The organism is Leisingera sp. ABM4_103, assembly GCF_056158685.1.
On sequence record NZ_JBSWTU010000008.1, the window covers coordinates 57,010 to 113,332 of the forward strand.

Consider the following 56,323-nt stretch of genomic DNA (forward strand, 5'->3'; position numbering starts at 1 on the left):
TGAGCGGCTGGACGGTGATTGGCTGCAGGACGCCTTGCACGCTGATGCTGTCCGCCAGGGACGCCAGTTTTTCCTCGTCAAAATGTTTGCGCGGCTGGTCCGGATCCGGCCCGATTAAGTCGATGGGGATATCACGTGGGCTCCCCTGCCCTGCTGTCCGGGATGTGCGCATCAGGTCATTGAGGGCACCGGCCTCTTTCAGAGAAGACAGCATGGACCTATTGACCCGGGAGTTAGAACCGCTGTCGTTCATTTATCTGCCCCGACATTTTCAAGGAACCATTCAAAGAAGGCCTGGAACTCGGCCGCAGCCTCGCGCCCGCTTCTGGTTGAAACCTCGCTGACGGGCATGCCTTCCGCCTCGGCTTTTTCATAAGCAGTCCGGTTCCGGAGCGCATGCGGAATGATGAGCTGCGGGAACTCCGCCGCCATGACCCGCAGGGACTCGCGCTCCATCTCTTTCACCGCGTCAAAACGGGACGGCAGCAGCCCCAGGAACTTCACATCCGGGTTGATCTCCCGGACTTCGACCAGAGCTTTCAGCACGGTCTTGATCCCGTCCACGGAAAACCGCTTCAGTTCAATGGGCGCAAGAATGTAATTGGCTGCCAGCATCGCCCCATAGACGGTTGCGCTGTAGGTCGGCGGTGTGTCGATGATACAGAAGTCCGCCCCTTTCAGCGCTTGCAGCGCTCCGGCCGTGTTGCGCAATATGGTATCGTCCCGGACGACCGGCATGTCGGCATGCCCCTCGATCAGCACCAGTTCACCGGGGGCGGCCGTGAACTCAGGCGGCTCCCCCGCCTCCACCAAATCGAGCGCATTGCCGACCACGCGCTGACGTGGCAACGCCGTCGTGAGATTGCACTGGCTGTCCAAATCAACCGCCACCGTGGAATATCCCGTCAGCATCAAAGAATAGGCAAGCTGTGTGGCGACGGTCGTCTTGCCGGTGCCGCCCTTGTTGTTTGTTATGACTATGGTTTTCAATATTCAGTCCTTCCTCGCCGCGCTCGCCCCCTTGAGGAATCCTGGCCATCAAATAGCACTCGGCGGGTTCTGCTGCGGGTTAGCAATCACATCGGGCGCGGCTGTAATATTTGAATACGTCTTGTTCCGTTCGCCGAACCCTCATCAGGGAGAACCGGACACAAGCTCCGGGGCAGCGGTGGTTGGAAAAAACAAGGCGTAAAAAAGGGTTACGGGATGCATCAGAAAGGTTTACGAAAAGATATTCTCTCATGAAGGCCCCTGCCCTTGCGCGCCACCACCACCGGAGGTTGTGGTACCTGCCGCCGCTCAGGACATCAATCCCGAAAGCAAGATACCGCCTGCAGTTTCAAAAAACGCAGAGCAGCGCGGTTCAAATCGCTCCTTTGCCGCCTCCGCTTCAAGCGGCGGTGCGGCCATCTGCTGAACCGGCCAAAAAAAGGCCCTGCATCTGCTGGGCCACGTGCTTCCTTCCACCGCAAGGAAACCAGGGGAGACTAGTCCTTTGAAATCTGCCCGGGATCGCGGCTTTTTGCAATCACCCCATCGTGCCGGATTGCGGCAATCGTTGTATCTGTTCTGCGGGTCAGCTCTACCCCGTCACCCGACACCATCGCCTCGGCAAACTTCGTTTTCTTCAGAACTGCGCCATCTGCTTCCAGGTAGGTTGTATCCCCCTCGGCTTCGCGGGAAACAGATCCATCCGCTCGGATGCGGATCCACGTCCCATTGACCTGAACGGACAGACCGGTTTCCTCAACCACGATGCCTTCCCAACCCGCGCCGGGATCGCGGCGCAGCACGATATGGTCCGGGCGCAGCTTGATCTGAACATCTCTCGGATCTTTGGGGTCCGCAGCTTTGAGGACCACAAAAGCTTCCTGCTCCTCCGGGTCGGAATGCAGGGTTGCGTTTCCATTCTTCGGCGGCCACACCTTCGCAGTATCGCGCTTCCGTCCGGACGGGTCGCGGTGAAACCCTATATAGAGCTGTGCCGCCCGCCAAACGCGGTGGATGTTCTTCTTCATTATAAATTCCTGTCCCGATCTAATTTGCCCCCTGCCCCACCGGCGCAGAGCGGCCCGTAACTGGTCGATATTCTTTGGCTGAAACCGCCGCAGCCTTTGGCTTTCCCTAGCAAGTGATCTTTCGTTTACCATTGCCCGCTGCACGGCAGCGCACTGTTTACTTGTGAACCGCCAAACAAACTCTCCTTTCTGATGTCACCCTTCACGAGTTCAGGCAATGGATGAAACCGGTGGCTGGCGCTGCATCGCTGAGATGGCCGTAGAATTCGCAAGCAGGTGCTGGTAGCACTCTTGCCTCCGTGCTTTCGCTGCCTGGCTTTTTGGGCATTCCTGAACCTTCCTGCAATTGATGCGCCGGAAGCGTGAGAGCTCATACTGTTCTGTACTGGATCAAGAAGCGGCGGCCGATGCCAAAGAAACCGCCCTTCCTGAGAAACGCCCAAGCCTCATCGATCCGGGCGTGTTTCAAAAACTTTCTGATAGTTCTCACCTCCTTCCCGGCGCGTGACAAACCAGCCGGATCGCGGCCCCGAAGGGCCGCGCCGGTGTCAATATTCGCTTGGCAAAAGCAGCGTCAGAACGCGGCGGGTGTTCTTGTGGTCCAGCGGTTCATCTGCCCCGTAACGGTAATCCGCGTCATACAGGTCAAGTTTCCACCACACGATCTTGCCAAAGACCTGAACTGCACCCATGGAGTGATCTCCGTAGGGATCGTTGTCCTCGGTGAAATCATCAAAAGCAGCGGTTTCAAGAAGCGCGCGGGTGACAAACTCCGGCCCCTCGGCGGAAACACCCCGGGTGGCCACAACACGGCCCTGATAAACCGGATGCCCGCCAAGAGGTGCCTGGGCCCGGAAAGCGTCGTTTGCCTTGGCGGTTTCAGCCGCCTGCAGTTTCGGGTTAACGACGTTCCCCTCTGCACAATGCGGACAGCATTCCGCCGCACCTTGTTCCTGTTCAGCTTCTGCGCCGCAGGTATTGCATTGATATTGTGCCATTTCGGCCTCCTTATTGATGGGGCGTTGGGGCTTGGTGCCCTCCTTCCGCCAATGGGCGCGGCCTCTCTGCACTGACTGCTGAAAGACCCCGTGTCTTTCGGCTGGCAGAGCAGGGAGGGCGAAGCCCTGCCAGCGGCCTGGGCCGGGACTGTCACGGGGGCGGATGGAGGCTGGCGCGGCCCGCAGGCAAAGCCGAGGACACGGGCCTCCAGGAGCCGCCGCGCAACACGCGGCGCTTGCCCCTTGACCGGCCTGGCCCAGGATGCGGGCGGACAAAGTTCAATGAAACATGCCGGGGCTGGGGTGAGCGGGCGCAGCCCGCCGATCCCCTGCCCTGTCGCCTAGACCATGCAATCCGCGCGCCCCGCGCGGATTTCTTCTGTTTCAAAGTGAAGTCCGACGCCCAGACGAGGTGGTGGTCGTCAACCGCCCACCTTCGAAACATCTCGCACGACCCGAATAGCTCGCCCCCAAAAATCTCTGTGCGCTGCCCGGCGAGTACCTCCACTATAAGGACTTCGTAGCCAAGCAGACCGTCAGGAACAGGAGGCCGTCGTGGTGAGGTTTTCCTCGAAGCCGACCGCGCAGTGAGGGCACTGGCGAACTTGGGCCGATTATTCCGCGATCAGTTTACGAACGACACTTACAGGCAAGAACATCCGCAACGGGTTCGAGGACAGCGACTGAAACCCATAGCTTTCATAAAGCGCCTTGCGCCGCGCAACCCGGTCAGGATTCCCGCAGTCAAGAACGTCGAGCATGACGATTGCCACACCGATAGCATCAGCTGCAGCGGCAATCCGGCGTAACGCATCGACGAGCAGATCCCCCCCATAGCCCCCGCCCCGGAAATTCTGATCACGGCCAATCATCGATATATAGGCCGCCGGAATGTTGCCGTATGCGGGCCGGGAACGGGCAAATTTCGAAGGCAGATCTCCGTAGTGTACTGCATGCGCATTGAGGGCGTAAAAGCCAATCACGCTGCCTTCATTCGTGGACATGACATAAAGCCGGACATTGTCCGCCATGGCGAGTTTGTTCGCAGTCTTATGGAAGTAATTGTCAACTTGCTCCACGCCGCAAGAAAAGGCCGTTCGATCGTGCTTGGAAGGATCGAACGGCTCGATGACGCTGCCAGCAGGCTCTGTTGCAGCCATTATTTTGAGGTAACGGTTTGTCTGTGCCTGCGGAAAGCCGCAGCCAATGCTTCAGTGGGCGCTGCAGGTGCGTCCAGAGCCGTGAAAAATGCTTCATGATCGACCGGCTGCAACACAGTGCGCTCATGAGCCGAAATCGTTGCCAGAGCAGCCTGGTAAGCTGCATTCATCGTGAAGACAGAATCGTCCACACCGGACAGGGCCGCAGCCTGCTGGATCGCGCTTTTAATACGCGGCTTGGTCCGGAAGTTCATCCGGGCTTCGTTACGCTCATCTATGGCGCGGGTGGTGTCGTGGAAACCAAGCATAGCCGCCTCCTGTTACATGAACCCATATGTACGTCAGATTGACGTACATTTCAAGAGCCCACTATTAAGACTTCAATTGCACTTCTCCCTGCGGCTGACCGTGTTGCATGGATCGATTTACCGGCGTAGCTGGCCTGGCATAAGGCCACCAGTTACGGCCAGAAATCACGCGGCGAGGCTCAGGCCGGGCACTATAAGAAAGTCATCGGGCCTGACCTGCGCAGCCGCAAAATGGAGACCCAGAAAACCGAAACCCGGATCGCTGTCAAATCCTTCAACCGCATGGCCCGCCTCGGTCGTGCGACCTATGAGCGTGTCGCATAATGAACCGGGAAAGGGGCAAGTACGGCCAAAGCTCTATTCAAGCAACACGGTTTGTCCCCGGATGACGGCCGGCAAGCAAATCTCTATAACAACATTTGGGCGCCGGCCGGAACCCCTCCCCTGGTCACCGTATCCGGCATCTTCGACTCTTAGGCGGAGCTTGGTGTCACGCATAAATCGGCCCGCAGCTCGATCTCCGATCATGCTCCAGTCCGGATGCGGATCGACACGGATGCAAAATGGACCATCCCGGACGCTGCGGTCCCCGCCGCGCCTGGCTCGTCAGCGGCAGGCAGCTTTCAGTTCAGCTCGGAGGCTGCCGGTCCTATTCGAGGAAACCGGAAGTCGAAGATCTACCACCTCGATGGCTGTTCAGGATTTGGGCGAATTTCTGCAAGGAACGTGGTCGTCTTCGAGTCAGACTGAGCGGCCGAGGCCCAAGGATGCCGCAAGGCAAAGAACTGCAATCGGGGTTCTTCGTAAACCGAGTGAAAAACTACGGAGGATTTGACCACCGTCAAATGGCCAACGGCTCTGCAACAGCTTTCGTTGGGATTTCGGCAGCGCCATAAAGGGCAGGTCAAGAGTCCTGGATTCCGGAGCGCCTTGAATCGCGTCGCCACATCGCCACAGCTCGTTCACCCCAGCGAGTTGGCCATGGCCAACTCCGTGCTCTTGTGGTCGGCCCTGCCGGCGGCACAGGCCAGATCCGCGTTCTGCTGTGCCGGTGGTGAATTCACCGAAACCAAGTACAACGAGAGCTTCTGTGCAAGTTGGCCATGGCCAACTTCTGATTTTAAGACCCCCGGTAGTGCGACTAATCTCAACCGAAATGACGATCGAATGACCGCTATCGGAGCCCGCAGGCCATTTCCAGGACCAGCTCATATCTCTGCGTTTGGCTAAAACCCTGACAAACATTGCCCATGCGATGGCCGACTTTTAAGTCAGCGCTTTCGGCGGCTTCAGGATCAATCCTTGTCATGAGCCAAACGTGAATCTTGAACGCAGCTTGGTTCGACCAGCTGTTGGCCATAGCCAACTTCTGAGAGACCGGCCCATCCCGCGAATACTATTCTCAAGCCGGATGGGAGCCATACGCCTTGAGCGAGCAGCTGAGCGTACCAGGCTGTCGATAAAGGGTAGCTCCGAGCAAGAGGTGGAAGCTGCCAGACTGATCGCTTGAAAAAGTGTTCGCATCTGCAAATGCTGCGCGGTCCAGCACAGTCAGCACGATCGCTTGTGGCTGATCCAATCCCGAACTGTGGGGTTATCACGTACCTCGCTATGGCAAATCAAGCAAGCAACAAGTTTACGGAGTTCCAGATATAGCCTGCGATAACGTCTCATGACGGGATCGGCTGGTCGAGATCTATGGCTTCAAACTCATTTCAATGCAGCGAATAGCGCCGGGCGCGAAAGCTGCCTTTAGAAAGAGCTGACCATGGCCAACACAACGATCCCGCGCGATGGTTGGCGCCGTTTGCAGAGTGCGGGAATGGCGCTTACCGCAGCGCACTAGGGCAGGGCGGCTATCTAAAAAGCCTTGATGGCGCAGGCATACCCTTATTGTGCAAAGCGTCACGTAGGCAGATGAGCAGAAGGCAGGCTTGCGAAGAGAACGTTGGCCTCGGCCAACACCCTTGCACGCCTGTTGGGGGATAGGGCGCCAAGCCTCATCAGGAAGGGATTAGGCCTCCAATTGCGCATTACAATGGTTTCCTAATGCTGCCGTACACGACAGAGCGGTTATGACCTGCAAGGCTGATAAGGTATGCTTCCGGGCGTTCGATGCGCATCGCATTCTCAGCGATATAGTTCAGAGATCTCAAGAGCTCTCCTAGCCCGAGCCTCGCCTGGGTCTTCGCTAGGCATTCCCAGCCAATCCCAACATAGTTCGCCATTGTCTGCACGATGGTTTGCAGATCCTGATGGCTCTTTGGTGGCTTGGGGAAGAGCTCCGCAATTTCTCTGCATTCATTCCACAGTTCCAGAAGCGAAGCATCGCTTCTCTCCGAGATTTTTAATGTATCTGTTTTTTGTGACTCTACTTGGCGGACATTTTGACCGTTCCCGGCGGACTCTTTCGCGGTTTCCACATGCTTGCGGTCATGGGCTGTACGCGGTTCGTTGGCTTTGATTTCCCCAGTGCAAGGATGCTCTCTGGGGTTCAGGTTGCGGGAAACATCCTGAACTTCGGAGATTTCCTTGAGCCGGGTCAGCAGTGATTTGACTTCTCTCAGCTTCAAAGTTGACCGGCGAAGTATGGTTTTTACTTGGGTCACATACTCCAGAATCTCATCGGTCAGTGTATGTGCAGCCTTCAGCAGATCGGCCCGCAGTGTCAGTGCCTGGGCGCGCAATCCGCGGATTTCTTCCTCTTCCAGCTCAATGTCGGCGGCCATCTGGATAATGTTGTCCGCGGCCAACAGGAGAGGGGTAAGATCCAGTCCGTAGGCCGCGCAGACTTTGCCATTCGATTTGATAGGAAAACGCTTCCTGGTCGGGCTATCACGTCGACGCAGAAGGCCGAGTTTCACCAGCTTTGAAACATGTCGGCGCAAGACGCGCTCGCACATATTGTTTGCGCGGCCGCAAATGGTCTGGTTCGAAGCATAGATCACGAGAATGAAGCTTGGATCTACCGGGAGCTCCGCGCCCGTCTTTGTGTCACGGCAGGGCAGAAAACTCAGCAAAGTATCAACAACAAGAACATCGCCTGTTGTGAGTCCGATTTTGCTGCGGCACTTGCGCAGTGCGCGCATGAGATCTCTGCGCAGTACCGGCCGGAAGCCTGCGTGGTCAGTTTGGACACAGCTCACCTGTGCCCCGGCACTGCATGCCGCGGATGTGATGGTTTTCATGCCTTTTCAGACGGCAAAAAGGTACCTTTCACCGAAATCGGTGTTGCAGTGGTTCATTTTTCGGGGTACCAAGTAATTGTCTAAGTTACAGGGACCCTCTGTAAAGCCTCACCGCTTTCGGGGGGTTTCTTTTTGCTTAAGTGTCTGCCTCCTTTGTGTTTTTGCTTCTGCTGCTCAACTCACCATGGGGTTGGCCATGGACAACTTAATAAAATCAATGACTTACAGGAATTGGCCAAGCGAAAACCCTGGCCAACACCCGATCACGAACCCTTCTTTGACCAGGTCTCGTATAGAGACGACAGGTTGCTTTTGACGAATTCAATGAACTCTTCCTCTTGCTTTCCGCCGACCTGGATTGTCAGTTTTCCCTTGCCTATCTGGTATTTCACCTGAGAGCCCGGGAGCTGCGTCGGAGCCGGGGCAGGGGGGCTTCCCGGCTTAGCGGCCCGTGTCGGCGTAGCGGCACGTCGTTCAATCTCCTGCAATGCTTCGATGAGCTTGTTTACCCTAGCTGGAGCCCCTTCGGCTTCACCCGGTATCAGCGCTATCATCTTATCCTCTGAAGGCGCGCACTCAAGCAGCGCCAAGCGCCGAAGTTCCATCCAGGGGCGCCTGCCGACATCATGAGCGGCACCAATGCGGTTAACTACGCCTGCGGGGATGTCTCGCACGATCGACAAGAGGCGGCTGAGCGTGCCCTTATCAACTGCGAGTGCTTCACAGATCTCAGTGCGTGAAAACTCTGCCTTTTCGAGCTCCGTTGCAAAGACCGCCTGTTCAATGAAGCTGCGCTCTAGGCGGGCTGAGTTTTCAAGTGCCTGCGAGACAAGGGCCTCACGCAAGTTCATCTCTTTGATAAGTGCGCGGACCCTAATTCCTAGCCTGCGGCATGCAGCAATGCGGCGGCGTCCATAAACAACCTCATAGCGCGGCCCTTCGCCCCGGCGGAACCGGAGCATAACAGGAAGTTCTTGGCCGGAGTTGCGGATTGATTCAACAAGGGGATCCAGTCCAACCGTAACGTCGAACCGGTCCGAAATATCGGAATCAGCAATGTCGGATACATCAACATCTTGGGCCGCCTGAGAAGCAACCTGCGTCAAGACATCAGACATGTTTAGCAACGATTTAGGCGCGCCCTCTTTCGATGGCGCGGCCGCAACTGAAGGGGCAGGGGCCTCCGGCTTCTTTTCCGCCATTTTTTGGAGGCTTTTAGCGAGCAGGTCACGCTTCATCGTCTACCTCCCGCCCCCAGGATGCCTGGATCTTGCGCTCGATATCGTCGGCAATGCCATTTATGGATTCGATGGCGCGATCGTATGTTTTCCTGTTTTTTGAACCGCTTAGGTCGACCTCGAAGACGGTCTTCTGCCCAAGTCCGGCGTCGCTGACGGCAGAGGACTTAACAAAAGGCGTCGGGATCACGCTGTCCCCCAGGATCTCCCTGATCCATTCCGCGAGATCCTGCTGGGCGCTGATCGAGGTATCGAAGCGGGTCAGCAGATATGTGAAGTTGTCGTAGGCGCCGATGCCGCCATTGGAATGGAGAACCTCAAGGACACCAGATGCCATGTTCAGGAACTGGCTTGCGGACGCAAGGTCCACCCGTTCCGGGATGATGGTCATCAACAGGGAGGTCGACGCGCAGACCGCCGACATGGTTAGGTAGCCGAGCTGCGGCGGGCAGTCGATTATGACGATGTCATAGTCATCTTCCACCTGGCGCAGTGAATCACGAATCCGGTTGAAGAAAACCGGCTGCTCCCCGCGGCTGAGGGCGGTAGGGGTTTCAGTCTCGAACTCGGATAACATGATGCCGCCCGGGACTAGATCCAAGTTCGGGAAGTACGACTTCCTAAGAACTTCCGTGATCGGGACGCGGTTGTTTTCGCCGTCATTATAGCGGATGGCATCATACAGAGTTCCGCCGTGGCGGAAGTCAATTTCGGGCTGGTATCCGAAGAAGGTTGTAAGAGACGCCTGCGGATCAGCATCGATAGCCAGAACCCTATAACCCCTCAACGCAAGTCGCTGTGACAAGTGAACAGAGGTGGTGGTCTTGGAACTGCCGCCCTTAAAGTTGACGGTAGACCAGATCTGAAGCTTATCGCCTTCACGGCGGCCTGGCAGGAACTGGAGAGGATCCTTGGCGTTCTGCGCCAGAATTTTACGGATCTCCAGGATGTCCTCGGCCGTATATGAGCGCTTGTTACCTGGGCCTTGTTCGACCTCGGGAATTTTCCTGTCGAAATGCGACTTGCGTAGGTATCCATCGCTCACGCGAAGGAGCTGAGCAACTTCTGATGAAGTGAATGTCCTGAGCTGCTTCTGTTCCTTCGGTGCGAGGAACAGCTTCGACATCGCGTCGAGCGCTTCCGAGAGCCTATCGGCGTCGGTACGAAGCTTGCTGTGCAATACTGCGTCCATATTTACTGCCCGTTCTATGGTCTTTCTGACTTCCGTTACTTGCCGTTGTGATCAAAACGAACGGTGTAGAAACGGAAGCTGAGACCTTTCTGAGGTTATCTCGTTACAAGCTATGCAGGGGCAGGGGAGCAAACTCAAGGAAAAACAGCAGGTTTAGGTTGTGCTTTTTGCTCCACAGATGGACCCGTTATTGAAGGTGAACCGTTAAGGGATTTGGGGTGAACTACTGTAAGTAACTGAAAAACAACATCAATAACTACCCACATCGTTCCTGTGGATAGTTTCCCCCTGACGCATAAACACATTGAAACGCCAAAACACATCCAAGCCGGTGTTGTAACGCAGGCGCACATGGGCACATGGCATCCGAGCGACAAAGGAGATGGCTTTGTGCTGCAGTCTTGATTCTGGAAGGGTACGGGAATCAGCTACAGAAATGCTCTGCCGCGTTTCTCGTTCATGATTTTGCTATGCAAAACCGCAAGAAGCAGTTCCGCGCGTCGCTTACCGCATGGTCAGTTGTGCGCTGCGGTGAGGTTGGCAATTCGAAAACGGCCTAGCTTAACAGGCCCCTGGTCTTGGCCCGGTCCAGCAGCATTTTTACCGACGAGGCGGACCATTTCGACCGGCCACGCGGGGTGCGCTCATGCATGGCTTCCAGCCGGTCAGCGATCTGAGCGAGCGTCATGTCCGGGGCGGCGCCCGCGATGCCGGCGATAATCGCCAGAAGCCGGTCATCCGTATCCTTGCGCGGGGCGCGCTCGAGCACCGCAGGCTCCATCAGACCCTCCCGCACATAACGCCTGACAGCGCGCTTCAGCCGCTCGATCGACCATTTCCGGGCATCGGCTGGCAGCTTTGCGTTGATGATGCGTGTCACGTCTTCCCAAGGCATATCGGGCCGCAGCCTGCGAACCTCGGGAATCCATTGGCTGGCGCTGCGCTCCAGCTTGCTGAAATGCGCCTGGTCCCGGGCGTCCCGGACCTTGCGGATGGCTTCCGGATCCTGGGACCGCAAGCCGGGGTTGCCGCCAATGCGCCCCTCGGACCGCGCCGAGCGCAATCCGGACAGGGTCCGCTCCCGGATAAGGGCCCGCTCAAGCTCAGCGGCCGCACCAAGCACCTGCAGGGTGAACTTCCCCTGCGGGCTGGAGGTGTCGACCGGGTCGCGGAGCGATTTGAAATGCGCCCCCTTAGCCTCAAGGCCCTCGATCACCTCAAGCAGATGGGAGAGGGATCGCGCCAGGCGGTCGAGCCTAACAACAACCAGCGTTTCGCCCGCTTTCAAGCTGTCGCACAGATGGCGCAGGGCTGGGCGGTCGCGGCTACCGCCGGAGCCATGCTCCTCATGGACTTCGACGCAACCTGCCGCGCGCAGCTCCTGCACCTGGGCGGCATTGGACTGCTCATCCGTTGAGACCCTTGCGTAGCCGATCAGGGGCATAGCAGCTCCGCATCGCTCAGATCCGGCGACAGGGCGGGGAGCAACCGGGCGGCGACCTGGCGCGGGAGCAGCACGGCCACCCTGAGGGAAACGGCGTTTTGCCACATTCTCACGGTCTCATCCCAGGCATCCCGGATCGCATCCGGGCTAGGAGAGGGCTTCCTTGAAAGACGTGAAGATGCTGGCCACCTCACGGGTGCTAAGCCGGACGGCTCCGTCCGGCAACTCCCGGTCGGCCCAGCCCGCCACGAGATCAGGGATAATGGTCTCAGGATCGATGTGGGCCTGATCCTCAAGCCAAAGCCGATCGAAAAGAGACCGGCCTTTCGGGGGCAGGTACCAGCTGTCCTCCTGCAGCTTGCGCCTTCCGCCCTGGTTGGGCTTGGCGAGGCCGCGGGCATTGATCAGGTTCAGCGCGGAAGGGGCCATCCCCTCGTTTTCGCGACCCACATCAGCGTGGCAGTTTCTTTTGGCCCCATGTCACGCCGCCTCCATTTCGTTTTCCGTAGTGATCAGCGCGTCATAAACGGCCAGTATTGCCTTCGCATCCTGAATGTCCTCAAGGATAAGGCGCTCTAGTTCCTGCCCAGAATAGCTGATGGCGCCTTCTTCGGAACCCAGCCCGGATTTGGTGCACTCATTGACCACCGTGAACCACTCCCTGTCCAGCACCGAACGGAAGTTCCGCGCTTCATCCCCGCCCGGGAGCCGCACGCGGCGGCTGGTCGGAATGGGGTCGTCGATCTTCGACCTGGAGAAGGTCAGCTTCAGTTTGACCGGAGTCATCTTGCGTTCTTCAGTGGAGCGGCGGGCTTAAGCCCATTCGCGGGATAGTGTTCTGTGCTCCGCCAGCGCGGCCGAGCTGGCGGTTGTTTGTCGGGTTGCTCTTGAGCAGGCCCGCGCGCTCCGCCTTGCGAAGCGCTTCCAATTTGTTGGCTCCGGTGAGGCGCGTCACATCAGTTGATGTCATACCCCGGCTCTTCTCGGCGGCGATCATCTGGGCGAGGTCTTCAGGGCTTGAAATCATCGCTTGCGCCCTCCCGGGCTGGCTGCGCTATTCCATTTTTCGCAGATTGCCAGAGGTGCGCGACAAATTCAATTTCATAAGTCATCTTCAATCGGAGGTTTGAAGACGCGTGCGATTTTCAACCATTCGCCCGGGCTGCCAGCTGTCCCCCTTGTTTCCTTGTTCCGGCCGGTGCGGCAGGGGCGGGTGCACCGGCGCTGAGCGCTGTCCCTGCGCAGAGCCAGCCGGGAAAGACGAAATCGCTTGAGTAATGTGCAAAATGACTACAATTTGCACATATGATCCGGACCCTATCTGAAACCAAAGGCAGCGGCACAGATGCCGGAAAAGGCCCCTATGATGGTGAAACCGGGGAGGAGGACCTGTGGTTCCTGCCCGGACCGCCGGAGGAGGAGCCGGACTTTCTGCCGCCGCTGCCGCGCGCCGAGCCGGATGAGCGGGCGCAGGTCGCCAAGTGGCAACAGGCGCAGGCGGCGGAGGCGCTGCATCTGGCGCAGACGGCGGCGCGGTTCGGGGCGCTGGATGAGCGGTTGCGGCGCGGGCCCGAAGGCTGGCGCCACAGGCTGGCGCTTGCAGAGGCGTCCGGGCTCAGCTGGCTGTCCGGCGACCGGATCTCCCCCGACAGGCTGGGGCTGTGGCAGGCGATGCGGGTCAGCGCGTCCGGCGATGATACCGCGGCGCTGCAGCGCACCGCCTGGGCGTTCCGCCGCCTGTCGGGCGGCCCCGGCCCGGGGGCGGATATCGCCGGGTTTCTGGGCCGCCATGACGCCCCGGGCGAAGATCCCTTGTCCGGCAGGATCGCCGGGTGGAATGCCATCATGAAAACCGCATCCGCCCTGCATCCGATCGTCCGCGCGTGCTTTGCCTTTCACCTCTGGCGGATGGCGGGGATCGGGCCAGAGGGCGACGTTCTGGAGGGCGCGGTGATCGCTGCGCGCATGTCGGCCGGCGAAGGGCAGGGTGGCGCCCTGTTTGCGCCGGTGCTGATGAGCGGGGCAGGGGGGCTGCGCGGCGGCGGCGAGCCGCAGGAGCGGCTGCACCGCTGGCTGCAGGCGGTGGACCAGGGGGTTCTCCGGGCAATGCGGCATCTGGATCAGCTGGACCAGTGGGAGAGCGACGCTCGCAGCCGCGCCAAATCCCTGTCGGGCCGCACACCGCCGCGATTGATCGAGGTGTTCCGCAGCTGGCCGCTGGTAACAGCCCCGCTGGCCGAAGAACTGAGCTGCGCCAGCCGCGCCGCGGTGCAAAGGAACATTGCCTGGTTCGAGGCGAAGAACCTGGTGCAGGAGGTGACGGGGCAGGGGCGTTTCCGCGTCTGGCGGGCGTCCCTGAGCGGCGCGGCCTGAGCGGGTTTACGGGCCGGAGCGCCGCAGCTGCCCAACAGCACCGGATTTGGCTGCGAATTCCCAAGCCGCCGCAATGGCGGGTTTATGCGGCCGGGCAGTGGGGCTGCACTATTGCGTTCCTTCGCCTTCTGAAAACCGCTATCGGCAGATATGGATACCTGGGTTGTCATCTCCTTCATTGCCGTGCTGTTCTTCCTGATCGGCACGGCGGAGCCTTTGGCCGCGCGGCTGCGGCTGCCATACAGCGCCATCATTGCCATGATCGGCATCGTGCTGGGCCTTGGCGCCAGCTTCTTTTTGCGTACCGAACTGACCGATGCGCTCAACCCCGTGGCGGAGGCAATCCTGGGGCTGCCGATCCAGGCCGAGATCTTTATCTATGTTTTCCTGCCGACCCTGCTGTTCCAGGCCACCATCGGAATGGACCTGCGCGAGATGGTCGGGGACGGCGTGCCCATCATCGTTCTGGCGGTGATCGCCGTTGTGGCGGCGACCGGGCTGGTGGGCTATTCGCTGCACTGGGCGAGCAGCCTGCCGCTGACCGCCTGCCTGCTGGTCGGCTCCATCGTCTCGACCACCGACCCGTCGGCGGTGGTCAGCATTTTCCGCTCGATTGCCGCGCCACAGCGCCTGACCCGGATCGTCGAAGGCGAAAGCCTGCTGAACGATGCGGCGGCAATTGCGCTGTTTGGCCTGTTCCTCGGCTTCGTGATGGTCGGCGTTCCCGATCCCTCGATGCAGGAGGCGCTGGCGGGCTTTCCAATGCTGATCCTGGGCGGCGCGCTGACCGGCTGGCTGGCAACAAGGGCGGCGGTCTGGGTCATGAGCCTGTTTGCGGATTTTATCCTGGCGCAGCTGTCGGTTTCGGTTGCCTTGCCCTATCTGGCCTATGTCATTGCCGAGCAGGTGCTGGGCGCCTCCGGGGTCATTGCGGTGGTCGCGGCGGGGCTGTCGCTGCACCTGGCGGCGCCGGGGCGGCTGACGCCGCAGGCCTGGACCAAGCTGTGCGAGAGCTGGGACCTGTTGGCACATTGGGCGGGAGCGATGATCTTTGTGCTGGCGGCGCTGTTCATCCCGCGCCTGCTGCAGGAAATCCGGCTGACGGATTTCGTCCTGATCCTGGTGGTGATCGCCGCCGCCATCGCGGCCCGCGCGCTGATCCTGTTTGTCATGATGCCGGCGTTGAGCGGGTTACGGCTGTCGCCCGCCATAGACCGCAGCTACCGCGCTGCCATCCTGTGGGGCGGCCTGCGGGGGGCGCTGACGCTGGCGCTGGCGCTGGCGGTGACCGAGAACGCGCTGATCCCGCATGAGACCAAGCGCCTTGTTGGCATTCTCGCCACCGGCTTTGTCCTGTTCACCCTGCTGGTTCAGGGCACGACCCTGCGCTGGGTGGTAAGCAGGCTCGGGTTGGACCGGCTCTCTGCCTTTGATGCGGCGCTGTCGCAGCAGGCGGTTGCAGTCGCACTGCAAACCGTGCGCGAAGAGGTGGCCGGCGTCACCCAAAGCTACCGGCTGAACCATGAAACCGTGCGCGACGAGGCCAAGCAGTTCGGTATCTGGCTGGACGAGGCGGTGCGGGCGGCGGAGGAAACCACCGGCATTCTGGATAAGGACCGGGTCAAGCTGGGGCTGATTTCGCTGGCGGCGGCGGAGCGCGAAGCGGCGCTGCGCCAGCTGCGGGAGCGGCTGATTTCCGCCCGCGTGACGGAGCAGCTGATCACCGGCGCCGACCGGCTGATCGAAGCAGTCCGGACCCAGGGCCGCTCCGGCTACCGCAGGCGGGCGCGGGGCATGCTGGCCTATGGCCGCGGCTTCCGCCTGGCGCTGGCGCTGCACAATCGCCTGCGGGTGCCGGTGCTGCTGGGCAGGCTGACGGCGGACCGGTTTGAATACATGCTGGCGCAGCGGGTCATTCTTGGCGACCTCGATGCCTTTGTCGACAGCCGCATCCGCCGGATCCACGGCAAACGCGTGGCCCAGCTGCTGCACGGGATGCTGGCCCGGCGGTCGGAAGCGCTGGAGGCGGCCCTGGAGGGGCTGCGGCTGCAGTATCCCGGTTATGCCGAAGAGCTGGAGCGTCTGTTCATCCGGCGCGCGGCGCTGCGGTTTGAGGAGCGCGAGTACCGGACCCTGCATGAAGACGGGCTGATCGGCACCGAAGTGCTGACGGCCCTGCTGCAGGACCTGCTTGCCCGCCGGGCGCAGCTGGACAGCCGTCCGCGGCTGGATGTGGCGGTTCAGCGCGCCGAGCTAATCCGCAGGCTTCCCTTTTTCGAAGCGCTGGACCGGCGCAGTCGCCGGCAGCTGCAGCGCAGCCTGAAGACCGTCCATGTCAATGCGGGTGGCCAGCTGCCGGACCAGGGCGGCGGCGGGAGCGTCTATTTCATCGCCTCCGGCGCGCTGGAGCTCAGGCGGGCAGGCCGGGTGACCCGGCTGGGGCGGGGCGACATGTTCGGCCATGCCGCGTTGCTGACCCCCGGTGCCCGCTTAGCCCAGGCGCAGGCCCGCGCCATCGCTCCGTCTGTGCTGCTGGAACTGCGCGAGACGGAGTTCCGCAAGCTGCTGGACCGCAGCGAGGCCTTGCGGGAGGCCGTGCAGGCGAGCCTGAGCGGTCAGAGGCCCGGCCCGGTTTTCCTGCCTGGCGCCGTTCAGAACCCGGCGGACTGACCGGCACGGACGCTTCAAAGCCTGGGACCGGGGCCTGTCGCGGCGGTTCCGCCAGAACGGCCACCTGTGCCCCCGGACGTGCGCCTGTCCGCTTTGCCAGCCCAATCATCCGGGCTAAGATTTGATCAGCGGGCCTTGGCGGCGGTTACGGGTTCGCATGGCCCGCCGCCGGGGGTCGCATGGCAGCAATTCATACCGGCCCCGGCTGGGCCTTTATTGCGGAGCGCCCCGATGGCTAAGACCAAATACATTATCGATACCGATATTCAGGCCAAGGCGAAGGTCACGATCATTGATCATGCCAAGCTGCAAAAGATGAGGAAGGGGGAGAAAGGCGTCCTGTTCGGAAAGCACTCGCCGGATTTGAAGCTGATGAACGCCAGTTTCGAATGGGATATGGACGGGAAGACCAAGAAAGCCGTCGGCCTGTCTTCGGTCACCCTGTCGATCCGCTACACCGGCCAGATCTACCTAAGCAAAGCCATAGATAAGAAATCCAAGTGCTTTTCCCTGGTCAAGGCGCATGAGGAGGAGCACCAGAAGATCTGCGTCAAGGGCGTCAAGGCGATGAATTCCGCCTGCCAGAAGATCCTGCAGAAACACACCGATGCGATGCTGCGCAAGTACAAGGGCGATTATGACGCCTTTGCCCAGGCCGAGGCGAAAGCCGCCCGGAAGGTGGCGATCGATGCCTACAAGGAAATCGATGACGGGCCGTTCTACAAGGTCGCCGTCAAGAGCCTGTCGATCGACACCGCATCGAATTACGCCAAGATCTCGCCCCACTGCTCGCAATTCGGGTGAGGGTGCAGAGGACCGCGCCCGCGGCTGAGGGAGCCTGATGATGACCGGCCATTCCGGCGGAACGCCGTGACCGGCCTGCAAAGCCTGGGAACGGTCATTCCCAGGTCTTGGCCTTCAGCCCCTTCCTGACCTCGGCGCGCAGTTCGCCCTCGATTTTCTTCACGTTGCTTCTGCAGAAGGTCTCGAAGGCCATATCAGTTACCGGATCGCGCTGCAGTAACTTGGCAATGCGTTCCCCAAGTTTTTTCTGGTCCATTTTCCCTTTGAGCGTGGTGGCATTCTGTTCGAGATACATGTGAACAGGTCTGCGACTGCTGTCAGACAGCAGGATCTTTTGGAGAATTTTGCTGGTTCCGCTGACGCCAGACCGCACGAACAGCTTGACCAGGACTTTGCTGGCGAGTTCCTTGTAAGCTTGCGAGGAAAACCGCTTCACCACGTTCTCGCCAAGCGCTTTAATCTCCTGCTCCAAGAGGCGGTCGGTCAATTTAGGTATCAGGGGCGATTTCGAGATCAGCCTCGTCGCCAATCTTGCTGCGACTCTGTTGCGGAGGATGTATTCAGCCAGTTTGGGAGCGACATATCCGCTGACGAACCTCGCAATAGTTGCGCCCGCACCGCCGGCGATTCCGCCCCGGAGCATGGCTTTGCCGATAGCCTTTGCTGAGCTCTTGTTGGTCACCGGGTCGCCAGCGATTACCTTGCCGATCTGGTTTGCACTCTCGGCAATGACCGCCGTGCCGGCGCCGATTCCGGTGCCCCAGGCAACTGTCGCCACAGCGGTGGCCGGAGCGGCAAGGGTCATCGCCGCGGCGCCGAATATGACGAAATTGATGTCTCGCACGAGGGAAAGGCCGGTTTTCCAGCCTTCGGCGGTGCCAACCACATCACTGAGCCAGTTGCCGAGACCGGTGCGGTACATGTTGATCTGCTTTTCAGCAAGCTTCATGCTGAATTCGAAGTGCTTGTAATCCCGCCTTTTGACGGTTTTTTCTAGGTTGGCGACAGCGCCGTTGGCCATCGCCTGCAAGGCCACCGGGCCGTCGCCGGACCGGATCAGGAACGAGATGATGAAATGCTCGTCGTCCAGGTCGTTTTGCATTTTGTGCCGGTATTTGGCGCTGTCCAGCTCCCGCTTCATCCGCTTCAGGCTCAGGTCCATGGCCCTGTTCAGCGCCGCCATGGACTGCTTCCATTCCTTTTCGGACAGCGGGTACTGCTTGTTGCCGACCTTCATGACATAGCATTTCGCCTTTGGGTCCGGCGTATGCACGACCATGCCTTTCTTGAGCGGCTGCTTTTTCCGGTACGCCGCCGCCGCGGGTTTGTTCTTGGGGTGCTGGAGGAGGACTTTCAGGTCCTTGACCTTGTACTTCTTTGCAATATCCTCGAACGTTTCGCCTTCCTTGACTTTGTGCTGAATCCACATAACCGGGCTCCTTCCGCCGGCGGCTGACCGCTCTGCGGTACAGGAGGCCGCCGGGTCCGCAGTCTAGCCCCTTGGCGGCCGCGGGCCTGTGACGCGCGTCACAGCGCGGGCATATGCGGAGAAGGGCGTCAGCCCGCCGCGGCAATTCTTGCCAGCCCGGCCGGGTCCAGAAGGATGATCCAGCCGTCAGCCAGGCCGATCAATCCCGCCTTCTGCCATTTGCGCAGGCAGCGGTTCACGTTCTCCCGCGATCCGCCGATCATGTCTGCGATCTCGGATTGCGACTGGGCCAGCCGTTTTGCCGGCCTGGCGCCGCCGCCGGACGCCAGGCGCAGCAGGGTCCGGGCCAGCCGGGGCGGCAGCTGAAGAAAGGCGATTTCCATCATCCGTTCGTCCGAGCGGCGCATCCGCGCGCACAGCAGTTCGATCAGCCTGACGGCCAGGTCCGGAGCGGTCTGCAGGACTTGCAGAAAGGCGTGCCGTTCGAGAATGAGCAGCGTGCAATTGGTCAGGGCATGCGCGTCTGCGCTGCGCCCGCCGCCGTCCAGCAGGGCGATTTCGCCGAAGACGTCGCCCTGGTTGAGATCGGTCAGGACGACATCGCGTGCGGTGGGCGCCATCGCGCTGATCCGCACGGTGCCGCGGGCGATCGCCATCATGCTGTCGCCTGGCGAGCCGCAGCGGAAGATCTGCGCGCCGGCCTCATGCCGGCGCAGATGCGCGCGGGCGGCCAGGCCGTGCAGCACCGTCCTGTCGAGCCCGGCAAACAGGGCGCTTTGTGCCAGCAGCGCAGCTTTGGCGGCGAGGCTTTCCTCCGTCATGGTCGTCACAATCCGCGTTTGGCGCCGGAAATCCGGCAATTCCGCATTTCATTTGGTCATCCCCTAAAACTAGGCCATTATGGGCATCTGATCATCATGCTGAAGCGGTCTTGGCGAAAACGCGGGGGGTGCTTGTTGAGGAAAGCGTTTCTGATTTTTACCAGTGTTCTGGCTGCTGCCGTTGCGGTGAGCAGCGCAGCTGTGGGCCAGCAGGGCGGGTCCTGCCAAACAACCGAAGCGAGCGATCCGCCGCGGGTCATTCTGAGCTGCGCGAACGGGCTGGTCATTGAGGCGGAAGCCCCGGACGTAAGCGCATCGGGGTTCCGGCTGCCGGCCTTGCAGGCGCCGCCCGTGTCGGTCGATGTGACCAGCCAGGGCGTGCTGGTCACGCTGCCGCCCGGCAAGGGGCCATTTCAGATCATGACCCCGCACGCCATCGTTTCGGTGCGCGGCACTCTGTTCGTTGTAGACGTCACTGCAGTCGGCACGGCGGTTTTCGTCGTTGAAGGGCTGGTCGAAGTGCGCCGCCTGGATGGCAGCGATCCGGTGGAGCTGGGCGGGGGCGACGGGGTCACGGTGTCGGCGGGAACGCCGATGGAGGTGAAGCAATGGCCCGCTGAGAAGGTTTCGGCACTCCTGATGCGCTTTGGGCGATGAAGTCGCGGCTGCCGCTTTGGGCTGCAGCGGCGGCGGTGATCGCGGCCTGGGCCTGGGCCGGCCTACTGGGGGTTTACCATATCGCGGGGCGCGCCAGCGCCCTGGACCGGGCCGAGGCGGTGTTCGCCGACTGGCGGCTGCTGATCGCCGGGCCGCGCCCCGCGCCCCCGGACGTGACAATTGTTGCGCTGGATGATGCCACCGTGGCGGCGGCCGGCGGGTATCCGGTCAGCCGCAGGTCGCTGGCGGAGCTGATCCGCGCGATTGCAGCGGGCGGTGCCAGGGTGGTGGCGCTGGACCTGCTGCTGGTCGACAGCACCGAAGCGGACCGCGAGCTGGCGCGGGCATTGGAGTCGCTGCCGGTGGTGATCGCGTCAGCCGGGCTGTTCGGCCCGGACGAAACCGGTCGGCCAGCGGTCCCGAAGACTTCCGGCGAAATCGGCCCGCGGCCGGAGTTTGCCGCCGCCGCCTCGGTCGGACTTGCCAATATCGCGGCAGATGCAGGCGGCACGCCGCGGCACCTGCCATTGGTGTTCGAGACAACCGAAGGCCTTGCCCCGTCCTTTGTCCTGCAGGCGGTGTCGCTGTTCCTCGGTGATGCCGTGCCTCTGGTGCCGGGAGGCGCACGGGTGGCGGGCGAGGTGCGGCCGATGGACATCGCCTGGCACCTGCCGCTGCGCTACTACGGGGCGCACGGCACCCTCAGGACAATCAGCGCGCAGTCGCTTTTGGACGGGGCGGAGGCCGGCCTGGACGGGCAGCTGGTGCTGCTGGGGGCGACGGCAACGGCGGTCGGAGACCGTTTTAGCGTTCCCTTTGACCAGGTCATGCCGGGAGTCGAGGTGCTGGCCACCGGGATCGCCAATTTGCTGCACGGCTCTCAGCTGGTGCGCGGCGGCCGGGTGCGGCGGCTGGATGCGGCGGTGACGCTGGCCCTTGCGGCCTGCGGCGTTCTGGCGGTATCGCTGCTGCCGCTGGCGGCGGGGAGCACGGTTTTCCTGGGCCTGCTGGCGGGGTGGGCTGCTGCGGCCGCGCTCCTCTTCGGCAATGGTTACTGGTTCAGCCTGGCGCTACCGCTGGCAGGTGCGGTGCCGCCGGTTTTGTGCCTGATGCTGGTGCGCCAGATGTTCGACCGCAGGCAGGCCAAGCTGCAGGTTATGGCCCGGCAGGCCTTGGGCCTGTTTCACGCTCCGGCTCTGTCCCGCCGGATTGCGGATGATCCGGCTTTTCTCAAATCGCCGCGCGCGCAAGACGCCGCGATCCTGTTCGTCGATCTGGGCGGGTTTACCGGCACCTCCGAGCGCCTCGGGCCGGCCGCGACCCGCGACCTGCTGAAGGTGTTTCACCAGCTTGTCGTGGAGGAAGCCGAACAGCTGGGCGGCGTTGTGCTTGATTTCATGGGCGACGGCGCCATGATCGGCTTTGGCATTCCGGACCCGGGGGCGGAGGATGCGGAGCAGGCGCTGCGGGCAAGCTTCGGCCTGGCAAGTCGTATCCGGTCCTGGATTGCGGGCTCGCCGGAATGCCAAAGCCTGAAGGGAATGCGGGTGGGGGTGCATTGCGGCCCGATCATCCTGTCGCGGCTGGGTCATGAACGGCAGCAGCAGATTTCGGCCTCCGGCGATTGCGTGAATGTGGCCAGCCGCCTCATGGAGGTTGGAAAAGCGCATGGGGCGGCGATCACCGCGTCGTCCCGCCTGCTGTCGCGTGCAGGCCGGACGGCGGCAGACCTGCCCCGGCCGGATGTGACGAAGCCGGTCAAGATCCGGGGGCGCCGCGGAGACATCGAAGTTGTAATGTGGATGCCGGCCTAGCCCTTTTCGTGGCGGGCGCGTTCCAGCGCGATCACCCGCCGCCGGAAAGTCTCACGGCTGACCTCCACCCGTTTCCCGGGGTAGGTGCCCACGATGCTGCCGATCATAACGGCGATAAACAGCACGCCGATGTAGTAAATCCTTCTGATAACCGTTCGGATGAGTGGGGGAAGTGTGACCGTACAAATGCGGTGGGATTATTGGTCTTGTACCCGACTCAATTGCTGCTTATCGAAACCAATCTCGGCTGAAATACGAGCCGCCGCCACGGATACGGCTTCAATCTGGCTCTGCTCTGGCGGGGTTTTAATAAATTCGGTCAGGCTGACGATGGCAATCGTAGCGATGGGCGCCCGCTCTGAGTTGAAGATCGGACACGCAAGTGCATTCAGGCCCAGCATGGTTTCATTTGGCGCGGTTGCCCAACCCTGGCCGGCGATGTTGTCAATGTGGGCAAGAAGCTCTGCTCTGTCCGTGATAGTGAATTTGGTGCCTGCGGCAAGCGTTTCCGGAATCACATCTTGGCGCGCATGTTCCGGCATCGACGCTAGGGCAACTTTGCCTTGGGCCGAATTTGCAAACCCAAGCAGCGATCCAGGGCGGACACCAACGTCGATCTGCATGTTGCCATGCAGTGTGTTTAGGATCCGGATGCCATCCTCTTCAATCTTTCCCAAGCTGACGGCGTGCCCGGTACGGTCACGAAGCGTTCGCATATGGGGCATTGCCACTGAGGGCAGATCCACCGTACCGGAAGCCGCTTGACCCAGGGCAATCAGCCGGGATCCAATTCGGTACCTTTCGGTTGTTCCGGATTGGGAAATGTATCCAAGCGAAACCAGAGTGCGCAGATGGCGGTGGATCCGGCTCTTGGTTGTGCCAAGCGCCGAGGCCAAGGCGGTGACACCCATATCCGCATCCGCATTCGCAAGAGTTTCAAGGACTTGCAATGCAAGTGCGACGCTCTGAATCACGTCTTTATTTTCCGCGCTTTCCGCCACCATGGATCAGGCTCCTTTTTGTTTCGGCCGCGTAAACCTGCTCAAACCGCTCTGGTTTCGCAATGCTTGACAGCGCCGGATGTCTGTATTTATGTTTCGCTTGCAAGAACATCATGTATCGTCAGGCGAAACATATCAAGGGAAAGGGAGCGGAAATGACAGCTATCATCTCACAACCGTCCCGATGCTTGGCGGGCGGATACACAGGCGGGAAAGGGTTCAAGGATGTATGACAAATCGGATCCGCGGGCGTCGCTTGCCCCGGCTGGGGCAAACGACATGACGGGGCAAACCGGACTGGTAACCGAACAGCAGGAGGGGCGGTTTTACACCGCAGTTCCCCAGCTTGAAGATGGTACTGGCAAGACCTGGCTCATGAGGGGGCAAAATTTCCTGATCAGTTTTTCCCAGACCGTGTCTGGCGCCGTCTTCGAACGCAGCGGTCAAGTGGATGAATATGCGGTGCTGCTGCCAAAAGCCGGAGCGGTCATCGAATGGGAGGGAACCCGCGAGACGGTTCCGGGGTACTCCATCGCCTTTGTCCCGCCAGGCGACAGCCGCGTTGAAATGCCCGGCGGCGGCGAACTGGTGCGCCTGTTTTCCACCCAAAGCACCGATCTGGCCGAAGCCTGCAGCAATGCACGCAGCTATGATACACCACGCACTCACATCCCTGCTTTTCAGCCCTGGCCTGAACCCAAGGACGGTTGGAAAATCCGGTCCTATTCGCTGAACGTGCCGAAGGAAGACGGGCAATTCGGCCGGATCTTCCGCTGCACCACGTTGATGATAAATGTGCTGGACCCCTTCGACGGTCCGCGCGATGCCGCGAAAATGTCGCCGCATCATCACGATGACTTCGAACAGGGCTCTTTGGCCTTGAGCGGGGAGTTCACCCACTACCTGCGCTGGCCCTGGACCACTGACATGGCAGATTGGCGAGACGACGAGGCAATAGAGATGGCCTCGCCCTCCATGCTGGTCATTCCGCCGCCCGTTATCCACACAACACGGGCGAGCGGGGCAGGAAGAAATCAGTTGGTCGATGTTTTCAGCCCACCGCGCAAGGACTTCTCACAAAAGGCGCGATGGGTGCTGAACGCCGAGGACTATCCGATGCCGGAAGATCCTGCGGAAGGCCCGGTCTAGATGCCAGAACAAAAGCAACAGCCAGTCACCGCGGTATCCGCGCTGGCGCGCAGCACATACCCACTAGGATTTCGGGAGGAGAAACCGATGATCACCAGACGAACCCTTTTGCAGACAGGCGCAGCCTTGACTGCAACTCTGGCCATGCCACACGTTGCACGTGCTTCAGGCAAGCCCATGAAGATTGCCCATGCCGCCAACGAGCTGCACCCTGGCCACAAGCTGGCCACCAGTTTCGCAGAGGCTCTGGAAGAACTTATGCCGGGCGCCTTCAACGTGCTAATCTTTCCGAACCGCCAGTTGGGCGACGACAAGCAGCTTCTGGAAGGCGCGGTAGCTGGGACGATGGATGTCACCGCCGTGTCTGGCGTGCTGATCCCGCTGGTCACTGGCCGGCTGGCGATGAACGGCTGGCAGTTGCCGTTCCTTGTGCGCGACTATGATCACTTTGGCGAACTGGCGCTAGGTGATGTGGGACAAAAGATTCAGAACGACCTGCGCGAGGCCGGGCTGATCGGGCTGGCCACGGCCGATACCGGCCAGCGGCATTTTCTATCGGTCAAAGACCCGGTTACATCTCTTGACCATTTGGCAGGGCTGAAGACGCGGATCGTTCCCGTGCCGCTGCACAAACAGATTTGGGAAACGCTGGGAACGTCGCCGGTGGGTATGCCTTATGGCGAAGTGTACGGGGGACTGGAAACCGGCGTGATTGACGCAGTGGAAATCAATATCTCCTCTATGCTGGGCGAAAATCTTTGGGAAGTCGGCAAGCATCTCACGCTGACCGGCCACTATCCTTGGCATATGACGACTCTCATGTCGGAACGCTACTGGGACACGCTCAGCGACGAGGAAAAAGCCGCTGTCACAGAGGCCGGTCGCCGGTCGGTTACAGCGACGCTGGCCTATGCAAAGTCACAGGATGCCGAGGGCCGCGATACCTTGACGCAGAAAGGCGTCGAAGTTTTGGAACTGGCGGATCTGGACGCAATGCGGGCCAAGGTGACGGGTGTGACTGCGGAATGGGCCGCCAAAGACCCGCTGATCGCAGAACTTGCCGCCGCCGCAGTCCAGACTGGCCAGGCAAAGTGAGGTTTTCCCCACCGCGCGATCAAAGCCGCGCGGTGGGGAACCCGGAAAGATAACTCATGACACCCGCTTCCATCACCAAACCCCCGGCCATCGTGCGAGGATATGTTCTGGCGGTGCGCACCTTGGCCGGGGTCTTCATGGCGATGATCGTTGGCATAATGATTGCGCAGGTCATCGCCCGCTATGTGGTTGGTGATTCACTTATCTGGGCAGAAGAGCTGTGCCGCTACCTGTTGATCTGGCAGACATTCCTGGTATTGGGTCTTGCCTATACACAAGGCGAGTTCGTCGCGCTGGATTTCTTGCCCGCGAGGCTGCCGCCGCGCGCGAAATGGATACTTAGTGCGCTGACGGCCATTCCAGTCCTGTTCTTTCTAGGCCTGATGGCCTGGCATGGCTATGATTTCGCCTCCCGCTTTGACCGTCAGACTATCCCGGCACTCGATTTCATTTGGGAAACCCTAACTGGTGCGCCCTTGGGGCTGTCAATTCGCTGGGTCTATGTCTCGGTAACCGTCGGACTGTCTCTTATGTCACTGCATGTGCTGGCGGATCTGGCAGCCCGTTTCCGGTGTGAGTTCCTCGGCAATACAGAAACGCCGGACATGCATTCGGCAAAAACAGGAGATTCGGTCTGATGGGCAGTTTTTTCCTTGTCTTCGCAGGGCTTCTGGCCAGCGGCATTCCCATCGCACTGGCATTGGGAATCGGCGGAACGATCTACCTCTACCTGTCCGGAAACGGGATGATGGCGCTGATGCTGCCGCAGCGGATGATTGCCGGGATCGATCAGTTCGTGCTGCTGACCATTCCGCTGTTCCTGCTGGCTGGATCTCTGATGAACGTGGGGGGGGTAACAGACCGGATCGTCAGCTTTGCCCGTGCCATGGTTGGCCACCGGCGCGGCGGCATGTCCTCCGTTTCTATTCTGTCGTCAGGTTTTTTTGCCGGCATCTCAGGAAGCGCAACGGCCGAGGCATCGGCGCTCGGCACCATCCTGATCCCGACAATGTCACGGCAGGGAATGCCTGCTGCCTACGCCGCAGCGCTGATTGCCGTGAGTTCGGTCATGGGGCCGATCATCCCTCCGTCGATCACCATGATCATCTATGGTGTTTTGTCAGGAGCGTCGATTGGTCAGCTGTTCCTGGCCGGTGTGGCACCAGGGATCGGTATCGCCGCCGGGCTGCTGGCCTACGCCACTTGGCGGGCCCGTCACGAGGGGTTCCCCGTGACCGAAAAAATGATGTTCAGGGAACGGATGACTGCCACCAGACGCACGCTTCCGGCGCTGATCCTGCCGTTGATCATTCTGGTCGGCATCAAGGCCGGGATCTTTACACCGACAGAAGCTGCGGCCGTGGCGGTTGCCTATGCGCTGGTCATCGGGTTCATCTACAGGGACTTAACCGCAGAACGGGTATGGAATGCGCTAATCGCCACCGCATTGGTATCCGCCTCGATCCTGTTCATCACTTCGATGGCCAGCATTGTGTCCTTTGTATTCACTCTGGAGCAGGTTCCGACACTTATCGCAAATGCGATGCTTGAGATTACCGAGAACCCCTGGGTGATCCTGCTGCTGTTAAATCTTTTCCTGCTGATTTTGGGCATGTTCCTCGAACCGATTTCCATCCTGATCCTGACCATGCCCATTCTGCTCAAGATCCAGGCGATCATCGGGATGGATCCGGTTCAGTTCGGAACTGTCGTGGTTCTGAACGTGGTGATTGGTATGGCCACGCCACCGGTGGGCATCCTTCTCTTCATTGCCTCGGCTATTTCTGGCGAGCCGCTCACGCGGGTGATCCGCGAGGCGCTGCCGCTGGTCGGGATCTGCCTGGGTGTCCTGGCGCTGATCGCGCTGATCCCGCAGCTCACACTCTTCATACCGCGCGCATTGTTCTGAGGGACGCTCCATGGCCAATCGCAAATTCCTCACCACCTGTGCCATGACTGCGGGTATCACCCCCTCTTTGCTGCTCCTGCAAGAGCGGCAGCAAGGCGGAGTTCCGGCCGATGGCTGAACAGCGCAACATTCTGATCGTCGTCGCCCATCCCGAACCGTCGTCTTTCAACCATGCCCTTGCGGCTGCCATGGGACGCGCGCTGGCAGAGGCAGGTCACTGCGTGACCGTCTCGGATCTGGCGGCAGATGGGTTCCGGGCGGATGCCGGGCGGCACGACATGCAAGGCGCGGTAAATCCCGACCGGTTTCACCTGCAGGCCGAGCAGGCGCATGCCGCACGCCATCACAACTATGCCGGGGAAATCGCGCGGGAACAGGCGCGGGTGGCAGAGGCCGACAACCTGATTCTGCAATTCCCCCTGTGGTGGGGTGGGCCCCCGGCACTCATGAAAGGCTGGATCGACCGGGTGATGAGCTATGGCTTTGCCTATGTGGATGGGCGGCGCTTCGGCACCGGGCTATTCAGGGGACGCCGCGCGATGCTCAGTGTCACCACCGGCGGCATGCCGGAACGGTTTTCCAGCGACGGCGCCTATGGCCCGATTGGCCCGCTCTTGATGCCGATCCGTAGGCTGGCCCTGGAATACATGGGCTTCGAAGTGCAAAGCCCTGTCGTCAGCTATGGAGTTCCGCGCGCCAGCGACGCCGAGCGCCAGGCATATATGGCCGCGGCCGCTAAGGCGGCTCTGGAAATGGCAGCACATCCTATCCAGCGGACCAGCGCCTGGCGCAACGCGCTGGATGAAGTGCCGGACGGTGCCTGGAGCCTCAAGAAGTGACTGTCGCAGCAGTCAAGGCATCGGAGATATTGAACTAACCACGACCAGGAGGTCAGCCATGAGCGAAGTCAAGACGATCGAAACCGAACAAAAAGAACGGATTGCCGGGATCCTGCAAGGCGCGGTTGACCCGCATGTTCACAGTGGTCCGTCCATTGCACCCCGGGCGGTAGACCATCTGGAACTGGCCCAGATCTATTCCAAGGCCGGCTTCGCGGCTATGGTGACCAAGGACCACGATTACTCCGGTGTGATGTGCGCCCGCATGATCCGCGATCACTATGCGGACCTATCTACACAGGTCCTTTCGGGCATCGTGTTGAACAACGTGGTTGGCGGTATCAACCCCTATGCAGTGGAGCACACCGCCGCGATGGACGGGCGGATCGTGTGGCTGCCTACGCTGGCGGCGGAAAACCATCTGAAATGGGAGAAAAGCTCCGGCTGGGCGCACCCCGCTTCGACACAAAAAATCCGTGCCGCCAAGGCCGTGCCGCTGTTCGATGGCGGCAAGCTGCGCCCCGAGGTTGTGGATCTACTGGACGTGATGGCGGCCACCGGCATGGCACTGGCCAGCGGGCATATCCATGTCTCGGAAACCAAGATTGTCTTTGCCGAGGCCCGCAAGCGCGGGGTAGAGCGGCTGATCTTTACCCACCCTGAAGATATCGTCGGCGCCTCTATGGACGATACCAGGGAAATCGCGGATATGGGCGCTTATGTGGAGCATTCGCTGGCATTCTTCCTGGAAGGGTCGAAATTCCGAACCCGCAAGAACGAGGATCTGAAAGCCTTCATCGACCTGGTTGGTGCGGAACGCACGATCCTGTGCTCAGATCTTGGACAGACCGGCACACTCAGCCCCTTGGAAGGGTTCCAGCGCGGTGTCGCCACCTGCATTGAGCTTGGCTATTCCGACGCCCAGATCCGCGCCATGGTGTCCACCAATGCTGCCGATGTTATCGGGTTGGCCGCTTAATGGATCCGAAATGCGATACGTACAGACCAAAATAGGAACTCTTGAATGGCACAGGATCTGAGATCGCGCATTAAGGCCGGCGAACTATTGATCGGGACCTTCATCAAAACCCCTGCACCGCACAATGTCGAAATCCTTGGGCATGCGGGGCTGGATTTTGCGGTGCTTGATCAGGAGCACGCACCGATAGACATCAGTCAGATGGACATGATGGCGCTGGCCTCTCGCGCCGCCGGCCTGCCGCTTTTGTCCCGGCGCTGGGGTGCGGATACTGACTGGATTGCGCCGCTTCTGGATCTGGGCTTGTCCGGGGTCATGGTGCCGCATGTCATGGACCAAGAGGCTGCAGAAGCCGTTTGCGACGCAGTGAAGTTTTCGCGCAGGAAACGCGGCTTGTCCCCCTCTCCGCGTGCAGGTAACTACGGCGGCCTGAGCATCCCTGAGTATCAATCCGCCAGCGATGCCGCCAGTGTCGTCATGGTACAGATCGAGGACGCAAGCGCGTTGGATCACTTGGACGCGATTGCCGCGATTGACGATGTCGACATGCTGTTCATAGGTCCGGCAGATTTGTCCCAGTCCATGGGGGCCGGGATGCCCTCGGCTGAGCTGGATGCCGCCATCATGCGCATCGTCGAGGCCGGGAAAAGGGCTAGGAAAGCCATTGGCCTGTTCGTAGGTGACGCAAATCAAATCCCGTCCTGGCATGCCAAGGGTGTTACTCTGTTTGTTTGCGGATCGGACCAATCCATGCTGCGCAAATCCGCCACCGCGTTGATGCCGGCGGGATTATCATCGTGAACTGAGCCGCCGGACGGTTGCATTCCGGCGGTTATTTCGGCACCGAAGGTGACCCGCCTCCTTGGCGGGCATGGTGCTGCGGTCGCTGGTCCGGAACGCGGCGGCTCAAAGGATTGATGTCAATTTGATGTCCTCGATTGCGAACTCTATGAGTGCACGGACCTTTCTGGGCAGGGAGCGTCCTTCAAGGTAGACTGCGCTGACGGGCCCGGTTTCTCCAGTGTAGTCATCAAGTAATGGCATCAATGATCCTGTTTGGAGCGTGTCGTGCAGCACAAAGCGCGGGGCATAGGCGATCCCTACGCCATCAGCTGCAAGGGCGGCCGCGGCGCGCGCTGAATTGACATGGAAACGTCCGCGTACATGCGCAACCGTTTCGGTGCCGTCCCGATTGAACAGCCACCTGTTTGGCGCACGGCGGTTGGTGTCGACAATACAGGTGTGGTTTACAAGATCCTCGGGAGACTTAGGTGATCCGCACCGTTCAATGTAGGATGGGCTGGCAACCAGGAGACTGCCGAACGTGCCCAGCTTGCGCGTCTTGAGAGATAACATCTCAGAATGCCCCATGCGGAAGGCCAGATCGATGCCCTCGCTCGCCAGGTCGACATGGCGGTCGTTCAATCTCAGATCGATCGTCAGGGCCAAGTTTTGTTTGGCAAATCGCGCGAGCATTCCTGCTGCATAGACTTCTCCGAAAGTCACTGGTGCCGAAATTCGGATGACGCCGGTGAGGCCGCGTGAGCCTTCCGAAACTTCGCCGAGTAGGTCATCGAGATCATCGAGCAGGGCAGGCGCCCGTGCGAGAAGCTCGTCACCGGCAGGAGTAAGACCCACCTTGCGGGTGGTTCTCTGAAGGAGCCGAGTGCCGAGGCGGCGCTCCAGCTCGGCAACGTATTTTGAGGTCAACCGGTTCGAGACACCCAGTTGACCTGCGGCCGCAGTGAACGAGCCGGTCTGAGCGGTGGCCACGAAGGCCTTGAGTTGGTCAACAATATCCATGGATAACTGTGTGGAATAATTTGTGGATAGTTACTTCAAGATATCTCTATTTTGTGGAATGTTTGCAAGCGGTAATGGCCTCCTATATCAAACGCGGAAGTGAGCAACCTCATCTGACTGGCCCAGGTTGAGCAAGCAGTGCTGACGGATGGTCATTTACCTTGATCCTACTTTTTTGCTTCAGGATGGCGAGCGCCAGGCCAAAACAGGCGTCGTCGGGCGTGACGCTGCCGGGGTGCTCGTAGCCGCGATGGTTATTGTAATGATTGACAAAGGTTTGAGTGGCCGCCTCGAGTGTAAGCGGCGGTGCGAAAGTCAGCCACGGCAGCGGCGGGATGAACCTCCTGCGGGCGGCGTAAAAATCGGCCAGTTTCGGCCCTATCTGGTTTCAGGGAGGGCGGGAGCATTTTCACCGTGGAACTTATAGGCCAGCGCTCTGGTTCTGGTGTCTTGGTGTTATGCAACTGAACGCCAGAGCACCCACGTTACCGAACGGCATGATTTGGTTGAATAGGCCCGTTCCTAAATTCGGAACAAAACGAAGATAGTCATTCTCTAACATCTCCATTTTGTTGACTAGCTGCAAGGCTTAGGTTGCGGGCATCGGAAACAAGCCACCACTTATGGAGGCAAGTGGCGCGACCAAAGTCCAAGGAGTGACTGACATGTCCATCAATTCTGCAAACAACAACGCCGACTATGCGGCCTTCATCCTTCGTGTCACCAGTGGCGTGGCCTTCCTCGCCCACGGCTGGATGAAGGTGAGCCTCTTCACCATCCCCGGCACTGTGGCCTTCTTCGAAAGCCTCGGCCTGCCGGAGGTCTTCGCCTACCTGACCATCCTTGGCGAACTGGGCGGCGGCATGGCGCTAATTCTGGGCGTGGGCGTCCGCACTGTCTCGATCCCGCTCCTGGCGATCCTGCTCGGCTCGGTCTGGGCCCACTCGGGCTTCGGCTGGGCTTTTTCGAACGAAGGCGGCGGCTGGGAATTCCCGCTGTTCTGGGCCATCGCACAGGGTGTGATCCTGCTGCTCGGCGCCGGAGCCTACGCGCTGCACCTGCCGGTTCTCGACCGCACCCTCGGCAAATTCGCCGGAGCGTAACTTAAACGCCGGATCGCCAGAAGGCGGTTCGGCCCAACTCGGGAGACGTCTCATGCAAACGCACAGCCTTCAGGACCTTCGCGACCGCTTCGCCCCCTCCGACCGGATGCCAGTGGTCTTTCTAGGCCATGGCAGTCCGATGAACGCGATCGAGGATACCGCCTTCAGCCGCGCCTGGACCCGCCTGGGCCAGAGCCTGCCGCGGCCCCGGGCCATTCTGGTGGTTTCAGCCCATTGGATGACGCGGGGCACCACTTTGGTCGACGTCTCGGAGATGCCGAAGACGATCCATGATTTCTACGGCTTCCCCAAAGCGCTGTTTAAGCAGCAATACCCTGCCGCCGGACAGCCGGAGCTTGCCCGCGAGGTGGTGACCCTGCTCAAAAGCCACCGGGCGCAGGAAGACGACCGCTGGGGGCTCGACCACGGCGCCTGGGCGGTGCTGAGATTCCTCTACCCCGAGGCCGACGTGCCGGTGTTCCAGGTCTCTATCGACATGAGCCGCGGACTCGAGCATCAGCTTGAGATCGGCCGGGCCCTGTCGGAGCTGCGTGACCGCGGTGTCCTGATCCTCGGATCGGGCAACGTCGTGCACAACCTGCGCACCATGCAGTGGGGCGGTCGACCGCAGGACTTCGCGTTGGAATTCGACGCGCTCTTCGCTGACCGTCTCGTGGAGCGCGACTTCGCCGCGCTGGCCGATGCCAAGGGGCTGGGGGCGCTTCTGCCTATGGCGCATCCGACGGTGGATCACTACCTTCCCGCGCTCACCATCGCCGGGGCCTCAGACAATGGCGACGATCTGACCTTCATGACCGATGCCATCGATCTCGGGTCGGTGTCGATGCGGTCCTTCATCTTTCACGCGAACTGAGGAGAAAGCACCATGCTTATCGACGGAAAATGGATGGAGAACTGGCAGCCGGTGCAGAAGGCCGACGAGAGAGGCCGCTTCGTGCGCCAAGTGTCTAGCTTCCGCAACTGGATCACGGCCGACGGCCAGCCAGGCCCGACGGGCGAGGGCGGTTTCGCGGCCGAGCCCGACCGCTATAGGCTCTATGTCGCGCTGATCTGTCCCTGGGCGTCGCGCACGCTGATCGCCCGCAAGCTTAAGGGCCTTGAGGACATGATCGAGGTGACAGTGGTGAACCCGACCCTGACCGATCAGGGCTGGAGTTTCGGCGGCTACCCCGGAGCGGACGAGGACCCGCTCTACGGCGCGCGCTACATGCATGAGCTCTACACCCGTGCCGATCCGCAGTTCACCGGGCGCGCGACCGTACCGGTGCTCTGGGACATGAAGCGCGGCGTGATGGTGAACAACGAAAGCGCCGACATCCTGCGTATGCTGGACACCGCCTTCGAGCATCTCGTGCCATCGGATATCCGTCTGTATCCCGAGGCGCACGCGGCGGAGATCGACGAACTCAACCCGCGCATCTACGACCAGTTGAACAACGGGGTCTACAAAGCGGGTTTTGCGACGTCGCAGGCGGCCTATGACGAGGCGATGGACGGGATCTTCGCAACGCTCGACGAGCTCGAGGACCGGCTGACTGGCGATTTCCTGTTCGGAGACACACTGACGGAGACGGACATTCGGGCTTTCGTGACCTTGATCCGTTTCGACGCGGCATATCATGGCCTCTTTAAGACCAATCGCCGAGAGATTCGGGATTATTCGCGTCTATTTGAGTATTTAGAGCGTATTCTGCAGATCCCAGGCGTTCGCCAAACGGTGGATATGGACCACATCTTGCAGGGCTATTACTCGATCAAGGCGCTCAATCCCCTCGGAGTAGTCCCCAAGGCCCCTGCGCACATGAGTGCGCTACTCGAAAGGGCGACATGAACGCTGACAGGCAAGGAGTTGACGGCGCAGCATAGAACACGTGCCAGCACGTTGGTGTGGTTTTTCACCTCGGGTCTCTGCGCCTGCAAGCTTTGGAAGCCCGCGCGCTCGAGCAGGGCTCCTGACTGGAAAAACATCTGTCGAAAAGGAACAAGTATTGGCGGAAATCAAAGGACTTATCGACGCTGCAATTATGCGAGGGTTGACGAAAGGAGAGGCGGAACAAGCTTTCCTTACATTGTTTGAAGGAGCGGCCTCACCGGCGCAGATCGCCGGCTTTCTCATCGCCCTGCGAACGCGTGGCGAGACAGTCACCGAGATTGCCGCCGCTGCATCCGTTATGCGTGCGAAAATGCAACGCGTTCGGGCACCAGACGGTGCAATTGACATTGTCGGGACTGGCGGAGATGGAAAAGGGACCCTCAACATTTCCACAGCGACGGCCTTCGTAGTGGCTGGGGCAGGTGTCCCCGTCGCCAAGCACGGAAATCGCAAGCTCTCCTCGAAATCCGGAGCGGCGGACGCGCTCTCGTCTTTGGGGATTGACCTCATGCAGAGCGCAGAAGTCTCAGAGCGTCTGCTTGAAGAACACGGGATATCGTTCTTGATGGCGCCACTCCATCACGCAGCGATGCATCATGTGTCACCAGTTCGCGTGGAACTCGGTGCTCGAACGATTTTTAACATCGTCGGGCCACTGACTAATCCTGCAGGGGTCAAGCGGCAATTAACGGGTGCTTTTTCAAGCGAGTGGCTTAGGCCAATGGCAGAGGTGCTGCGCGATTTGGGTTCGGACGCCGCTTGGCTCGTCCATGGAGGCGACGGGACGGATGAGCTTTCCATTGCCGGACTGAGCCACGTCGTCGCTTTTGACGGCGGCGAAATATCTGAGTTCGAGGTACACCCGGAAGATGCCGGGCTTCCGGTGCATGATTTTACTGAGGTCCAGGGCGGAAACCCGATCCACAATGCGAGAAAACTTTCCGACTTGCTTGGTGGAGAGCGCGGGGGCTACCGAGATGCAGTGCTTTTGAACGCCGCCGCTGCTCTGAAAATTTCTGGCAAAGTCGAGGATCTCGAGGGCGGTGTGGCGCTGGCAGCTGAAAGCATTGACGCTGGGCATGCCAAGAACAAACTGGAGGTACTCAAGAGTGCCTGTGAGTATGTGAAGCGGTGATCCTGCAGATGCTAATCAGCAACAACAACAGCATAATTTGCTGCTTTAAGTGCAAGGAATTTGCCTTGCTGACAGTTGAGCTTGCGCCCAGCTTCCAGCCGGTACTGGAAACTTTTTGTGTTTTCAGATGGTTGTGAAAGTGAAGCACTACCCGATTTGTTTGGCCAGGCGACCCGCCATCCCCTTGGGTTGTTGATTTCAAGTGGAGACAAGCAAAATGGCATTAAGAAAGCGGAAAGCCGTTCTCGATGGGGCGCGCGCGGTTTTCTTTGCGTGCGGTTATGCTGGGGCTAGCATGGACGAGATTGCAAAAACCGCAAGAGTGTCCAAGGCTACAATCTATGCCTATCACGACAGTAAGGAAGCTTTGTTTACGGCGATTGTTGAACGAGACTGTAAAAAATTAATGAGTGATGTTGAAGGTATCGTTGCCGATTGCGACGACTTGCGGCTGACCCTGACAAAACTGGCTACCCGCTTAGTCAACTTTACTTGCGATGAAGATTTTCTGTCACTTTATCGAATCTGCATTTCTGAAGCACATCGCCAGCCAAAGATCGCCCGAGCGTTTCATGCCGCAGGCCCAGGCTTTGCCCGCGGCTTAATTGAACGTTATTTGAAGCGGCAGACTTTATGCGGTGCGCTATTGCTCGACTGCGCGGCCGCAGCGGCAGAGCAGTTCATCCAGCTCAGCTTTTCCGGGTTGATGGTTGACAGGCTGCTTGCCACTGCAGGCAAACCCAATGCCGACGAGGCAGTAAAGCGGGCGGAACTTGCAGTAGAGATCTTTATCGCCGCTTACGCGCCAAGGCCAGGTTGAGCGAACTTGAAAATGCGGGTTATTGAGCACTGATCTGCGCGATCGTTCAGGTCAGGCGCCAAGGACTTATGAAGTTTGATGCGACGGCGCAGCTCGCTTGTCGTATGCCTCCGGCGGAGGCCGTCTGACGAGATCTTGGCGCTGATGATAAATTCGACCTTATGGCCGACCATAAGTTCAGGCCTAAGATCGAAGTCCTTTCTGCCGCGAACACGCTGCGTCGGCGGCACTGGAGCGATGCCGACAAGGTCCGGAATGTGGAGGAGAGCTTTCTGGGGCACCGTGACCGAGATAAGGCGCGGCATGAACACCTTAGCTTTGACAGTGCAGCAGGGTCCTGGACGCGACCCGCATGCGGGTGAAATCTTCTACTTCCGAGAGCGCTAGGGCGACTTGGTCAAACTGCTTTGGCACGATGGCGTCGGCATGTCGCTCTACACGAAACGGCTGGAAGCGGGGAAGTTAAACTGGCCGGCCAGCGGGACCGGCGAAGCGGTGCAAATCTCCGCTGCCCATCTTGGATACCTGCTGGAAGAGATCGACTGGCGAAATCTGCGCTGGACAAAACCAGCAGTTGCAACCGAGCGTGCTGCGAAACATGAATGTCGCCGGAAGGGTATCACTCGAGACCCCACTCATCATCGACAGAATCTTGCCGCAGCGGGCAACCTGCATCTCAACGTAACTTGCAGATGTGGTGAAACCCGTGACCAAGATCGACCAGATCGAGACGATGATCCTCGATATACCGACCATCCGGGGGCACGTGCTGTCCATGGCTACAATGCGGGTCCAAACGGCGGTTCTGGTTAAGATCAAGTTCTCTGACGGCTCCGAGGGAATTGGCGAAGGCACCACCATCGGCGGTCTGAGCTATGGAGCCGAAAGCCCCGAGGGCATCCAGTCTGCCATCGACACATATATCTCACCCGTGCTGCTGGGCTGCGACGGTGACAACGTGAACGGAGCGGTGCAGCGGATCGAAAAATTTGTCAAGGGCAACCGCATTGCCAGGACGGCGGTGGAAATTGCGCTTTGGGACGGGCTTGGTAAGCGTCTCGGCGTCCCGGTCTCGCAGCTCTTCGGGGGTGCAGTGCATGGCAAACTCCCAGTGGCATGGACACTTGCTTCCGGCAAATCCGAAACGGATATCGCGGAAGCTCAGGAGATGATCGAGACCCGCCGCCACAACATCTTCAAGCTGAAGATCGGCAAACGCTCCGTGCGGGAAGACGTGGCTCATGTGGCCAGGATCAAGAAAGCCGTTGGCGATGCCGCCAGTATCCGCGTCGATGTGAACACTGCGTGGTCACTGCAGGACGCCCGATGGGGCCTGAAGGGTCTTCAGGACGCGGGTTGCGAGTTGGTCGAACAGCCTGTTCCGGCCCGGTACCGTCGCGCCTTGGCGGAACTGACCAGCGGCTACGAGATTGCCGTTATGGCAGACGAGGCCCTGAATGGTCCGGAGGATGCCCTGGCGGTAGCCGAGGCGAATGCTGCGGATGTGTTTGCCGTGAAAGTGGCGCAGTCCGGAGGACTGAAGCGGGCGTCTGAGGTGATTGCCATCGCGCAGGCGGCAGGGCGCGGCCTCTATGGCGGCACGATGCTGGAAACCGGGTTGGGGACAGCAGCCGCTCTCCAGCTCTTTTCCACCATTGAGACCCTGCACTGGGGCACTGAATTCTTTGGCCCCTTGCTGCTGACCGACGAGGTTCTGGCTGAACCGATCACTTACCGCGACTTTTGCGTTGAAATCCCGAAAGGCAACGGCATCGGCGCAACGCTTGACCCCGACAAGGTCGCATTTTTCCGCCGTGAAGGCGGCCGGAACATGAAAGCCGCCGCCGGGCAATAACCAGCGGCATGACATCAAAGCCAGTCAAAACGCTGCCAAAGCGTTGCGGCTGTCAGGAGGAGGACGACTGATGTTCACACAATCCAATCTCGAGGAATTCGAGGCCCGCCTCGACGGTGCGATCCAAGATGATCCCGAAAACGGCGTCTTCCGCTGCCGTCGGGATATCTTCACCGACGAAGAACTGTTCGAGCTTGAAATCAAGCACATCTTTGAAGGCAACTGGATTTACATGGCCCATGAAAGCCAGATCCCAGAGCCGGGCGATTACTTTACACTTACCATGGGCCGCACACCCGTCGTTATCACCCGCGACAAGGACGGTGAACTGCACGCACTGGTCAATGCATGTTCGCACCGTGGCGCGCAGCTCTGCCGGTTTAAGCGCCGCAACCAGAAAACGTTCACCTGTCCTTTCCACGGCTGGACGTTCTCGAACACCGGCAAGCTTCTGAAGGTCAAGGACCCCAAGGGCGCGGGTTACCCCGAGCAGTTCAACAAGGACGGAAGCCACGACCTGACAAAGGTTGCTCGGTTCGAGAACTACCGTGGCTTCCTGTTCGGCTCGCTGAACGCCGATGTGCAGCCGCTTGAGGACTATCTCGGCGAGGCGCGCAAGATGATCGACGTGATCGTTGACCAGGCTGACGAAGGGCTTGAGGTGCTGCGCGGGTCCTCGACCTATACCTATGACGGCAACTGGAAGCTGCAGGCCGAGAACGGCGCCGATGGCTATCACGTATCCGCTGTCCACTGGAACTACGTCGCTACCACCGCGCACCGTACCGACGATGGCAAGGAAGACAACATCAAGGCGACAGATGCCTCGAAATGGGCCAAGCAGCGCGGCGGTTTCCACGCATATGAGAACGGCCATATCCTGCTTTGGACCGAATGGGCGGACCCGACCAACCGCCCGAACTATCCGCGCCTCGAGGAATGGACCGAGAAATACGGGAAGACCAAGGCAGAGTGGATGGTGGGCGTTCTGCGTAACCTCTGCCTGTACCCGAATGTCTTCCTGATGGATCAATTCAGCTCGCAGATCCGCGTTTTCCGCCCGATCAGTGTCGATCAGACTGAAGTGACGATCTACTGCATTGCACCCAAGGGCGAGAGCCAAGAGGCCCGCAGCCGCCGTATTCGCCAGTACGAGGATTTCTTCAACGCCTCCGGCATGGCGACCCCGGACGATACCGAGGAATTCCGGGCCACTCAGCGCGGCTATGCGGGCGCGGCACATGCCAAATGGAATGACTTGACCCGTGGCGCCACCCAGTGGATCGAGGGCCCTGATGACGATGCCAAGGCCCTCGGGATCAACCCGGTTCTCTCCGGGGCCCGCACCGAAGACGAAGGTCTCTTTGTCATTCAGCATACCAACTGGTCTGAGCGCATGGGCGAAGCCATCGCCAAGGAACGCGCCACTGCGCCTGATGCACGCACCGCGGCTGAGTGAGGAGGAAAAGACATGAGCACTGAAACACTTGAACGCACCAACACCAGCCCGGGGATGAGCTTTGAAGACATCCAGGCCTTCCTCTATGCCGAGGCCCGTGCGCTGGATGACCGCGACTGGGACACCTGGCTGACATTCTATGACGCGGACTGCCCGTTCTGGATGCCCGCCTGGGATGACTACGACAATCTGACGGAAGATCCGCAGAATGAGATGTCGCTGATGTACTATCCCAACAAACAGGGCATTGAGGACCGCGTGTTCCGTATCAAGACTGACCGGTCTTCTGCAACATCGCTGCCTGAACCGCGTACCAACCATTACCTTTCGGGGATTGAAGTGCTGAGCCGGGAGGGCACGCAGATCAAGGTGCGCTTCAATTGGCAAACGCTGAGCTATCGCTACGGCAAAACCGACCAGCACTGGGGCACGTCGTTCTACGCGATCGACAGCAGCGGCCCAAATCCGCTTATCACCGACAAGAAGGTGGTCCTTAAGAACGATCACATTCACCACGTGATCGACGTTTACCACATCTGACCCCGGGAATTTCGGGAACTTAGAGAGCTCCGCGCATCCACGTCAGGGTGCGCGGCCAAGGGAGGAGCATGCCATGACGACCTATAACGTTGCCCTGAATTTCGAAGATGGCGTCACCCGCGTCATCCAGTGCGATGACGACGAGAAGGTGACCGATGCGGCCTTCCGTCAAAAGATCAACCTGCCGATGGATTGCCGGGATGGCGTCTGCGGCACCTGCAAGTGCTTCGTCGAAAAGGGCGAATACGAGCTAGAATTCTATATGGACGAGTCCATGAGCGACGAAGAGGCGGAACAGGGCTTTGCGCTGACATGCCAAATGACGCCGGAAAGTGACTGCGTGGTGCGCGTCCCGGTGCCCTCCGCTGCCTGCAAGACCGCACCGGAGGCTGTCGAAGGCGAGGTGCTGGGCGTCGACACCCTATCGGAGACCTCCTTCGGGCTGCGAGTGAAACTGGCCAAACCGGTCAGCTTTCTACCCGGCCAGTATGTGAACGTCACCGTTCCGGGGACCGGAAAGCACCGCTCTTATTCCTTCTCCTCCGCGCCCGGTGCCGATGAGGCCACGTTCCTGATCCGCAATCTGCCCGGCGGCGTGATGAGCAGCTACCTGGGCGAACAGGCCAAGGCCGGCGACAGCGTCACGCTGACCGGACCGATGGGCGCATTTTACTTGCGCCCCATGGAGCGCGCGCAGCTGTGGCTGGCCGGCGGCACCGGCCTGGCACCATTCCTGTCGATGCTGGAGCAGGCGGCCGAACAGGGGACGGATCATCCCATTGTGCTGTACTACGCGGTGACCCGCGCCGCCGATCTGGTGGAGCTGGACCGCGTGCAGGACCTGGCCGCAAAGATCGGCAATGTCACCGTCATTACCATTCTGGCCGCCGAAGAAGAAGCACATGAGCGTAAGGGCTTTGTCACCGATCATGTCACTGCCGGCGATCTGAACGGCGGCGATTGCGATGTGTACCTCTGCGGTCCGCCACCGATGGTCGATGCGGTGCGGGGCCACTTCAGCAAGCTGGGGGTCGAGCCTGCGAATTTCTACTTTGAGAAGTTCAACCCGACCGAAGCAGAGGCGGAAGCCGCATGAGCCGCCGGTTTGATGAAAAAGTCATGGTCGTGACCGGCGCGGCCCAGGGCATTGGCCGCCGGGTTGCCGAACGGGCAGCGGCCGAGGGCGCCCGGGTGCTGATCGTGGACCGCTCCCCCGCGCGCGAGGAGGCCGCGGAGTCGATCCGCAGAGGGGGTGGCGCGGTGCAGGCAGTCGCGGTTGACCTTGAGACTTGGGAGGGCTGCGCGGAGGCGATGCAGGCCGCTATGGACCTGTGGGGCCGGATTGACATCCTGGTCAACAATGTAGGCGGAACGATCTGGGCCAAGCCGTTTGAGCATTACGAGCCCGGGCAGATCGACGCCGAGGTGCGCCGGTCGCTGTTCCCGACGTTGTACTGCTGCCGGGCCGCGATTGAGCACATGCTCCCGCAAGGCTCGGGCGTGATCGTCAACGTGTCGTCCATCGCCACGCGCGGGTTGAACCGCGTGCCTTACGCGGCGGCCAAGGGCGGTGTGAATGCGATCACGGCGAGCCTGGCCTGGGAAGTGGCCGAGCGCGGCATCCGTGTGGTTGCCGCCGCCCCCGGCGGCACCGAGGCGCCGCCGCGCATAGTGCCACGCAATCCCAATGCCGAGGAAGAACAGCGCGAAGACTGGTACAAGACCATCGTCGACCAGACGGTGCAGTCTTCGCTGATGAAACGTTATGGAACACTCGACGAACAGGCCGGTCCGATCCTGTTCTTGGCGTCGGATGACGCATCCTACATCACCGGTGTAACGGTGCCGGTGGGGGGCGGTGATCTCGGTTAGCGCCGAGCTGGACAGGCCCTGAGGAGGGGCCGGAAGAACCAACAGGAGGAAACTACAATGAAACGCGCAATCCTGGCGGCCCTCGGGCTCGCCACCAGCCTTGCTGTGCCCGCAGCCGCCGAAGAGGACATCAAGGTCGGCTTGCTGCTGCCGTTTTCAGGCGTCTATGCCGCGCTCGGCAATGATATCGAAGCGGGCTTTACCGTGGCCCTTGAACAGTTCGGCAGTGAAGTCGGCACGGGTTTCGAAATTGTCCGCGAGGATACCGAAGTGAAGCCGCCCGTAGCGCTTGGCAAGGCCAAGAAGCTGATCCTGCAAGACAAGGTTGACGTTGTGGCGGGCATCGTCAGCTCAGGTGTTCTGGGCGCCGTGCGCGACATGGTGCATGGCGCCGGTGTGCCGCTGATCGTGGCCAATGCCGGTAATGATGATGCCACCGGGGCAAGCTGCTCGCCCTATATCACCCGCATGTCATTTTCCAATGGCCAAGTGAACCGCCCGATGGGGCAATGGATGTACGATCAGGGCATCCGCAAAGTCTATACGCTGGCCCCGGACTATGCGGCGGGCCGCCAGATGATCGGGGGCTTCGTTGAGACGTTTACCGCCGCGGGTGGAGAGATCGCCGGACAGGAATTGACCCCGTTTCAGAAAACCCAGGATTTCGGTCCCTATCTGGCGCAAGCCAAAGCCAGCGGCGCTGATGCGGTCTATGTGTTCTATGCCGGCGGCGAGGCGATCTCCTTCGTCAAGCAGTACGATAGCTTCGGGCTGAAGGCGGATCTGCCGCTATATGGCTCCGGCTTCCTGACCTCGCCGCTGTATGTCAACGCCGAAGGTCCGGCCGCCGAAGGTGTGATCACCGCGCTGCATTACGTGCCGACGCTAGACAACGCGGCCAATGCCGCCTTTGTCGCGGCATTCCAGGCCAAGACCGGTCGTCTGCCGTCGGAGTTCGCCGTGCAGGGGTATGACGCGGCCCGGGCGCTGGTCGAGGCGGCCAAAACCGGTGCTCACGACCGGGCATCGCTGGCTGAAGCCCTGCGCCAGGTCAGCTTTGACGGGCCGCGCGGCAAGCTGTCGATCGACCCGGCCACCAACAATATCGTCCAGCCGGTCTACGTCTACGAGACCGTGGCGGGTGAAAACGGGCTGACCCAGAAAGTGCTGGCCGAGCTGCCCGCCGAAGCCGACCCGGCGAATGGCTGCGAGATGGCCCCCGTCTCCAACTGACAATGCTGCCCGGCCGCCCTCGTGTGGCCGGGCCCATATTCCGAGGAGGGCCTCTCATGGCACATGATCTTGGTTTCTGGACGCTTCAGGCGCTGAATGCGCTGCAACTGTCCATGCTGCTCTTTCTGCTTTCCATCGGCCTGACGGTCATCTTCGGGCTGATGCACTTCGTCAATCTTGCGCATGGATCGCTCTACGCGCTGGGGGCTTACTTTGCCGCCTCTCTGGCCGCCATCGGTGGCTATTGGATGGGGTTCTTTCTTGCGCCTGTCGCCGTGGCCGGGGTTGGCATTCTGCTTTATTCCGGACTTATCAAACGGATGCGCAAGTCCGGTCCAATGGCGCAGGTGCTGGTGACCTTTGGGCTCATCTTTGTGCTGCTCGATCTGACACGGATTTTCTGGGGCGATCTGGCGTTGGCTATCGACGCGCCTGCGCTGCTTTCTGGTCGGCTGACATTCCTGGGCATCGAGTATCCGGCCTACCGGCTGTTCATCATCGTACTTGGACTTTTCATCTTCGCAGCGCTTGCATTTGTGCTGAGCCGTACGCAAATCGGCGCGATGATCCGGGCCGGTGTCGACAACGATGCCATGGCGTCTTGTCTCGGTATCAATGTTGAACGGTTGTTCTTCATCGTTTTCTGCGTCGGATGCGCGCTGGCAGGTCTTGCGGGGGTCGTCGCGGCGCCGCTCTTGAGCGTTACGCCGGATATGGGTCTACAGATCCTGATCCCGACTTTGATCGTGATTGTCATAGGCGGTCTGGGCTCGCTTAAAGGCGCAATCGCCGGGTCGCTGATCTATGGTTTCGTTCAGACCTTCGGCGCGGTTTTGGCTCCGCAGCTCGCTTCTATCCTCATCTATGCCCTGTTGGCTGCTGTCCTCGTGATCAAGCCCGTGGGCCTGTTTCCTGCGAAAGGATAAGCCGATGTTTCGTCACAATGCTCTTCGCTACATGGCCCTCGTGCTTTTGGCCGCAGGTGCCCTCTTTCAGGCCTTTACCGCCGAGTACTTCGGGCTGGAAATCCTGACCGAAATCCTGATCCTGGCCATGCTTGTGCTGGCTCTCGACATCGTTGCGGGCTTTGGGGGCATGGTATCGCTTTGCCACGGCGCACTGATGGGCGTTGGCGCTTATGCCTACGCCATCCTGTCGGCTAAGGCGGGCCTCGCACCGCCCGTGGCCATGGCTGGCGCCATCGCTTTGACCGGTTCCGCCGCCTGGATCATCGGCGCAATCTGTTCACGCAGCCATGGAATTTATTTCATCATGGCGACGCTCGCCTTCGGCCAAATGGCCTATTCCTATGTGTTCGAAGCCCCAATCTTTGGCGGAGACGATGGGCTGGGTGGTATTTCCCGGTTGGATCTGAGCTTTATCGGAGTTGATTTGAATGACAGCCGCAGCTTTGCGTTCTTCTGCCTAGCCATCCTTGGCGCGGTCTATGGCGCATCTGTTCTCATTCTGCGTTCAGGGCTTGGCCGTTCGCTGACGGGCGTCATGCACAACGAACAACGGATGCGCGCGCTTGGATTGACGATCTGGCGGATCAAGGCGGATGTGTTTGGGTTGTCGGGCATGATTGCCGGCCTCGCCGGCGCTCTTGCTGCGCAGCACATCATGTATATCTCGCCCGGGCTTCTCAGCTGGACTGTGTCCGGCGAGGCACTGGTTGTCGTTATCCTTGGCGGCTTAGGAACTTTGGTTGGTCCGCTCGTGGGCGCTGCCGCCTTTGTGCTGCTCAAGCATGAACTGAGTTCGCTTACGGCACACTGGCATCTTGTTGTCGGCGTAATTCTGATCGCCGTGGTGATGAGCCGCGCAAACGGTATCTTCGGCTGGATCGAAGCCCGCTGGGGTGCCCGGGTCGAACGCCGTGTGGCTGATGCAACGCGCAAACAGGAGTCCGAGGAGGTGTTGACCGATGCTTGAGACGCGTAATCTGGACAAGAGCTTCGGTGCCGTCCACGTCACCCGCGATGTATCGCTGAAATTGGAGCGGGGAGAACGCCGCGTGATCCTGGGCCCCAATGGCGCAGGCAAGACAACGCTGTTCAACCAACTGGTGGGTGAACTCACACCCGACAACGGATCGGTTCATCTCGCTGGCGAAGATGTCACCGCCTTGCCTGTTGCTAAACGCGCCCGCCGCGGCCTGTCGCGCAGCTACCAGAAGAATACTCTGTTCGACGGTCTGACGGTTGAGGAAAATCTTGGGCTTGCCGCTGCCGTGCATACCGGCAACGCGACGCAGCTTTGGGCAGATAGCCTGGCAAAGCCCGACGTTCGCGAGATCGTCGAGGAGGTGGCGGAACAGGTCAACCTGATGCCGTTCATTCACGCCAAAGTATCTGAGATCAGCTACGGCGTGCGCCGCCAGCTCGAAGTTGGCGTCGCGCTCGCCACAAGGCCGCTTGTACTGCTGATGGACGAACCCACTAGCGGTGTCGGGCCAGAGATGTCGAAGGGGTTTCACGACTTGCTGAACAATCTGCCGCGTGACCTGACAATGCTCATCATCGAGCACGACATGGACCTCGCCTTCGACGTGGCGGACACGATCACTGTGCTCAACTACGGCGAAGTTGTCTTTGACGGCTTGCCGGAGGAGGCCCGCGGGTCAAGCCTGCTAAAGGAAATCTATTTGGGGAGCTGGGAAGATGCTTGAACTGAGGGCAATCGAATCCGGTTATGGCGAAACGCAAGTTCTCTATGGCCTTTCGCTGGAAGCGCAAAAGGGCAGGGTGCTGGCCATCCTGGGCCGCAATGGCGCAGGAAAATCCACCACGCTGAAAACCATCATGGGTCTCCTTCCGATCAAGTCCGGTGAGATCGCCTTCGAGGGTAAACCGATCGCGAGGCAACCATTCGACATCGCCAAGAGTGGTATCGCTTACGTTCCTGAAACGCGTGACATCTTCCCGTCTTTGACAGTGCGCGAAAACCTGGAGTTAGCGGCTAAGCGATTTGGCGGAACCAAGACCGAATGGACGATGGAAAGGGTTCTGGATCTTTTTCCCCGTCTTGGGGAGCGGATGGACAACGGCGGCACCCAACTGTCAGGCGGCGAGCAGCAAATGCTGGCGATTGCACGCGGTTTGCTGATGAATCCCCGCCTCCTGATCCTCGATGAACCGACCGAGGGCCTGGCGCCGATCATTGTGAAACTGATCCACGACAAGCTCCAGGACCTGAAGGCAGCCGGGCTTTCGATGATCATCGTGGAGCAAAATTTTGGTTTTGCAACCTCGCTTGCCGATGACGTGGTGGTGGTCGGCAAAGGCCAGGTCGTCTGGACTGGCAGTGCAGAAGAAATCAAGGCAGACGAGGACGCGCAGCATACCTGGCTTGGTGTGTAATTGGGCCGCTTTGTACACCGGCCGTCCGACTAGAAAACCTTGCGGGCCACCTTTTGCGCGATGTTGACGAAGTTCTTCACATGCAGGCCTTGCTCGTCCAGCCGGTAGTTGACAGACAGTTCGGTGCGCGCGAACTCGGGTTCGATCCTGAGGAATTTCATGCCCTTCCGCGGGGCGTTTGCAACTGACTCCGGCACGATGCAAACGCCCTCGCCAACGGCAACCAGGCCGAGTGCGGTTTGCAGATCCATGCACCAGATGCGTAGCGGCGCTTCGAAACCGGCGTCTTCGATAGCTTTTAGAACCATGTCCGCATAGCTCGGGCGGGGTTTCTCGGGATAGAGGATCAGATGATGCGTTTTCAGACGCTCAAGCTTCGCGACCGAGCGTGCCCCCGTGTCCACGATATCGGGTAGGGCCAGGATTAGCCTTTCTTCGACCAGGTGTTTCGAAAGGAACTCAGGATCCTTAAGCGTTGGGCGCGCGAACACCACGTCGAGTTCACGCGACACCAAGGCCCTATGCAGATCCGCATTGTTCATGGGGATGAGGCTAAGGTTCACTTCCGGGTAATTCGCTCTGTAGGACCGGATGATGTTTGGGAGTATGCCAAAGGTCGCAGAACCAACGAAGCCAATACGCAGACGTCCCTCGGCTCCCTGGCCCAAGCGGCGCACTTCCAGCTGGGTATCTTCAATCTGGGCCAAGATTGATTTCCCGCGCTCAAGCAGTCTTTCCCCTGCTTGGGTCATCGTTATCGCGCTGCGGCCGCGATTGAATAGGATCGCACCAAGCTCTTCTTCCAACTGCTTGATCTGGCGGCTGAGTGGTGGTTGCGCCATGTCGAGACGCTCAGCTGCCCGCCCAAAATGCAATTCCTCTGCCACCGCAATGAAATAGGACAGCTGTTTGAAGTTCATTTTCAGGCACTCCCCCAAGTCTTCACGTTAGGCGATCCTTCCAAGTGAAAAAAGACCCCCGAAAATCGGGGGTCAGTTTGGTGGGAGGTGAAGTGGTTTACTCGGCGGCTACGGCCTGCTCGGCGGCACCGGTCTTAAGCACAAAGTCGAACTCGAAGTGCAGATCAGTGCCCAGTTCCTTGGGGGCCGGCTTGAACTTGCCGATCAAGCTTTCTTTGACGGCAAACACGCTGTCGTTCTCCAGCCATTCGCTGTCGGCATCGTAGATCTGGCTAATCAACGGGCGGTAACCGTCTTTGGAGATAATGAAATGCATGTGGCCAGGGCGGTTCGGGTGGTGGCCCATAAAGCGCAGCAGTTCCCCTGCGGTCTCGTCGTCGGGGATCGGGTAGGGGACAGGCCGGACGGCAACAAAGGCGTAGTGCCCGTTATCGTCAGTTTCGAACCGGCCGCGGAGGTTGTATTCGGGCTGGTCAGGATCGAGGTTCTCGTAGATGCCGTTCGGTGCATCCTCCCAGACATCGAGCGTCACACCAGGAATGCCGTTGCCGTTCTCGTCGCGGATGTAACCTTCGTAGTAGGCTGTTTCTTCGTTGTCGAAGTGCTTTTGAATGGTCGAAGCGCCCTTGGGCAGGACTGGCGGGTTTTCGCGGTAGAACGGTCCGAGCACGGTCGATTCACTCTCGTTGCCTTCGACCGGGTTGGTCATCATGTCGACCAGGACTTCGATGCCCAGGATATCGGCCAGCAGGATGAATTCCTGGCGATTGTCGTTGCAAAGCTGTCCAGCGCGGGCAAGGTAATCACAGGCGGCCAGAAATTCGTGATGCTGAAGTTTCACGTCTTTGATGAAAGCATGCATGTGCTTGATGATACCTGTCGCGATCTCGCGTTCACGGTCGGTGATATCGCCGTGCTGGCCGAGGCTGCCGATCACAACCTCCGTAATGTTTTCTTGGTTGACGATGCCCATGGATAATTCCTCCTCCTGGCTGTCTGGGGGTTCGAAAACAGGACGCTCCACCGTCCCTCGTCTGCGATCGAACTTCCCCCCAATCGCTCCTCATCCCAATGCCTGGGGCGGTATCGGGCAATACCGCAAACGGCTGTAGCCCTCGGAGTGTCCTTTAAATCAAGCAGTTATAAGGGCATTCAAGATGCGCCCGGCCTGAGAGTATTGCCTCATACCCGGGATGGTATGGCTTCACTGTATTGGCTCGTGGCACCAACGCTTCAGTAAATTATCGCATGGGAGGCTGAGGTGATCGATACCTTCAAGCATATTCAGCAAAGCCTTGAGGCGACGCCGCACTTGCTGCGCCTCGGCTGTCTGTTTTCCGAAACGGTGCTGATCGAGATCGACGGCAGCGAGTACTACCTGTCTTTCGATAAAGGGCTCATCGTGTCCGTCGTAGAAGGTCCGAGCCGCAAGACACCCTGGCGATTTGCCCTGCGCACAGATGCCGAAGCACTGGAAAAGTTCTGGCAGGCCCGTCCCGAGCCGGGGTTTCACGACATTTTCGGGCTGGTGAAGATCGGCCGGGGCCGGATTGATGGCGACATCCTGAGCCTCGTCAAAAACCTGCGCTTCTTCAAGGAAGTGCTGACGCTGGCACGCGCAAAAAAGGAGCTGGCCGCATGAGTATCGAACCGATCACCGGCCGCTATGTCACCGTCACCGTGGGCGGCGCGCCCCGCCGGATCTATTTCGAGGAAGCAGGGCAGGGCCGTCCGGTCATCTGTCTGCACACCGCCGGGGCTGATACCCGCCAGTGGCGTCATCTGATGAACGACACAGAGATCACCGCTTCGAACCGCCTGATCGCTTTTGACATGCCATGGCACGGAAAATCGCTGCCGCCTGAAGGCTTTGAGACCCAGGAATACCTGCTGACCACCGAAGCCTATATCGAGACCGTTCTCGCGGTCATCGACGGTCTTGGGCTGGAATGCCCGGTTCTGGCTGGCTGCTCTATGGGCGGGCGCATCGCGCTGCAACTCGCGGCTTTGCATCCCGAGAAATTCAGCGGTTTTATCGCAATAGAAGCCTCTGATTTCCAGCCCGCCTGGTATGATATCGACTGGTTCCACCGCCCGGATGCCCATGGCGGCGAGATGGGCGCAGCGCTTGTTTCGGCCAACATTTCCCCCTTCGCGCCAAATGCCGAGCGCTGGAACACATTGTGGATGTTCATGCAAAGTGGTCCCGGCGTTTTCCGTGGCGATCTGAGTTTTTACACAAAGGACGACAGCCTGATCCCGCGTTTGCCGACGATCGCTACGGCAAATACCCCTGTTCACATCATCGTCGGGGCTTACGACCTGACATGCACACCCGAGGATGCCGAGCGGACAGCCAAGGCGATCCCTGGCGCGACGCTCGCTGTGATGGACAAGCTCGGACATTTCCCGATGAGCGAACACCCGGACGGGTTCCGTCCCTTCTTCGTCGAAGCTCTTGGGAAAATGCCCAAACCAGCTGCGAAGGCGGCCTGACACTCAAATCAGCACGGGAGGAGGAGCCATGTGCAAGAATGCCGACAACCCCTGTCCAGGATGCAAGAAGCACAAAAAGGCAGAGGCCGCATGGATGTTCTTCACCGACGAAGAACGCGCCGCCATCGAGAGTATGAGGCAGGCCGGCAAGGCCTCCGCATCGCGCAAGGCACGCTCCTGAACGGATCCAAACCTGACGTGCCGCATTTCCCGTGACGCGGCAAAACCGGAACAAAACAATGACAAACCCCTGCATCATCTGCGTGGCGATTACCGGCAGCCTGCCGACCAAAGCCAACAATCCGGCTGTTCCAATCATCGTATCGGAGCAGGTGGAATCGACCCACGAAGCCTTTGAGGCGGGTGCCACCATCGTTCATGCGCATGTGCGCAATGAGGATGAGACGCCCTCATCGGACCCTGAGAAATTCGCGGCCCTGAAGGAAGGTATCGAGAAACACTGCCCGGGCATGATCATCCAGTTCTCGACCGGCGGGCGGTCGGGTGCGGGCAAGACACGCGGCGGGATGCTGCCCTTGCGGCCTGACATGGCGTCGCTTTCGGTCGGGTCGAACAATTTCCCAACCCGTGTCTACGAGAATCCGCCGGATCTGGTGGCCTGGCTGGCTTCGGAAATGCTGGCCTACGACGTCAAGCCAGAGATCGAAGCGTTCGATCTTAGTCACATCCTGAAAGCCAGACAGATGGCCGATGAAGGCCAGCTTGCGGGCACACCCTACATTCAGTTCGTGATGGGGGTGAAGAACGCCATGCCGGTCGATCGGGATGTGTTTGACTACTACATCCGCACCGTTCACCGTCTTTTCGGTGACGATGCGCCATGGTGCGCGGCCGGCATCGGGGCCAATCAGCTCACGCTGAATGAATGGGCGATTGCTGCGGGCGGGCACGCGCGTACAGGGCTTGAGGACAATGTCCGCCTCGACCGGAACACGCTGGCCCCCTCCAATGCCGCTCTGGTTCGACGAACCGCGGAAATTTGCGCAAAGAACAACCGCCCCGTCGCGACCTGGCAGGAAGCGCGGCGCATCCTCGGGCTTCGCCTGCCCACCGACAGCATGAACCGGGGTGAGACCGAAAATACTGCGGTGGCCACAATTGTCTGATACGGCTGGATACCAGCGACTGCGCCTGGGGGACATTTCCGGCTCCGCTGTCGGGGCCGGTTTCCTTGCAGTCCTTGTATCTTATTCCGGTCCTCTGCTGATCTATCTCAGTGCTGCCGAGGCCATGGAAATTTCCCGGTCAGCATTCACATCTTGGGTCTTCGCAATCTCGATCGCGGCAGGCCTGTCGAGCATCGTCCTCAGCCTGTGGTTCCGTGCCCCTGTCGCTATGGCCTGGTCCGCGCCTGGAACCGTGCTTCTGATCGGGTTCGGTCCTACTCTGCCTGCTGCTGAGATGGCGGGGGCCTACATTGCCGTCGCGGCGGCTTTGATCCTCATCGGTATTTCCGGCCTGTTCGATCGGCTCGTGAAAGTTCTTCCTCCCGCCGTAACAAACGGCATGATGGCGGGTATCCTGTTCGGTTTCGGCCTCAAGGCTGCAGGCGGGCTGGCCACAGATCCGGTGGTGGTCTCCGTTCTCATCGCAGCCTTCGCAATTTGCACCGCCACCGTGCCGCGCTATGCCGTGCTCGCCTTGCTGGGGCTGGCTCTTATGCTCACCTCCATCGCTTATGAAACATCGATCACATCGGTGAGCTTGTCGATGGCGCAGCCGCAAGCAATAGTGCCACAATTCTCGACGTCTGCGATGCTCAGTCTTGCAGTGCCGTTGCTAATAACGACTCTCAGCGGGCAATTTCTGCCAGGAATGGCGGTTCTGAGGGCCAACGGCTACGCGGTCTCGGCCAATCCGATCATGATCTTTGGAGGACTTGCCTCCGCGGGCGCCGCGGTGTTCGGTGGAATCAGCACCGCGCTTGCGTCAATCACGGCAGCTTTCTGCGCAGGGCCAGACAGTCACGAAAACCCGGAGCGCCGCTACATTGCGGGTGTTGCCTGCGGATTGTTCTTCTGCCTCGGCGGGCTCTTTGCCGGGAGCATCGTCGACATCCTGATCATGCTGCCATCCTCCGTCATCGCACTGCTGGCGGGGTTGGCGCTGCTGCAACCGATCCTGAAATTTACCGCCGCAATGATGGCGTCCGAAGATGCCCAGGCTGGGCTGCTCACCTTCATTTTCACCGCATCCGGCGTGTCGCTCTTCGGGATCGGCGCGGCATTCTGGGGAGTCGTGGCGGGCATCGTGTTTCATTTCCTGACGCGGTTTGGCCGCTGGATGATGGACCGGCTGGCGGCGTGAGCGGCCCCTTTGCTTGCGGTTTCAGTACAGCTGGGCAAGGATGACGGGCACCGTGACGGCCCCGAAAAGCGTTGACAGAACAATGGCCGACGCGCCGGTTTCACCGACTGAGTGGCGGCCGCAGAACACCGCATAGGATATGTGAATCGGCGTGCAAAATTGACCCACTTGGGTGGGTTATGAGCGAGTAAAATTGACCCACCTGTTTTCGTTAACATCCGCACAAAAAGTGCGGAGGAAAGAGCAGGTGTTACTGATGGAAAGCGTGTCGAAGATCCGACGATGGGTATTGGTTGAGGGACGCAGCATCCGGTCTGTTGCGCGGGCGACGGGATTATCGCGGAACACGATCAAGAAGTATCTGAAGGATGAGAGCCCGCCGAGCTACCAGCGCCAGGCCCCGCCGGTTCGGCACAAACTGTGCAACGGGTTTGATCTTCGGCTTCAGGAGCTGTTCGATCAGGACCAGAAGCGACCACGCCGGGAGCGGCGGACGGCCCAGAAGCTCTATGAGCAGCTCGTGGTGGAAGGCTACACCGGTTCCTATTCGCCAGTTCAGCGATTTGTCCGCGATCTGAGGCGGGCCGGTGCCGGTTCGGGCGAGGCCTTTATCCCGCTGCATTTTGCGGCAGGCGATGCGCTGCAATTTGACTGGAGCGAAGAACGGGTTGTCCTGGGCGGTATCGAGCAGAAGGTGAAGGTTGCCCATTTCCGCCTGTGCCACAGCCGCAAGCCCTTTGTCGTCGCCTATCCCGGCGAAGCCCAGGAGATGGTGCTGGATGCCTTTGCGCAGGCGCTGTCTTTCTATGGCGGGGTTCCACGCCGGGTGATCATCGACAACCCCAAGACCATGGTGACCTATGTCTCCCGCTCCAAGGACCGGATATTCCATCCCCGGTTCCTTGCCTTGATGAACCATTACGTTATGGAGCCGGTGGCCTGCACCCCGGCTGCGGGCTGGGAGAAGGGACAGGTCGAGAACCAGGTCCAGTTTTTGCGCGGCCGGTTGTTTGTGCCCAAACCTGCCTTTGATGATCTCGATGCGCTGAACGATTGGCTGCGCCTGCGCTGTGAAGAGCTGGCAAACCGGCCCCATCCCGAGCAATCGGATCGCACGATTGCAGAGCTGTTCGAAGACGAACGCGCCGAACTGCGCCCTCTGGGGCGAGCATTTGACGGATACGTGGAAAAGACCGTTCGTGTTCGCTCCACCTGCCTGGTTCAATATGCCAGCAATCGCTACAGCGTGCCGTCCCGGTTCGCGGGGCAACATGTGTCGCTGCGCGCCTATGCAGGCCGGATCGTGCTGGTGTCGGGCCAGGATGTCATCGCCGAGCACAAGCGTCGCTTCACCCGCAATGTCAGCTATTTTGAACCTTGGCACTACGTGCCGCTGCTGGATCGCAAGCCCGGCGCCCTGCGCGACGGCGCCCCCTTTGTGGACTGGCAACTGCCTGAGGCCATGCATCAGATCAGGGAGCACTACATGGCCGGCAAAGGCGGGGATCGGGAGTTCGTCGATCTGCTTCTGCTGGCCCAGGATCACGGGGTCGAGGTGGTCGAGACGGCTTGCGAACTGGCGGTGGAACAAAACACCCTGCGCCTGCCCGCCATCATCAACCTGATTAACCAGTTGGTGGAGCCGGTCATCACGCCGCTCAGCGACGCCTATACCTATCCGCAGCTGACCTTGCGGCCCGAGGCCGATTGCAAGCGCTATGAGACGCTGTGCTCGGCTGAGGAGGCTGCCGCATGAACGCCCTCATCGACCAACTGACCGCCCTGAGGCTGCACGGGATGGCAGCTTGCGCCCATGATTTGCTGTCCGCGCGCAAGCCACCAAGTCTGACCACAGCGATAAAGCAACTGATCGACGCTGAGACTGTAGAGCGGCGGGTGCGCTCCATCCAGTATCAAATGAGGATTGCGAAGTTCCCCCACCACAAGGACTTCGCCACCTTCGATTACAGCGCGGCCGCCGTCACCCAGCCCCAAATCGAGCCGTTCTGCTCAGGCCAATTCACAGAAGAGGCACATAATCTCATCCTGGTGGGCGGAACCGGCACCGGCAAAACCCACATCGCCATCGCGCTTGGAACCACCCTGATCAGCAACGGCAAGAAGGCGCGCTTCTTCAACGCCGTCGACCTGATCAACGCCCTGATCAAGGAACAGGCCGAGGGCAATGCCGGGAAGATCATCCGGCAGCTCTCGGCCCTGGACTGCGTCATCATCGACGAGCTGGGCTACATCCCGTTCCCCAAGTCCGGCGGCGCGTTGCTGTTCCATCTGATCAGCAAGCTCTATGAGAAGACCAGTGTCATCATCACGACGAACCTGGAGTTCGGCGAATGGGTCTCGGTCTTCGGTGACGCCAAGATGACAACCGCGCTTCTGGATCGCGTAACCCATCACTGCGCAATCATCGAGACAGGCAACACGTCATACCGGTTCGCACAGAGCAAGCGACGCAGAAAAACATAAACGTCGCGCAAGCAAAGCCCCCAGTCGGACTCGCTATATGAGGGCGGCCCGCCTGGGGCCTTTGCGCCACAAGGGGTGGGTCAAATTCAAACGCTGAAACCGGGTCAGTTTTGAACGCTCATTGACAGGATAGAAACAGCGGCATGCATGAAAACAGGACCGCGTCCCGCGCCACCGGGTCCTGCCAGCCGAATACAGCGCAGAAGGCACCGCCGACCACAAACGGGTGGATGATCAGCTTGGCCGCGGTGACGGCCGCGACACGCGGTCCGCTGCGCGACACCCGGAATTGCAGGATACTGCCCCCGATCACGAACAGCGCGATGAACGGTGCGGCGGCGACGATTGACGTGACCACACGGTCCAACCATTCCGGAAGGGTGAGGCCGGTCGCGAGGAAGGCGAAACCGGCGGCCAGGCCCAAGACGACTGGGCTGTGCGCCAGTGCTTTCAAAGCGGCGCCAAAGGCGTTCTGACCGGATGTGTTCTCGGCCAGCAGCGCCAGTGTAGTCACGACCGGGATGATGATCGCAACTTCGGCGAACACGACCCAGGAAAAGACCTTGGCCGCGCTGCCGGGTATGAAGGCCGAGGCAATCGGGAAGCCGAGAAAAATGGTGTTGGCGGCCGCCCCGCCGAGCGCCAGGATAATGCGCTGCGGGGCCGGTTCGTGCAGGGCAAAGCGCAGGACGGCCCACAGAACCGCGCTCGACACTAGCGATGCGGCGCCAAAGACGAATGCGTTGAGCCAGGAGAAATCCGCCAGCGTTTCGCCGTTTGCGATGGCGGAAAACAGCAGCACTGGAATGCAGGCATTCATCACGAACCGGTTCAGAACCGGCAGGCCGTCTGCGGGAAACCATCTGCGGGACACGAAGAGGCTGCCGATCCCGATCATCGTGAAGATCGGCAGCATTAGGAGCAGGACATCGGTCATGGCGAATCACTCTGGAAGGCGCCGCTTGGGCGCGCGTGCATGTTGCCGGGCGCAGAGTTGGAGCTGGCACCAAGGTGCCTGCGCTGCATTTGAAAAAGCGCGGCGCGGTGGGCGGCGGCGGCCCCTTTATTGTTCATCTTGCGGTTTGAAGACGCCGTCGAAGAAGGTTGAAAGTGCAGCGAAGCCGTCAAGCGGCAGGATGTGCGCCACGTATTGGTCCGGCCGGACGACGATCATGCAGCCCTGTTTGCAGTCAATGCCGCGCATCGCGTAGATGTCGTCACCCCGCTTGTGATCGACGCAGAAAATCTTCTCGAAGTCGCGCAGCCCGTAGCGGCCCTTTCCAGGCCGAAGCAGGCCCGGCATGTCCTCAAAGTTCAGCGCCTTGAAATCCTGCTGGAAGATGGTGCGCAGGTCGATCAGGGCATCGATATCTTCAGCTGCACGGGTATACCGCCGGATCGGTGACGAAGGGTCATTTTCCAGATAGGCGCACAGGTTATGAATCGCACCGCCTTCGGTTCCATCGTCATCTTGTCCTGCGAAGGCGTAGATGCGCCAGCGCCCGTCCGCTTCGGCAACATGGCCCAGCTGCATGGGCTTCGCATCGGATAGCCTTAGAACCGGCGCCGAATGGAAGCGCTTGCCCGCGATTTGGCCCGTGGCAAGCGACTGGTGCGCCGACGCGGCGATAATCCTTGAAGGTTCGTAGTGAACGGCAAGCCCGCCGGTAAATTCCAGGTTCTCGATGAACTGCTTTTGAAACCGGGGCATTTCGCTGCCATCAAGTTCGGATTCGCCCGGCGGAGCGCTCATAATGCGCGCCCACTTGTGATCGGTCTCAACTAACCGCTTGGCTTCCAGCTGACGTTCGGCCGAGTAACTATGCAGCAGGCCCGGGTCTGACCGGCCGGTCAGAACATGGGCAAGTTTCCAACCGAGGTTGAAGGTGTCGCCCATGGAAACATTCATACCTTGCCCCGCCTTGGGGCTGTG

The 56,323-nt window shown here is 60.0% G+C and carries 57 protein-coding genes (2 of these 57 running past the window's edge); 35 read left to right on the forward strand and 22 right to left on the reverse strand.

All coding sequences use genetic code 11. From position 1 onward, the window contains the following. From ACXAED_RS23675 to ACXAED_RS23735, 13 genes are all read right to left on the reverse strand, one after another. A protein-coding gene (locus ACXAED_RS23675) for a ParB/RepB/Spo0J family partition protein (protein WP_475054161.1) crosses the window boundary here: on the reverse strand, positions 1-253 show its 5' portion. It extends 809 nt beyond the left edge of the window; only the first 253 of its 1,062 coding nucleotides appear in the window; it begins with the start codon at positions 251-253; its stop codon lies off the left edge, out of view. Further along, positions 250-990, reverse strand: coding sequence for a ParA family protein (locus ACXAED_RS23680; RefSeq protein WP_475054162.1), 741 nt, complete (start codon positions 988-990; stop codon positions 250-252). Before ACXAED_RS23680 ends, ACXAED_RS23675 begins: the two co-directional genes overlap by 4 nt. A gap of 497 nt (positions 991-1,487) precedes the next feature. After that, complete coding sequence (locus tag ACXAED_RS23685; protein ID WP_475054163.1) at positions 1,488-2,018, reverse strand: hypothetical protein; 531 nt, start codon at positions 2,016-2,018, stop codon at positions 1,488-1,490. A 548-nt stretch (positions 2,019-2,566) separates the two neighbouring features. After that, positions 2,567-3,016, reverse strand: coding sequence for a DUF3768 domain-containing protein (locus ACXAED_RS23690; protein ID WP_475054164.1), 450 nt, complete (start codon positions 3,014-3,016; stop codon positions 2,567-2,569). A gap of 614 nt (positions 3,017-3,630) precedes the next feature. Beyond that, a complete protein-coding gene (locus tag ACXAED_RS23695) occupies positions 3,631-4,176 on the reverse strand; it encodes a GNAT family N-acetyltransferase (RefSeq protein WP_475054166.1) in 546 nt (181 codons plus the stop codon). Beyond that, positions 4,176-4,484 carry a type II toxin-antitoxin system TacA family antitoxin gene (locus tag ACXAED_RS23700; protein ID WP_475054168.1) on the reverse strand — a complete coding sequence of 103 codons (309 nt, stop codon included), beginning with the start codon at positions 4,482-4,484 and terminating at the stop codon, positions 4,176-4,178. Before ACXAED_RS23700 ends, ACXAED_RS23695 begins: the two co-directional genes overlap by 1 nt. 2,033 nt (positions 4,485-6,517) lie before the next feature. Further along, positions 6,518-7,672, reverse strand: a complete 1,155-nt coding sequence (repC, locus tag ACXAED_RS23705) for a plasmid replication protein RepC (protein WP_475054170.1) — start codon at positions 7,670-7,672, stop codon at positions 6,518-6,520. A gap of 263 nt (positions 7,673-7,935) precedes the next feature. Further along, the gene (gene repB, locus ACXAED_RS23710; RefSeq protein ID WP_475054172.1) at positions 7,936-8,910 is read right to left on the reverse strand and encodes a plasmid partitioning protein RepB; all 975 of its coding nucleotides are present in this window, start codon (positions 8,908-8,910) and stop codon (positions 7,936-7,938) included. Beyond that, complete coding sequence (gene repA, locus ACXAED_RS23715; RefSeq protein WP_475054174.1) at positions 8,900-10,102, reverse strand: plasmid partitioning protein RepA; 1,203 nt, start codon at positions 10,100-10,102, stop codon at positions 8,900-8,902. Before repA ends, repB begins: the two co-directional genes overlap by 11 nt. Positions 10,103-10,658: 556 nt before the next feature. Further along, positions 10,659-11,546 (reverse strand): recombinase family protein, encoded by an 888-nt coding sequence (locus ACXAED_RS23720; protein WP_475054175.1) that lies wholly within the window; start codon positions 11,544-11,546, stop codon positions 10,659-10,661. 147 nt (positions 11,547-11,693) lie between these two features. Next, the gene (locus tag ACXAED_RS23725; protein WP_475054178.1) at positions 11,694-11,975 is read right to left on the reverse strand and encodes a hypothetical protein; all 282 of its coding nucleotides are present in this window, start codon (positions 11,973-11,975) and stop codon (positions 11,694-11,696) included. Between the two features lie 51 nt (positions 11,976-12,026). After that, entirely contained in the window at positions 12,027-12,332 is a 306-nt protein-coding gene (locus tag ACXAED_RS23730; protein ID WP_475054180.1) for a hypothetical protein, read from the reverse strand. 10 nt (positions 12,333-12,342) lie between these two features. Beyond that, on the reverse strand, positions 12,343-12,573 hold the full coding sequence (locus ACXAED_RS23735) for a hypothetical protein (RefSeq protein WP_475054181.1): 231 nt from the start codon (positions 12,571-12,573) through the stop codon (positions 12,343-12,345). Positions 12,574-12,851: 278 nt separating this feature from the next. On the opposite strand from ACXAED_RS23735, the gene ACXAED_RS23740 reads away from it, so the two are divergent. The 3 genes from ACXAED_RS23740 to ACXAED_RS23750 all read left to right on the forward strand — a co-directional run bounded on the left by ACXAED_RS23740 (position 12,852) and on the right by ACXAED_RS23750 (position 17,393). Next, positions 12,852-13,919 carry a hypothetical protein gene (locus ACXAED_RS23740; RefSeq protein WP_027233711.1) on the forward strand — a complete coding sequence of 356 codons (1,068 nt, stop codon included), beginning with the start codon at positions 12,852-12,854 and terminating at the stop codon, positions 13,917-13,919. A 150-nt stretch (positions 13,920-14,069) separates the two neighbouring features. After that, positions 14,070-16,589 (forward strand): cation:proton antiporter, encoded by a 2,520-nt coding sequence (locus tag ACXAED_RS23745; protein WP_027233712.1) that lies wholly within the window; start codon positions 14,070-14,072, stop codon positions 16,587-16,589. A 231-nt stretch (positions 16,590-16,820) separates the two neighbouring features. Then, a complete protein-coding gene (locus ACXAED_RS23750) occupies positions 16,821-17,393 on the forward strand; it encodes a hypothetical protein (RefSeq protein ID WP_027233713.1) in 573 nt (190 codons plus the stop codon). 94 nt (positions 17,394-17,487) lie between these two features. Here ACXAED_RS23750 and ACXAED_RS23755 read toward each other — a convergent pair whose 3' ends face one another. Together ACXAED_RS23755 and ACXAED_RS23760 are read right to left on the reverse strand one after the other, a co-directional pair. After that, positions 17,488-18,822, reverse strand: coding sequence for a LysM peptidoglycan-binding domain-containing protein (locus ACXAED_RS23755; protein WP_027233714.1), 1,335 nt, complete (start codon positions 18,820-18,822; stop codon positions 17,488-17,490). A 128-nt stretch (positions 18,823-18,950) separates the two neighbouring features. Further along, positions 18,951-19,643, reverse strand: coding sequence for a Crp/Fnr family transcriptional regulator (locus ACXAED_RS23760; RefSeq protein ID WP_027233715.1), 693 nt, complete (start codon positions 19,641-19,643; stop codon positions 18,951-18,953). Between the two features lie 135 nt (positions 19,644-19,778). Between ACXAED_RS23760 and ACXAED_RS23765 the strand changes: the two genes are divergently transcribed. Both ACXAED_RS23765 and ACXAED_RS23770 read left to right on the forward strand, forming a co-directional pair. After that, positions 19,779-20,300: a FecR domain-containing protein gene (locus ACXAED_RS23765; RefSeq protein ID WP_036796645.1), complete on the forward strand. Its 522-nt coding sequence runs from the start codon at positions 19,779-19,781 to the stop codon at positions 20,298-20,300. After that, positions 20,297-22,114: a CHASE2 domain-containing protein gene (locus ACXAED_RS23770; RefSeq protein ID WP_462829577.1), complete on the forward strand. Its 1,818-nt coding sequence runs from the start codon at positions 20,297-20,299 to the stop codon at positions 22,112-22,114. The genes ACXAED_RS23765 and ACXAED_RS23770 overlap by 4 nt, the downstream gene beginning before the upstream one ends. Here the strand turns inward: ACXAED_RS23770 and ACXAED_RS23775 are convergent. Then, positions 22,111-22,239 (reverse strand): hypothetical protein, encoded by a 129-nt coding sequence (locus tag ACXAED_RS23775; RefSeq protein ID WP_260033388.1) that lies wholly within the window; start codon positions 22,237-22,239, stop codon positions 22,111-22,113. The genes ACXAED_RS23770 and ACXAED_RS23775 overlap by 4 nt on opposite strands. 72 nt (positions 22,240-22,311) lie before the next feature. Next, on the reverse strand, positions 22,312-23,118 hold the full coding sequence (locus ACXAED_RS23780; RefSeq protein WP_027233718.1) for an IclR family transcriptional regulator: 807 nt from the start codon (positions 23,116-23,118) through the stop codon (positions 22,312-22,314). Between the two features lie 276 nt (positions 23,119-23,394). Between ACXAED_RS23780 and ACXAED_RS23785 the strand changes: the two genes are divergently transcribed. The 7 genes from ACXAED_RS23785 to ACXAED_RS23815 all read left to right on the forward strand — a co-directional run bounded on the left by ACXAED_RS23785 (position 23,395) and on the right by ACXAED_RS23815 (position 29,887). Then, on the forward strand, positions 23,395-24,264 hold the full coding sequence (locus ACXAED_RS23785; RefSeq protein ID WP_475054184.1) for a cupin domain-containing protein: 870 nt from the start codon (positions 23,395-23,397) through the stop codon (positions 24,262-24,264). Beyond that, positions 24,265-25,359: a TRAP transporter substrate-binding protein gene (locus ACXAED_RS23790; RefSeq protein WP_084299317.1), complete on the forward strand. Its 1,095-nt coding sequence runs from the start codon at positions 24,265-24,267 to the stop codon at positions 25,357-25,359. A gap of 56 nt (positions 25,360-25,415) precedes the next feature. After that, positions 25,416-25,997 carry a TRAP transporter small permease gene (locus ACXAED_RS23795; protein WP_051357630.1) on the forward strand — a complete coding sequence of 194 codons (582 nt, stop codon included), beginning with the start codon at positions 25,416-25,418 and terminating at the stop codon, positions 25,995-25,997. After that, positions 25,997-27,268, forward strand: a complete 1,272-nt coding sequence (locus tag ACXAED_RS23800) for a TRAP transporter large permease (RefSeq protein ID WP_051357631.1) — start codon at positions 25,997-25,999, stop codon at positions 27,266-27,268. Before ACXAED_RS23795 ends, ACXAED_RS23800 begins: the two co-directional genes overlap by 1 nt. 110 nt (positions 27,269-27,378) lie before the next feature. After that, positions 27,379-28,107 carry an NAD(P)H-dependent oxidoreductase gene (locus tag ACXAED_RS23805; protein WP_462829579.1) on the forward strand — a complete coding sequence of 243 codons (729 nt, stop codon included), beginning with the start codon at positions 27,379-27,381 and terminating at the stop codon, positions 28,105-28,107. Positions 28,108-28,165: 58 nt separating this feature from the next. Next, a complete protein-coding gene (locus ACXAED_RS23810; RefSeq protein WP_027233722.1) occupies positions 28,166-29,086 on the forward strand; it encodes a DUF6282 family protein in 921 nt (306 codons plus the stop codon). A gap of 45 nt (positions 29,087-29,131) precedes the next feature. Then, a complete protein-coding gene (locus ACXAED_RS23815) occupies positions 29,132-29,887 on the forward strand; it encodes an HpcH/HpaI aldolase family protein (RefSeq protein WP_027233723.1) in 756 nt (251 codons plus the stop codon). Between the two features lie 105 nt (positions 29,888-29,992). Here the strand turns inward: ACXAED_RS23815 and ACXAED_RS23820 are convergent, their stop codons facing one another. After that, a complete protein-coding gene (locus tag ACXAED_RS23820) occupies positions 29,993-30,889 on the reverse strand; it encodes a LysR family transcriptional regulator (protein ID WP_475054189.1) in 897 nt (298 codons plus the stop codon). A gap of 665 nt (positions 30,890-31,554) precedes the next feature. Here ACXAED_RS23820 and ACXAED_RS23825 point away from each other — a divergent pair. From ACXAED_RS23825 to ACXAED_RS23900, 16 genes are all read left to right on the forward strand, one after another. Beyond that, the gene (locus tag ACXAED_RS23825; protein WP_027233725.1) at positions 31,555-31,992 is read left to right on the forward strand and encodes a DoxX family protein; all 438 of its coding nucleotides are present in this window, start codon (positions 31,555-31,557) and stop codon (positions 31,990-31,992) included. A 52-nt stretch (positions 31,993-32,044) separates the two neighbouring features. Continuing rightward, a complete protein-coding gene (gene ygiD / locus ACXAED_RS23830) occupies positions 32,045-32,866 on the forward strand; it encodes a 4,5-DOPA-extradiol-dioxygenase (protein WP_027233726.1) in 822 nt (273 codons plus the stop codon). Positions 32,867-32,878: 12 nt separating this feature from the next. Next, entirely contained in the window at positions 32,879-33,844 is a 966-nt protein-coding gene (locus tag ACXAED_RS23835; protein WP_475054192.1) for a glutathione S-transferase family protein, read from the forward strand. Between the two features lie 193 nt (positions 33,845-34,037). After that, complete coding sequence (gene trpD, locus ACXAED_RS23840; protein WP_051357635.1) at positions 34,038-35,021, forward strand: anthranilate phosphoribosyltransferase; 984 nt, start codon at positions 34,038-34,040, stop codon at positions 35,019-35,021. A gap of 217 nt (positions 35,022-35,238) precedes the next feature. Then, positions 35,239-35,841 carry a TetR/AcrR family transcriptional regulator gene (locus ACXAED_RS23845; protein WP_051357599.1) on the forward strand — a complete coding sequence of 201 codons (603 nt, stop codon included), beginning with the start codon at positions 35,239-35,241 and terminating at the stop codon, positions 35,839-35,841. Positions 35,842-36,234: 393 nt separating this feature from the next. Further along, positions 36,235-36,654, forward strand: coding sequence for an IS66 family insertion sequence element accessory protein TnpB (tnpB, locus tag ACXAED_RS23850; RefSeq protein WP_209320164.1), 420 nt, complete (start codon positions 36,235-36,237; stop codon positions 36,652-36,654). Next, positions 36,548-37,696 (forward strand): muconate/chloromuconate family cycloisomerase, encoded by a 1,149-nt coding sequence (locus ACXAED_RS23855; RefSeq protein WP_475054196.1) that lies wholly within the window; start codon positions 36,548-36,550, stop codon positions 37,694-37,696. Before tnpB ends, ACXAED_RS23855 begins: the two co-directional genes overlap by 107 nt. Before the next feature lie 70 nt (positions 37,697-37,766). Next, positions 37,767-39,155, forward strand: coding sequence for a benzoate 1,2-dioxygenase large subunit (benA, locus tag ACXAED_RS23860; protein ID WP_027233514.1), 1,389 nt, complete (start codon positions 37,767-37,769; stop codon positions 39,153-39,155). 12 nt (positions 39,156-39,167) lie between these two features. Continuing rightward, positions 39,168-39,695, forward strand: a complete 528-nt coding sequence (gene benB / locus ACXAED_RS23865; RefSeq protein ID WP_027233515.1) for a benzoate 1,2-dioxygenase small subunit — start codon at positions 39,168-39,170, stop codon at positions 39,693-39,695. Between the two features lie 73 nt (positions 39,696-39,768). After that, entirely contained in the window at positions 39,769-40,791 is a 1,023-nt protein-coding gene (gene benC, locus ACXAED_RS23870; RefSeq protein ID WP_039170786.1) for a benzoate 1,2-dioxygenase electron transfer component BenC, read from the forward strand. After that, entirely contained in the window at positions 40,788-41,567 is a 780-nt protein-coding gene (gene benD, locus ACXAED_RS23875) for a benzoate diol dehydrogenase BenD (RefSeq protein ID WP_475054200.1), read from the forward strand. Before benC ends, benD begins: the two co-directional genes overlap by 4 nt. A gap of 57 nt (positions 41,568-41,624) precedes the next feature. After that, positions 41,625-42,800, forward strand: a complete 1,176-nt coding sequence (locus ACXAED_RS23880) for an ABC transporter substrate-binding protein (protein WP_475054202.1) — start codon at positions 41,625-41,627, stop codon at positions 42,798-42,800. Between the two features lie 56 nt (positions 42,801-42,856). Then, positions 42,857-43,726 (forward strand): branched-chain amino acid ABC transporter permease, encoded by an 870-nt coding sequence (locus ACXAED_RS23885; RefSeq protein ID WP_475054204.1) that lies wholly within the window; start codon positions 42,857-42,859, stop codon positions 43,724-43,726. Positions 43,727-43,730: 4 nt separating this feature from the next. Continuing rightward, positions 43,731-44,735, forward strand: coding sequence for a branched-chain amino acid ABC transporter permease (locus ACXAED_RS23890; RefSeq protein WP_027233520.1), 1,005 nt, complete (start codon positions 43,731-43,733; stop codon positions 44,733-44,735). Continuing rightward, entirely contained in the window at positions 44,728-45,471 is a 744-nt protein-coding gene (locus tag ACXAED_RS23895; protein WP_027233521.1) for an ABC transporter ATP-binding protein, read from the forward strand. The genes ACXAED_RS23890 and ACXAED_RS23895 overlap by 8 nt, the downstream gene beginning before the upstream one ends. After that, a complete protein-coding gene (locus ACXAED_RS23900) occupies positions 45,464-46,162 on the forward strand; it encodes an ABC transporter ATP-binding protein (RefSeq protein WP_260033359.1) in 699 nt (232 codons plus the stop codon). Before ACXAED_RS23895 ends, ACXAED_RS23900 begins: the two co-directional genes overlap by 8 nt. 29 nt (positions 46,163-46,191) lie before the next feature. Here ACXAED_RS23900 and ACXAED_RS23905 read toward each other — a convergent pair whose 3' ends face one another. After that, positions 46,192-47,082, reverse strand: a complete 891-nt coding sequence (locus ACXAED_RS23905; RefSeq protein ID WP_475054208.1) for a LysR family transcriptional regulator — start codon at positions 47,080-47,082, stop codon at positions 46,192-46,194. A 97-nt stretch (positions 47,083-47,179) separates the two neighbouring features. After that, a complete protein-coding gene (locus ACXAED_RS23910) occupies positions 47,180-48,055 on the reverse strand; it encodes a dioxygenase family protein (protein ID WP_027233524.1) in 876 nt (291 codons plus the stop codon). A 288-nt stretch (positions 48,056-48,343) separates the two neighbouring features. Between ACXAED_RS23910 and ACXAED_RS23915 the strand changes: the two genes are divergently transcribed. The 7 genes from ACXAED_RS23915 to istB all read left to right on the forward strand — a co-directional run bounded on the left by ACXAED_RS23915 (position 48,344) and on the right by istB (position 54,390). Further along, positions 48,344-48,724 (forward strand): hypothetical protein, encoded by a 381-nt coding sequence (locus tag ACXAED_RS23915; protein ID WP_036796608.1) that lies wholly within the window; start codon positions 48,344-48,346, stop codon positions 48,722-48,724. Next, a complete protein-coding gene (locus ACXAED_RS23920; protein ID WP_027233526.1) occupies positions 48,721-49,578 on the forward strand; it encodes an alpha/beta fold hydrolase in 858 nt (285 codons plus the stop codon). Before ACXAED_RS23915 ends, ACXAED_RS23920 begins: the two co-directional genes overlap by 4 nt. A 28-nt stretch (positions 49,579-49,606) precedes the next feature. Continuing rightward, positions 49,607-49,759, forward strand: coding sequence for a DUF1289 domain-containing protein (locus tag ACXAED_RS23925; protein ID WP_152612168.1), 153 nt, complete (start codon positions 49,607-49,609; stop codon positions 49,757-49,759). Positions 49,760-49,817: 58 nt separating this feature from the next. Then, on the forward strand, positions 49,818-50,705 hold the full coding sequence (locus ACXAED_RS23930) for a 3-oxoadipate:acetyl-CoA acetyltransferase (protein ID WP_027233527.1): 888 nt from the start codon (positions 49,818-49,820) through the stop codon (positions 50,703-50,705). Then, positions 50,668-51,906 (forward strand): benzoate/H(+) symporter BenE family transporter, encoded by a 1,239-nt coding sequence (locus tag ACXAED_RS23935; RefSeq protein WP_475054211.1) that lies wholly within the window; start codon positions 50,668-50,670, stop codon positions 51,904-51,906. The genes ACXAED_RS23930 and ACXAED_RS23935 overlap by 38 nt, the downstream gene beginning before the upstream one ends. 256 nt (positions 51,907-52,162) lie before the next feature. Continuing rightward, a complete protein-coding gene (istA, locus tag ACXAED_RS23940; protein WP_475046390.1) occupies positions 52,163-53,662 on the forward strand; it encodes an IS21 family transposase in 1,500 nt (499 codons plus the stop codon). Next, the gene (gene istB / locus ACXAED_RS23945) at positions 53,659-54,390 is read left to right on the forward strand and encodes an IS21-like element helper ATPase IstB (protein ID WP_027234437.1); all 732 of its coding nucleotides are present in this window, start codon (positions 53,659-53,661) and stop codon (positions 54,388-54,390) included. Before istA ends, istB begins: the two co-directional genes overlap by 4 nt. Positions 54,391-54,508: 118 nt before the next feature. On the opposite strand, the gene ACXAED_RS23950 is transcribed toward istB, so the two are convergent. Beyond that, on the reverse strand, positions 54,509-55,327 hold the full coding sequence (locus ACXAED_RS23950) for an AEC family transporter (RefSeq protein ID WP_475054214.1): 819 nt from the start codon (positions 55,325-55,327) through the stop codon (positions 54,509-54,511). A gap of 126 nt (positions 55,328-55,453) precedes the next feature. Continuing rightward, positions 55,454-56,323 carry the end of an FAD-binding monooxygenase gene (locus tag ACXAED_RS23955; RefSeq protein ID WP_027233529.1) on the reverse strand. 1,068 nt of this gene lie beyond the right edge of the window, so 870 of the gene's 1,938 nt are visible here — the last part of the coding sequence; the start codon falls outside the window, past its right edge; the stop codon is at positions 55,454-55,456.

Bases quoted from the DNA above. Each gene is read 5' to 3' on its own strand.
- benC (WP_039170786.1), top strand. From the start codon at position 39,769: ATGACGACCTATAACGTTGCCCTGAATTTCGAAGATGGCGTCACCCGC.
- ACXAED_RS23810 (WP_027233722.1), top strand. From the start codon at position 28,166: ATGAGCGAAGTCAAGACGATCGAAACCGAACAAAAAGAACGGATTGCC.
- ACXAED_RS23700 (WP_475054168.1), bottom strand. From the start codon at position 4,484: ATGCTTGGTTTCCACGACACCACCCGCGCCATAGATGAGCGTAACGAA.
- trpD (WP_051357635.1), top strand. From the start codon at position 34,038: ATGCGAGGGTTGACGAAAGGAGAGGCGGAACAAGCTTTCCTTACATTG.
- ACXAED_RS23890 (WP_027233520.1), top strand. From the start codon at position 43,731: ATGTTTCGTCACAATGCTCTTCGCTACATGGCCCTCGTGCTTTTGGCC.
- ACXAED_RS23745 (WP_027233712.1), top strand. From the start codon at position 14,070: ATGGATACCTGGGTTGTCATCTCCTTCATTGCCGTGCTGTTCTTCCTG.
- ACXAED_RS23750 (WP_027233713.1), top strand. From the start codon at position 16,821: ATGGCTAAGACCAAATACATTATCGATACCGATATTCAGGCCAAGGCG.
- ACXAED_RS23685 (WP_475054163.1), bottom strand. From the start codon at position 2,018: ATGAAGAAGAACATCCACCGCGTTTGGCGGGCGGCACAGCTCTATATA.
- ACXAED_RS23895 (WP_027233521.1), top strand. From the start codon at position 44,728: ATGCTTGAGACGCGTAATCTGGACAAGAGCTTCGGTGCCGTCCACGTC.
- istB (WP_027234437.1), top strand. From the start codon at position 53,659: ATGAACGCCCTCATCGACCAACTGACCGCCCTGAGGCTGCACGGGATG.
- benB (WP_027233515.1), top strand. From the start codon at position 39,168: ATGAGCACTGAAACACTTGAACGCACCAACACCAGCCCGGGGATGAGC.
- repA (WP_475054174.1), bottom strand. From the start codon at position 10,102: ATGGACGCAGTATTGCACAGCAAGCTTCGTACCGACGCCGATAGGCTC.
- ACXAED_RS23815 (WP_027233723.1), top strand. From the start codon at position 29,132: ATGGCACAGGATCTGAGATCGCGCATTAAGGCCGGCGAACTATTGATC.
- ACXAED_RS23930 (WP_027233527.1), top strand. From the start codon at position 49,818: ATGACAAACCCCTGCATCATCTGCGTGGCGATTACCGGCAGCCTGCCG.
- ACXAED_RS23805 (WP_462829579.1), top strand. From the start codon at position 27,379: ATGGCTGAACAGCGCAACATTCTGATCGTCGTCGCCCATCCCGAACCG.
- ACXAED_RS23755 (WP_027233714.1), bottom strand. From the start codon at position 18,822: ATGTGGATTCAGCACAAAGTCAAGGAAGGCGAAACGTTCGAGGATATT.
- ACXAED_RS23740 (WP_027233711.1), top strand. From the start codon at position 12,852: ATGATCCGGACCCTATCTGAAACCAAAGGCAGCGGCACAGATGCCGGA.
- ACXAED_RS23695 (WP_475054166.1), bottom strand. From the start codon at position 4,176: ATGGCTGCAACAGAGCCTGCTGGCAGCGTCATCGAGCCGTTCGATCCT.
- istA (WP_475046390.1), top strand. From the start codon at position 52,163: ATGGAAAGCGTGTCGAAGATCCGACGATGGGTATTGGTTGAGGGACGC.
- ACXAED_RS23720 (WP_475054175.1), bottom strand. From the start codon at position 11,546: ATGCCCCTGATCGGCTACGCAAGGGTCTCAACGGATGAGCAGTCCAAT.
- repC (WP_475054170.1), bottom strand. From the start codon at position 7,672: ATGAAAACCATCACATCCGCGGCATGCAGTGCCGGGGCACAGGTGAGC.
- ACXAED_RS23900 (WP_260033359.1), top strand. From the start codon at position 45,464: ATGCTTGAACTGAGGGCAATCGAATCCGGTTATGGCGAAACGCAAGTT.
- ACXAED_RS23880 (WP_475054202.1), top strand. From the start codon at position 41,625: ATGAAACGCGCAATCCTGGCGGCCCTCGGGCTCGCCACCAGCCTTGCT.
- ACXAED_RS23925 (WP_152612168.1), top strand. From the start codon at position 49,607: ATGTGCAAGAATGCCGACAACCCCTGTCCAGGATGCAAGAAGCACAAA.
- ACXAED_RS23725 (WP_475054178.1), bottom strand. From the start codon at position 11,975: ATGGCCCCTTCCGCGCTGAACCTGATCAATGCCCGCGGCCTCGCCAAG.
- ACXAED_RS23820 (WP_475054189.1), bottom strand. From the start codon at position 30,889: ATGGATATTGTTGACCAACTCAAGGCCTTCGTGGCCACCGCTCAGACC.
- benD (WP_475054200.1), top strand. From the start codon at position 40,788: ATGAGCCGCCGGTTTGATGAAAAAGTCATGGTCGTGACCGGCGCGGCC.
- ACXAED_RS23905 (WP_475054208.1), bottom strand. From the start codon at position 47,082: ATGAACTTCAAACAGCTGTCCTATTTCATTGCGGTGGCAGAGGAATTG.
- ACXAED_RS23770 (WP_462829577.1), top strand. From the start codon at position 20,297: ATGAAGTCGCGGCTGCCGCTTTGGGCTGCAGCGGCGGCGGTGATCGCG.
- ACXAED_RS23785 (WP_475054184.1), top strand. From the start codon at position 23,395: ATGACGGGGCAAACCGGACTGGTAACCGAACAGCAGGAGGGGCGGTTT.
- ACXAED_RS23920 (WP_027233526.1), top strand. From the start codon at position 48,721: ATGAGTATCGAACCGATCACCGGCCGCTATGTCACCGTCACCGTGGGC.
- ACXAED_RS23795 (WP_051357630.1), top strand. From the start codon at position 25,416: ATGACACCCGCTTCCATCACCAAACCCCCGGCCATCGTGCGAGGATAT.
- ACXAED_RS23910 (WP_027233524.1), bottom strand. From the start codon at position 48,055: ATGGGCATCGTCAACCAAGAAAACATTACGGAGGTTGTGATCGGCAGC.
- ACXAED_RS23780 (WP_027233718.1), bottom strand. From the start codon at position 23,118: ATGGTGGCGGAAAGCGCGGAAAATAAAGACGTGATTCAGAGCGTCGCA.
- ACXAED_RS23845 (WP_051357599.1), top strand. From the start codon at position 35,239: ATGGCATTAAGAAAGCGGAAAGCCGTTCTCGATGGGGCGCGCGCGGTT.
- ACXAED_RS23790 (WP_084299317.1), top strand. From the start codon at position 24,265: ATGCCAGAACAAAAGCAACAGCCAGTCACCGCGGTATCCGCGCTGGCG.
- benA (WP_027233514.1), top strand. From the start codon at position 37,767: ATGTTCACACAATCCAATCTCGAGGAATTCGAGGCCCGCCTCGACGGT.
- ACXAED_RS23690 (WP_475054164.1), bottom strand. From the start codon at position 3,016: ATGGCACAATATCAATGCAATACCTGCGGCGCAGAAGCTGAACAGGAA.
- ACXAED_RS23825 (WP_027233725.1), top strand. From the start codon at position 31,555: ATGTCCATCAATTCTGCAAACAACAACGCCGACTATGCGGCCTTCATC.
- repB (WP_475054172.1), bottom strand. From the start codon at position 8,910: ATGAAGCGTGACCTGCTCGCTAAAAGCCTCCAAAAAATGGCGGAAAAG.
- ACXAED_RS23885 (WP_475054204.1), top strand. From the start codon at position 42,857: ATGGCACATGATCTTGGTTTCTGGACGCTTCAGGCGCTGAATGCGCTG.
- ACXAED_RS23950 (WP_475054214.1), bottom strand. From the start codon at position 55,327: ATGACCGATGTCCTGCTCCTAATGCTGCCGATCTTCACGATGATCGGG.
- ACXAED_RS23800 (WP_051357631.1), top strand. From the start codon at position 25,997: ATGGGCAGTTTTTTCCTTGTCTTCGCAGGGCTTCTGGCCAGCGGCATT.
- ACXAED_RS23760 (WP_027233715.1), bottom strand. From the start codon at position 19,643: ATGACGGAGGAAAGCCTCGCCGCCAAAGCTGCGCTGCTGGCACAAAGC.
- ACXAED_RS23735 (WP_475054181.1), bottom strand. From the start codon at position 12,573: ATGATTTCAAGCCCTGAAGACCTCGCCCAGATGATCGCCGCCGAGAAG.
- ACXAED_RS23835 (WP_475054192.1), top strand. From the start codon at position 32,879: ATGCTTATCGACGGAAAATGGATGGAGAACTGGCAGCCGGTGCAGAAG.
- ygiD (WP_027233726.1), top strand. From the start codon at position 32,045: ATGCAAACGCACAGCCTTCAGGACCTTCGCGACCGCTTCGCCCCCTCC.
- ACXAED_RS23730 (WP_475054180.1), bottom strand. From the start codon at position 12,332: ATGACTCCGGTCAAACTGAAGCTGACCTTCTCCAGGTCGAAGATCGAC.